This window comes from Labilibaculum sp. (genome assembly GCF_041595635.1).
Lineage (GTDB): Bacteria > Bacteroidota > Bacteroidia > Bacteroidales > Marinifilaceae > Labilibaculum.
This window is the reverse complement of sequence record NZ_JBFHJW010000034.1, coordinates 1-45,022: the sequence shown is the minus strand read 5'-3', so window position 1 is coordinate 45,022 and position 45,022 is coordinate 1. Positions and strand designations below refer to the sequence as shown.

Genomic DNA, 45,022 nt, shown 5'->3' with positions numbered 1-45,022 from the left:
CTGTTTTCATATCCCAAATATGAGGATATCAGTTTAACAGTCAATAGCTTTGACTGATAGTGAATAAAGGTGATTGCTAATGCAGATTACTGATAGCAGATTTTAATAAAAAACCAGTTTGAGAGAGTGAAAATGAGCTAAACAGATATCCCGATCAGGCATAAAAAAAAAGGAACTCTTGAAAGTTCCTTTTATCCTGTATCTGTGTTTGAAGCTGGTTTAAATATCATCTTCCTCTTTTTCTTCCTGTGCCATATAAGCCTGTAATGAGCTAAATATTTGCATCTGTTCATTATGAGGTTTTGAAAAGAGGATGTAAAGCATTTGTGCCAAGTATGTCTGTGCATCGGGTTGCATCCTTCGGATTGCATCGATAATCTGTCTTTCCTGAATGTTTAACTGATCGGCTAAATTACCCAAACCATTTGCACTACTGGGAATTAGATTGTTTGCAAAAGCACCTAAAGCCGATTGAATAGCGGGCATTTGTGTTATGGCAGTAACGGTTTCTTTGGTTGTGCTGGTGTTGGCATCGGCAATATCTTTGCTGTGTTTTTCCTTTAAATCGATAACTTGATCCTTCAATTTTTCAATAGTGAACTCCTGTTTTAAATTCGTGTTTTCCAGGGCTCTGATTTTATCCCCGTACTCGCTTCTTAGGTTCAGTATGGTGTTAAAATTCTTTTTTTCGATGCTTCGTAATTCTTCTGAGGCGTTTTGTGGCATTTGTTGGGGCTTTTTTGTGTTTATCTCGTTATCGCGATCGAAATCGTTTAATTCATTTAGATATCTTTCTGTTGCTCTCATCTGTTTTGCTGTATTAACACAACTTACAGAGCAATATTTACTGTCAGGTCTTTTACCAATTATTGGCTTTCCGCATACTTTACATTCCATATTTTAATTCATTTCGTTATCGGGTTAATGATCTTATTTGATTCGGTTTTAATCGCTTAGATATTCCGATCCAGTTAACGGTGTAAAATTAGAGTATAATGATATGGCAGGGATTTGCAGATTCCTTCAAGGTGAAGCAATTAAAGTCTTATTTTATTTGTAATAGTTTTTTGTTTATTTAATCTATTCTAGTGATATGAAATTGGTAAATAAGATAGCATTTCATGATACAATTAGAATATCATAACATACTGTGACTATATTTAGTGAAAATACAATCGTGTTTATTACATAGTTTTTTGAGATATGAAGCAATCTTAAGTATATTTGTGTCTTAAGATACTTTGGCTTTAGTGTGAGATTTTTATTCCATATTTAGCTCAAAACGAGGAATAAGAATTAAGCTAATAAATAATGAAGTAATAAGCAAAATATGTAGTTTTTTTAGTCTTATAAAGAGTGGATATAAAGGTTGATATATACTAATACTGTAGATGTGTCAATTGTGAGAGTTAAAGAGTTATACCGGAAATTAAGAAGAATAAATGGTTTTGGAAGAAATAAATATTGTTGATACAATTACAGATTATTATAATAGATTTGAAAATGAATACCCGATTGAATTAATTAATAGTAAACAGTTTGACACACCGGTAAATTTTAAACAGGCAAAAGGATGTCCAAAACATCGCTGGTTCACATACAAGGAAGGTTTTTCGCCTATTTTTGTTGCTGATTTTATACAGAGATTTAGTAGTTTGAAATCAACTGTGGTTTTTGATCCATTTGGAGGTATTGGGACAACCGTTTTAGAAAGTTCAATACTTGGTTATTCGGCTTTTTCAAATGATATTAATCCTCTAAGTAATTATATCTCTAAGATAAAAAATACTATTTATGACTCAAATGATATAACTAATTTGGAGTCAACATTAAAAGTCTTTAATAAAATTAACTTTGATCGAAAAAACAATCCTCCAGTAAATAATACTGTGAATAGTTATTTCGATGAAAGTACTCTTGATTCAATTTTGCAAATACAGTATTGGATTGATACACTAGAAATACCTAAAATAAAAAATTTATTTAACCTTGCACTACTAACAAATCTTGAGAAAGTATCAACGCATCGAAAGGATGGAAATGGAGTAAAAAGGAAAAAAAACTTTAATCAAATAAAAGATTTATCTGTTTTAAAGGATATTATTTCTGAAAAAATAAACGAGTTTTTACATGATATTAATAGCACTAAGATTAATTCGTTAGGTGTTGTTTACGAACAGAGTTCATTTGATCCATACTCTCTTCCTAAAAAAGCGGATATTGTGATTACATCACCGCCTTATGCTAATTGTTTTGATTATAGTAAAGTTTACCTAGTCGAATTGTGGTTTGGAGGATTTTTTAAAGAAAAAATTGACCAGAAGAATTTTAGAGAAAGTTCAGTTGTGAGTCATGTACATTATAAATGGCAAGCAAGAAATCGTGATTATGGGCATAATCTTGTTAATAATGAGATATTCAAGCATCTCAGTGAGTGTGAGTTGTGGGATAAGAAAATTCCACAAATGCTGGTAGGATATTTTTCTGATATGGGTAAAGTTCTAAGTGAACTAATCCCAAATTTGAAGAGTGGTGCAATTGTTGGAATTGTTGTAGGTAACAGTGTTTATGGGGGACTACCAATAGCTACAGATATTCTAATTTCTGAATTAGCAATTCAATTAGGATACGAAATAGTTGGTATTGAATCTTACAGAACATTAACACCTTCGTCTCAACAATTAAAGATAATTAGAGAAAAAGATAAAAAATTTTTACGAGAAAGCTTAATAATTCTTCAATGGAAATAAACCAAACTGACATAAGCCAAACTGATATAAATGGGATATTCAACCCTTATAAACTTAGTTGGGATAGTACTATAATATTTCCTAGCACAAGAAAGCTTGAACAATTGGGGAACAGAATCTATAATAGATATCCTGCAAGGAGTGTCTTTTTAGTTCCTAGAGCAACTATACTTCATAAATTAAAAGAAAGGCCAATTAGTGTTTTGGATCCATTTATGGGATCTGGAACTACTGCAGTTGAGGCTACAAATTTGAATTGTGTGGTATATGGTGCAGAAATGGACCCATTTGCTCGATTAATTGCAGAAGTTAGTAGTATTCGTTTCTCAAAAGTCGAGAAAGAGGAATTGAATGAAAAATTTGAACAGATAATTAGGAATTGGCAACAACAAATTCCAATCAAAAAGTATTATCCAGATTTAAAAAATATAGAATACTGGTTTGATGACAATGTTTTTAATGACCTTTTAAAGCTTAAGTCATATATTTACGAGAATGTAGCTAATGAAAAATATTTGAATTTTCTTAAAGTTGCTTTTGCTGATTGTATTAAGCCTTCTTCTAAAATGGAAAGACAATCAACGAAACCTTATATTTCTTCTAAGTATGAGAAGAAAAAAAAGCCCGTTGGTGAATCTTTTGAATACAGTTACAATGCTCATTTTAACGCTATTTCTCAATGTAATGATAACGTAGAGAGCGAAACAAGAATTAATTGGGTTGGGTTTGATGCGACTGATTTTAATTCAATTGATCAAATCATAGATTTAGCTATCACTTCACCACCTTACTTAAATGCTTTTGATTATACACAAATAATAAAGATTGAAAGCGCTTGGGTAGGGACATTAGTGAACTCTGATATTGATAAATTGAGAAAATTACAAGTCGGACATGCAAAAAGAAGAGAACAAGAAATTTTTGAAGTAGTTTCCAAAATATTTAGTCAATTCTATGATCAATTGCTTTTTTCTTGCCCTAAAACAAAAAAAACATCTAATTTAAATGTCGCAAATAATAGTTTAGCTTATTTTAATGATATTTTTAAGAATTTATTGTCAGTTTATCGTGCATTAAAAGATGATGGAGAGTATCATATGATAATTGGAGATAATGTTATCAATAGTGTTTCAATTCCAACTCATAAAATTATTGCAGAACTAGCTCAGGAAGTTGGATTTAAATGGGATGGATACTATAAATATCCAATTAAAGATCATAGAACCTCAATTCCTAGGAATAATAATGGTGGTAAAATTGATTATGAATATGTTCTAATATTAACAAAATGATTTATAGTTATCTAGATACTCTTTTGGAAAAATGGATTGATTGGACTGAAGGTTTTCTATCTGAAAAGCTCCAAGCAAATACTAATGATCTAAATGCTATTCTAGGAACAAATGGTTCAGACAATCCAACTCGTTCAAAAGAATTATATGACATAGGTGTTCTAAATTACCCTCTTACGCGCAGTCCTATTGCGTATGACAACTTAAGAAAAGATCTTCCAATCCATTCAGATTTCGGCTACTTATCTTATTTAATTAAAAGAGCAATTGATAAGGACGAGGGTAATCAAATTCTGCAAAAAGGGTATAATGCAATATGTTGCTTCTGTTTAATCCAGCAAAATGCAACTCTAAATGATAGGCCAATTTCTTTAAACTTTATCTTACAAAGACTTCTTGAACTATTTCCGATGCCTTTAGATGCTGATGAACGATCTTACTTAAGGTATTTGACAGCCGCTATGTTTTGTGAATTAAATATTAATCAAAATGTTTTCCTAACGAGAATATTAAATGATGCACCTTTTCCGATTAAAATAATCGAGTCTGATAAGATTAGCATTAGGGTTGAGTTTAGTAATGCGAAAGATATAATTAAAGCTATAGATGAGAAAATATCATTGACAGGCATAGTATATGAAAAGGGCTCCGTCTTTTTCATTGGAAACCACAAAAACAAAAATCCTAGAGGGCTTTTCTATATTTCTTATATGAATTTCCAATCTTTTCTATATGATTTTTATACTCTAGAAAAAAGCAATGTGGATAAAGATGTTTTTAATGAGATTTTCACTAAAAAAAGTCCAGTTAATATTATAAATGAGTTCTCTCAAATTTTTAAAACTAATAAAAACTACTCTGCTCTCATGATATCATTAAAAGAAGGTTGCTTAGAAGCATTTAAAGTTTTGGCCTGGGATGATAAAAAATCTTCAATTAAAAGTGAAATATCCCTTAATAGAATATACTTTGGAGCACCAGGTACTGGTAAATCTTATACTGTTGATTTCTTGACGAAAGATTTAGACGATAAATTTAAACGCAAAATAACATTTCATCCTGACTATGACCATTCTTCCTTTGTTGGGTGTTACAAGCCTCAAAGTATTGGAAATGATATTAAGTATCAATTTTCGCCACAAGTGTTTACTGACATATATGTGGATGCGTGGAATGATGAATCTTCAAATATTTATTATTTGATAATTGATGAGATTAATAGGGGCAATTGCGCTGAAATATTTGGTGATCTATTTCAATTGTTGGATCGAAATGATGAAGGGTTAAGTAAATATGAAATTACTCCCAATGAAGATTTGAAAAAATATCTTGTAGAGGAATTTAAGGGTGAGTCCAGAGGAATAGAGAATGGTAAGATGAGATTACCATCTAACCTTGTAATTTTGGCAACAATGAATACTTCTGATCAATCGTTATATCCTATGGATAGTGCTTTTAAAAGGCGATGGGATTGGATATATGTACCGATTGAATATCGAGATACTTGTTCTGATGGCACTAAAAATGAGTCTTATAGTTTTAAAGTTGAAATTGAAGAGGGAAGAACTTTTGATTGGATTCAATTCATTGAAAAAGTAAATAATAAGATAAAAGATAATCCTAGTTTAGGAGCGGATAAGCAAATAGGAAATTATTTTGTAAAACCTAAAACGAAATCGGATGGCACAATGGGGAATATAAAGCTAAAAGATTTTATTCATAAGGTTATGTTCTACCTATGGAATGATGTTTTTAAGGATGAAGAGGATTCGATCTTTGAGAATAAGACTACATATCAAGACTTATTTCCTATTGAGATTAGTGGTCTTAAGATGATTGAAGGGATTCTTGATAAATTGGGGGTTGCTTATGCGAAAGAAGCGGAAGATGTTGCAACGACTGATGCTGATTAGATATGAGAGTCTTAGTTGAAGGTGAGTGGTATAAGACAATGGTTTTAGAATCTTTTCTTGACGATGCTAGTTTTTATGATTCTAAAGGTGATGAAGGTAGAATAAATCATGTAGGGTATTATCATTCAATTGATAGTAGTGAGTTGGTGTATTTTCTTCCTAAGGTTTTCATGTTTGGAAATGGCTTGATGTTAGGTAAATATTCAACGGCTCAATTAGTAGAAGGTTTTTCTGGTAAGGGGATAAAGCATATGGACGAGTATAACTGGATAAGGCAGTTGCTTGTCATTTTTTATAATAGCTTGATTGAATATAGGAAGAGAAAGTTTGATCAGGGGATTGCGAGAGAGAATGAGATTTTTGAGTTGAATACGAATGTTGGAGATAAGGAATATACGTACCTTGATTTGTTTCTTACTTTTACAAATTTCCATAAGAAAAATAGGAGGGTTATTCTTTTTAGATATATGAATAGTGTTTCTAATCAGGCAGATAAGGTGAATTGGAATAGAACAATTCAAAAGTCACTTCCATTGATTAATAAGAAAGGTCAGCCTGTTTATCATATGATGAGTAGCAAAAAGAAGCTGATTAATTATGAAGAAGAGTTGTTGACTATTTTTTACTCCATATTACGTCATTTTGAGAAGGAACATAAACTTAATTTTGACATTGATAAGTCTTTTAAAATAGAGAAGATTGATAAGGTTAAGTCTAATGGTCTTAAGAGATTAAGAAACATCAAGCATAGATATTTTTCAGATTTATTTAGAAGAATTTATCAGTTATGTGAGTTATATCTTTCTTATAATAGCACTGCTAGTGTAAAGAGGAAGAGAAATGAGTTTATTACTGTAAGAAACTATAATCTTGTTTTTGAGGATATGGTTGATAAGCTTCTTTCAGATGATATAGATGATCGATATAAGACAGTAGATGGTGTTGATATTCCATCTTTGAAGAATAATAAGGATGGTAAGATTATTGATCATCTGTTTGAGCATGCGTCTTTAATAGATAGAGATGATACGATATTTTATATAGGCGATTCAAAGTATTATAAGACTGGTTCAGGAGCAGGTGAAATGTCAAGATATAAACAATTTACCTATGCAAAGAATATAGTTCAGTTCAATATTGATTTGTTGAATAAGAGAGAGACTTACACCACAAGAATGAGGTATAGAGATGATGTGACGGAGGGGTATAATATAACACCAAATTTCTTTATTTATGGTTATGTAGACTCTGATCTTGATTTCGAAAACCCTCATATTAAACCAAAGGATAAGGATAAGGTTGTTAAGTCTTACCACTGGGAGGATCGTTTATTCGATAGAGATACTTTATTTGTTCGTCAATATGATATGAATTTCCTGTACGTTTTAAAAGGCTATACAAGTAGTATTTCTACAGAAATATCTCAATTGAGAAGTCAGGTTAAAGATCTGTTTAGAAATGATTTTGTTGAATACTTTAGTTCTAATGAATGTGGGTATGAGTTTAAGTATAGGGATTTTTCTAGCAGAGAAGATTTGAAGACTTTTGTGAATGCCCATTTCAGATTGCTTAATGGGAAATGTTATTCAAAAGATAATCGATTATTCTTGGCAAAACATATGGGAGAGACAAAGTTGGATGGTATTTTAGAAGGCTTTAGTCGATACGATCTGATTTAGTTTTTTATAGGTGTATTTATTTCTCATAAAAAATAAGGAGAAATATTGATTAGTATAGAGTTTTTTTGAAAAATTCTGTTACCTAATTCGAACTTAAATTGTTTTTAGTAAATCAAGCACTTTCCTATTCAAATCATCCACCAGCTCATTATCGTAATCGAAATAAGTATCGGTAACTGTTGTTTTTCCATGGCCAAGAGCCTGGGCAATTACGGGTTTTCCTGCTCCAATGGGTTTCTTTGCTGCAATGCCTGCCCATGAGTGTCGGGCGTGGTACATCATTAAATCAGGAACATTAATGCTTTCGTCTTTCCCAATTTCTTTAAGGTGCTTGTTCATTTGTTTGGTAAGGTTCCTGGCATTGGCATATTTCTCCTGATAGATCAACAGTGAATTTTCCCCTTTTCTTCGTTCTATTATTTCTTGAGCTTCGGGTTCCACTTTTATGGAGTAGGTTTTTTGCGTTTTATTTCGATCGTATTCAATACGTCCTTCGCTAATGTCTGGAATATCATAAATGTCAGAATTATTCATGCCAATTAAATAAAACGATAGCATAAAGAAATCGCGAGCCAGGGCAATGTATTTGTTGTCGGTTTCGAAATCTCTTATTTTTCTGATTTTTTCAATGGGTAACCTTAAATTTCTGGGCTTGCTTTCGGCAAATTCAAATTTTCTGAAAGGATAGGTTTCCTGTCCAATTATTTCATCGAAGTCGATAGCTCGATTAAAAACAGAACGAATATTTCTAAGATCGATATTTGTTGTGGCTGCACTTGCATTTGCTAATCTGTATTCTTTGTATCTGTTTAGCCAGGCTTTTGTGATATCATCGAAGAAAAGTAAATCTTCGCCCATATATTCTTTTAATTTTGTAAGAGTGGTATTGTATTTTTCTCGGGTACTGCTATTTTTTATTGTAGGAACGTAATTTTCCATGTATTCCAGAAAATTTATCACGCATTGTTGCTGTTTTCCACCATTTTTAATGTAATCTGCAATTTGTGATGCAGTCATTATATTTATTCTTCTTCTTTCCTCCAATTCCTCTATAAAATCATCTGCATCGAGTAGGATAGAGGCTAGTTTGTTATTGGCTGTTCTTATATTTTCAATTCCAGGACAGCCTCTTTTTATACGTCCATTGTCCCAATATTTCTCAGGAATTGCAAAATTTGCACGTATGTAGGAAGTTTTAGTTTTGTGAGAAATTGCTAACTTTATCGGGAAAGTCCCGTCGTTCTTCGCTTTTCGGTTGTCTAAGATCAATTTTGCAGTAGCCATATTGGGTAATTTTTTTGCAAGTTTTTTGCAAGTTTCTATACTTTTAAAGCTACAAAAAGCATCTTAAATCGCAATATTTAAATGAAAATAAAGCAAAATAAAAGCGGTTACAGGAGGTGTAACCGCTTAGTATTCAATTGATTTGCTTTGTCGGGGCGAGAAGATTCGAACTTCCGACCCCACGCCCCCCAGACGTGTACTCTAAACCTGGCTGAGCTACGCCCCGATATTGCGAGGACAAATATAATTGAACTTACAGAATTGACAAAAATAAAGGGCCGAAAGATTCGAGTAAATTGATGATTGCATCTATTTTTTCTATCCATAAACACACTTGCAGTTATCTGGATATTTTGTAGATTTGTTTCACGAAAATATTATTTAGAAACAGAATAAGTAAACATATATGGAATTTAAGTCAATGAATTTGGGAGAGACAAATCCTTTAGTTCCCGAGGGAGATGTGGAAAAGGTTAAGTGTCTGATTGTTGGGTCTGGTCCCGCAGGATATACTGCCGCTATTTATGCGGCAAGGGCGAATTTAAGTCCAGTGGTAATTGAAGGAATGCAGCCCGGAGGACAGTTAACAACGACTACAGAGGTTGACAATTTTCCAGGCTATCCAGATGGGGTAACTGGCCCAGCAATGATGGCTGATTTAAAGAAGCAAGCAGAGCGATTTGGAACAGATTGTCGTTGGGGACTTGTTACTTCTGTTGATTTCTCAGAATATCCATACAAAGTTGTAGTTGATGAGAAGAAAATGATCGAAGCCGAGTCTGTTATTTTAGCAACAGGAGCGACTGCTAAATATCTAGGTTTTCCTACTGAAGAAAAATACATGGGATCTGGGGTGTCGGCATGTGCTACTTGCGATGGTTTCTTTTACAGAGGTATGGATGTTGCCGTTGTAGGTGGTGGTGACACTGCTGCCGAGGAAGCTACTTACCTTGCTGGTTTAGCCAAGAAAGTGTATTTAATTGTTCGTAAGCCTTATTTAAGAGCCTCAAAAGCAATGCAAGATCGTGTAGCTAAAACGGAAAATATTGAAATTCTTTTTGAACACAATACCAAAGAGTTGTATGGTGAAGGAGTTGTGCAGGGAGTGAAGCTGATTAAAAGAATGGGCGAAACAGATGAGGAAGAAGTTGATATTAAAATAGATGGTTATTTTGTAGCCATTGGGCATACTCCAAATTCAAAAGTGTTTAGCGATTACGTTAAAACCGATGAGCAAGGTTATATTTTAACTGAAGCAGATTCTACTAAAACAAATGTTCCAGGAGTGTTTGCTGCAGGCGATTTAAAAGATCCTCATTACCGTCAGGCAATTACTTCAGCAGGTTCAGGTTGTATGGCTGCGATGGATGCCGAACGTTTTTTAGCAGAAAGAGAATAAGTATTGCAATCTGATAATATAGAAAACCCGACTAGCGATAGTCGGGTATTTTTTTGTGCATAAAAAAAACGGCATCCAAATAGATGCCGTTTTATGAGTATTAAAAAATACTATTGATTGAAAATATCTGCAAATTTTTCGTTGCTGTATTTTCCATCACTTAATTTTTTGGCAACTTCTTTAAAGGCGTTAACAGTGTATTCAACATCTTCTAAGGTGTGAGTTGCTGTTGGAATCAATCTAAGCAGTAGTTGTCCTTTCGGAATTACAGGATAAACCACGATAGAACAGAAAATGTTGTAATTTTCTCTTAAATCCATAGTTACTTGGGTTCCTTCGGCAACACTACCCGAAAGATAAACCGGAGTAACTGGTGATTCTGTTACACCAATATTTAATCCTGCTTCTGTTAATCCCGCTTGTAATGCTTTGGTAACAGACCAAAGATTCTCACGCAATTCTGGTGAGTTTTTTAATAGCTCTAGGCGTTTAAGAGATCCTTCAACCATCGGCATTGGCAATGATTTTGCAAAAATTTGTGATCTCATTGTGTATCTTAGGTAAGTGCCAACTTCTTCGCTACAAGCGATAAAAGCACCAATACCAGCCATAGCTTTTGCAAAAGTACTGAAATGCAAATCTACTTTATCTTCAACGCCGAAATGCTCAATTGTTCCTGCACCAGTTTTTCCCATCACACCAAAGCCGTGTGCATCATCAACAAGTAAACGGAAATTGAAATCATCTTTAAGAGCACAAATTTCATCCAATTTACCAAGGTCACCAGCCATTCCAAATACACCTTCAGTAATTACAAGGATTCCTCCTCCTGTTTTTTCAGTCCATTTGCTTGCTCTTTCTAATTCTTTTTTAAGGTTTTCCATGTCGTTGTGAGGGTAAACGAACCGTTTCCCAACATGAAGTCTTAAACCATCCATGATACATGCATGCGATTCAGAATCGTAAACAATCACATCATGACGACCTACCATAGAATCAATAATAGACACCATTCCTTGGTAGCCAAAATTCAAAAGGAAGGCATCTGGTTTTCCCACAAAATCGGCCAATTGAGCTTCTAACTCTTCGTGACGACTTGTTTGACCGGACATCATACGAGCTCCCATTGGGTAAGCTAATCCCCATCTTTCAGTTGCTTCAGCATCTTCTTTTCTAACTTCAGGGTGATTGGCTAATCCGATGTAGTTATTCAAACTCCATGTTAAAACTTCTTTTCCACGAAATTTCATTCTTGAACCAATTTCCCCTTCCAGTTTAGGAAATGCGAAATATCCATGAGCTTGCTTAGCGTATTGCCCTAGATTTCCTTTTTTCGATGTAACTTTGTCAAATATATCCACAGTATATACTTTTTTGTAATGTTTTTATTGCAATTGTGCAAAAGTAATGTTTTTTAGAATTCTAGCAATAAATTATAAAGAATTGTATAATAAGCTTGGAAAGTATTCAATATTTCGCATGAAAACTATATCTTTGCAAAATGCAAAAAAACAGAGAGGTTATATCTATGAGGAAAATTGTTTATCTTTTTTTACTTTTCGCCTTTGTTTTAGGTGGTTGTAGCGATTATCAAAAGCTTTTAAAAAGCAATGATAATCCATTGAGATATAAGAAGGCTATTGAGTACTATAATAGTGAAGAATATGTGAAAGCGGCTACTCTATTTGAGGAGTTGTTACCAATTTATCGAGGTACAAGTAAGGCTGAAACAATTAGCTATTATATCTCTTACTGTTCTTATGGATCTGGAGATTACATTTCTGCGGGTTATTATTTCAGAAATTTCCTTAAGACTTTTCCAGATAGTCCTTACTCTGAAGAGAGTTTGTATATGAGTGCTTATTGTTATTATTTAGAATCTCCAAAGCCTAGATTAGACCAAACATCAACACAAGATGCGATAGATGCATTTCAGTTATATGTCAACCGTTACCCTAATTCTACAAGAATTCCGAGATGTAATGATTATATTGATGAAATGCAGGATAAATTGGTGTATAAATCTTACCTAAGTGCGAGAAATTATTACGATAGAGAACGTTTTCCTGCGGCCATAATATCTCTTCAAAATAGTATTAAAGATTATCCAGGTTCTTCCTATCGTGAAGATTTAATGTTTATGCTTTTAGAGTCACGTTACCAGTTGGCATATAATAGTATTGCTGATAAGCAAAGAGAGAGATACAATCTAGCAAAAGAAGAATATTATTCTTTTGTTGATGAATTCCCTGAAAGTAAGTACCAGAAACGTACTGAAAAAATGATTGAAGATATCGAATCATACTTGAGTAAGTTTAATACGAATATTTAAAATAGATCTAATTCTTTTATAGTATGGATTACAAAAAAACAAATGCAGCAAGTTCTACAATTACCCGTAACATGACTGAATTAAGTGAAGAAGTGGGTAATGTGTATGAATCTGTAGTGATTATGGGGAAGCGTTCTAATCAAATTGCTGTTGAACTGAAAAGTGAACTGAATAAGAAATTGCAGGAGTTTGCTTCTTATACAGATAACTTGGAAGAGGTTTTTGAAAATCGCGAGCAGATTGAAATCTCTAAATATTACGAGAGATTGCCAAAGCCATCATTAATCGCAGTTGAGGAATTTATTAATGGAGAAATCTATTACAGAAATCCTGCGAAAGAGACAAAAACAATCGATTAGTTATAAGATAGTCTATTAGTTCCCTTTGTTACAGAGGGAACTTTTTATTTTAAAACGAAATTATGTTAAAAGATAAAAATATCATTCTTGGTGTAACTGCAAGTATAGCGGCCTATAAAGCTGCTTCTTTAGTTCGTTTGCTAGTGAAAGAAGGGGCTAATGTAAAAGTAATTATGACTACTTATGCAAAGGAATTTATATCTCCGGTTACCATGGCTACACTGTCTAAGAATACAGTTTTGTCTGATTTTTTTAAGCATGATGATGGCAGTTGGAATAGTCATGTAGATTTGGGAATTTGGGCAGATTTGCTACTTGTAGCACCTACTACCGCCAACACAATGGCTAAAATGGCTCACGGTATTTGTGATAACTTACTACTGACAACTTATCTTTCGGCTAAATGCCCGGTGATGCACGCTCCAGCAATGGATTTGGATATGTTTAAACATCCAGCCACCTTACGAAATATGGAAATTCTACGATCTTATGGTGATTTATTTATAGAGCCTTCAAGTGGAGAGTTGGCAAGTGGTCTTTATGGAAAGGGCCGAATGGAAGAGCCCGAGATCATTGTGAAGAAAGTCGTTGATTTTTTCGAATCTAAAAAAAAAAACTAAGCGGTAAACGGATATTGCTGACAGCAGGACCAACTTATGAACAAATTGACCCTGTTCGATTTATTGGTAATTTTTCATCTGGTAAGATGGGTTTTTCCATTGCTGAGGAATTGGCCAATCAAGGGGCTCAAGTTGTTCTGATTAGTGGACCTACGAGTTTACAAATAGAAAATTCTAATATTAAACGCATCGATGTGATTTCTGCTCAGGAGATGTATGTGGCAGCACAAGAACAGTTTCCATCTTGCGATGGTGGAATTATGACAGCTGCCGTTGCCGATTTTACTCCATTACATATCGATAAAAAGAAAGTAAAAAGAGGAAAGGAAAACTATTCGGTTGAACTAACTCCAACAAAAGATATTGCTGCTTCATTAGGTAAATTAAAAAGAGAGAACCAGTTTTTGGTTGGTTTTGCTTTAGAAACTAATGATGAAGAGTTAAATGCAAAGGGAAAATTGGAAAAGAAAAATCTTGACTTTATTGTTCTTAATTCTTTAAACGATAAAGGAGCCGGTTTTCAACACAATACAAATAAAATTACAATTTTTAGCAAGTATGGTGAGTGTAAAAAGTTTGCCTTGAAAAGCAAGGCTGAGGTTGCTGTTGATATTGTGAATGAATTGATTGCTTATTATGAAGAATAAATATGCTATCTCTTCCGTTTTAATTTTTAACTTTAAGTGTTAATTTTTGAAAGTCAACCATGCGAAAACTCTTTCTACTATTTTTTGCATCTATTTTTTCAATTTCCTTATTTTCTCAGGAGTTGAAATGTAATGTGCAAATTTCGAGTCAACAAATTCAGGGTACAAATAAGCAAGTGTTCCGAACACTTCAAAGTGCAGTGTACGAGTTTATGAATTCCACTCGATGGACCGATCACGTATATGCCTACGACGAGCGGATTGAATGCTCAATAATTATCAATCTAACTTCTAAAGTTTCTTCGAATGAGTACTCTGGGTCTGCTCAAATTCAAGTGAGTCGTCCTGTATATAATTCTTCCTACAATACTGTTTTATTGAACTTTAAAGATGATGATATTCAATTTGAATATGTAGAATATCAATCCATTGACTATAATGAAGCCACTACTCCTGAAGGCTTAGCTGCTTTGTTATCCTATTATGCATACATGATTATTGGTTTAGATTATGACACTTATTCAATGGAAGGTGGAAGCCCTTATTTTTCGAAAGCAGAAGCCATTGTAAATAAGATGCAGAATTCCAGCGTAAGCGGATGGAAGTCTTATGAAAGTAAGAAAAATAGATATTGGTTGATTGAGAATTTTCAGAATAGTTCATATAGCTCGGTTCGCGAATGTTTGTATCGATATCACCGCTTAGGCTTGGATAATATGGCCGATCGATTAACAGAATCTAGATCTACAATAGCCGAAAGCCTAAAGTTGCTTCAAACTGCTTATCGTTCCAAACCAGGTTCCTATATTCTTCAGGTATTTTTTGATGCCAAAGCAGAAGAATTGGTGAATATCTTTTCGGAATCTTTTAGCGAAGAAAAAAAACGTGTTTATACTATTGTTAGTGAAATTGATCCTGCTAATATTTCAAAATACAATACTATGTTAGACTAGTGCCGAACAATACCATCTCATTATTTTATCTCATCAGGTGTATACGATTATTTTTTAGACTCTTATGATTCAATCTATTTCCATTCAGAATTATGCTTTAATTACTAAGCTGGACATTGAATTTTCGAATGGTTTTTCCGTGATAACTGGAGAAACGGGTTCTGGTAAATCTATTCTCTTAGGAGCTTTATCTTTAGTGCTTGGTCAACGGGCCGAGATGAACGTATTAAAAGATAAGGAGCAAAAATGCATCATAGAATGTTCATTTTCTATTTCAAAATACAATTTGAAGGCATTTTTTCAAGACAATGAACTCGATTATGAAGAAGAAACAATATTGAGGAGAGAAATTTTCCCCAATGGGAAAAGCCGTGCTTTTGTAAATGATTCACCAACAAGTGTTAAAATCCTAAAGGAACTTGGTCTTCGCTTGATTGACGTTCATAGTCAGAATCAAAATATAGTAGTTGGTAGTTTTGAATATCAGGTAGGTATTGTTGATACTTATGCTAAAAATGTCGACCTCCTTAAAAAATATCAAAACGATTACGATCAATTTCAAAAGTTAAAGCAAGAATTAAGAAAACAGGAAGAATTGGCTGCCAAAGAAAAGGCAGATTTGGATTATTTTGAATTTCAGTTGGAACAATTAGTCGAGGCTCAATTGGTTGAAGGCGAACAAAAAGAAATGGAAGCCGAATTGGAAACCTTAAGTCATGCCGAGGAAATCAAGTCGGGTTTATACAAGACATACATGAATTTTTCTGAAGGGGAATCGTCTATTCTTACTCTGATGAAAGAGGCTATCAACTCAATGATACAAATCCAAAATGTATACCCCAATGCGGCTAGTTTCTTCGAGAGATTAGAGAGTAGCTACATTGAGTTGCAAGATCTGGCTCAGGAATTAGATCGAAGCAATGAAACCATTGAATTTGATGCTAACAGAATTGAGTTTTTAAATCAAAAATTAGATGGTATTTATGCCTTGCAGCAGAAGCATCATGTGAATTCAGCCGAAGAATTGATTCAAATTCGAGAAGAATTGAAGCAAAAAGTGGAAAAAATCAGCTTAGGAGATGATTTTATTGACGGCTTGAAGAAGCAATTAAAAATGCAGGAAGGTATTGTAAGAAAATCGGCTGAGAAACTTACAAATAGTAGAGTTAAGGTGATTCCTGCCATTGAAAAAACCATTGTGGCGCAATTGATTCAGTTGGGAATACCTAATGCGAATTTTAAAATCGAAACTCGTATTAGAGAAGATTTTCAGTATTTAGGGCATGATTATTTGAGCTTTTTGTTTAGTGCCAATAAGAATGGAAAATTAGAAGAGGTACAGAAAGTTGCTTCTGGAGGTGAGCTGTCTCGATTAATGTTGAGTATCAAGTATTTAATTTCATCATCTACTGCGTTACCATCTATTGTTTTCGATGAAATAGATACAGGAGTATCGGGCGAAATTGCCGACAAAATGGGGAGTATGATGAATAAAATGGCAGAAAATATTCAAGTAATTAGTATTACTCATCTACCTCAGATAGCTGGAAAAGGAAAAAATCATTACAAAGTTTACAAGGCAGATGATGAGCTTGAAACCTACTCGAATATTGTACTTCTCGATAAGAAAAGTCGTATTGAGGAGTTAGCTAAAATGCTTAGTGGTGCTGACCTTACTCAGGCTGCACTTGAGAATGCTAAAGTGCTGTTAGGTAATTAGTTAATTCTGACATTTTACAAATAAAGAATTTATTCAGTCTTAATTAATACTACTGTGTAGGATTGATATTAATTTATTTGGCTATCTTTGTGGCTGAAAAAATGAAATTTACAAAGTATGTCTTATAATTTATTAAAAGGAAAACGAGGGATTATTTTTGGAGCATTAAACGAAATGTCTATTGCTTGGAAAGTAGCCGAACTTGCGGTGGAAGAAGGTGCTGAAATTGTATTAACAAATACTCCCGTTTCTATCCGAATGGGTACAATTGATGAATTGGCTAAAAAATGTAATGCTCATGTAATTCCAGCTGATGCGACCAGTCCTGAAGATTTGGAACAGTTATTCACCAAATCAATGGAAATTTTGGGTGGAAAAATTGATTTCGTACTTCATTCAATTGGGATGTCTCCAAATGTTCGAAAAGGGCTTGCTTACGACGAATTAAATTATGAGTATTTGAAGAAAACATTAGATATTTCTGCAATCTCTTTTCACAAAGTATTGCAATCGGCTAAAAAGCTTGATGCTATGGCAGAATGGGGATCGGTTGTTGCCTTGTCATACGCAGCGGCACAAAGAACCATGTACGAATACAACGATATGGCCGATGCGAAATCTATGCTCGAATCAATCGCTCGAAGTTTTGGATATATCTATGGAAGAGAAAAAAGAGTGCGTATCAATACCATTTCTCAATCTCCAACCATGACAACTGCAGGTAGTGGTGTAAAAGGTTTCGATTCTTTGATTGATTTCTCAGAGCGTATGTCTCCTCTTGGAAATGCTGATGCGGCAGAGTGTGCGAACTATTGTATTACTATGTTCTCGGACTTAACCCGTAAGGTAACCATGCAGAACTTGTTCCACGATGGTGGTTTTTCAAGTATGGGTATGAGTTATAGGGCTATGCGTCAGTATAATAAGAGTTTTAATCCTTGTGATTGTAAAGAATAATAAAAAGAGTATTATTATCTTTTGAATCCGGATTGTAAAATCCGGATTTTTTTTGCGATAAAATGTAAATTGTGAAATCAGTAGATTTTTAAAATCTACTGATAATATGTACCTTTGCCCGTACTTTTCAAAATTTGAGAAGGAGAACAAGAAACATCAAAACAAAAATAACTTGATGACCACAAAAGCAACAAATATTCATCCTGTATTTGATCGGATTTTAGGACGGGAAGATAAGGAGCAGTTCTTACATCAAAATTCAAAACTTATTTGGATGACAGGTCTTTCTGGATCAGGAAAAACTACAATTGCAATTGGACTTGAAAAGGAGCTTCAGAAGAGAGGCTATTTAACTCAAATTCTGGATGGAGACAATATCCGTACAGGAATTAATAAAAATTTAGGATTTTCTGATGAAGATCGAACTGAAAATATCAGAAGAATTGCCGAGGTTTCAAAATTGTTTTTGAATTGTGGAATTATTACCATCAATTGTTTTGTAAGTCCTACCATCGAGATTAGGGATCTTGCTAAAAATATTGTGGGGGAAGAAGATTTTTTGGAAGTATACGTGAATGCATCCTATCAGGAATGTGAGAAAAGAGACGTAAAAGGTTTGTATAAAAAAGCTCGTAATGGTGAAATAAAAAACTTTACCGGACTCGATGCTCCTTTTGAAGCTCCAGAAAATCCATTTTTAGAAATTAAGACTTCTGAAATGACTCCAGAGGAATCGGTGGAGAAGGTGGTAAATGCAATTTTAACTAAGTTAATAAAAGATAGTAAAGTTGAAAACAAGTAGACTTTACGGTGTGGCTATTCGGAGGGGTGGTCTAGTAGAACGCAAATAAAATATTTTCGAATGAAGGAATACAATATTAATCATTTAAGAGAACTGGAAGCTGAATCTATTTTCGTGATTCGTGAAGTGGCTGCTCAATTTGAAAATCCAGTTATGTTATTTTCTGGAGGAAAAGATTCTATCATCATGTTTCACTTGGCTCGTAAGGCTTTTGCTCCTGCAAAAGTTCCTTTTGCGATGATGCATATTGATACTGGACATAATTTTCCTGAAACCATCGAGTTTAGAGATATGTTGATGGAGAAAACAGGTACTCGAATTATCGTTCGTTACGTTCAGGATTCTATTGATCAGGGAAAAGTGGTTGAGGAAACAGGAATTAATGCCAGTCGAAATAAGTTGCAAACTGTAACTCTTTTAGATGGTATTGAGGATATGAAAGTAGATTGTGCAATGGGTGGTGGCCGTCGCGATGAAGAAAAAGCCAGAGCAAAAGAGCGTTTTTTCTCTCACCGAGATGAGTTCGGCCAGTGGGATCCGAAAAACCAACGTCCTGAATTATGGAACCTTTTCAATGGAAAGAAAAATATGGGAGAACATTTTAGAGTTTTTCCAATTTCGAATTGGACCGAAATGGACGTGTGGCAATACATCTATCTAGAAAATATTGAAATTCCAAACCTATACTTTTCTCACGAACGTGAAGTATTTCAACGTAATGGAACACTTTTAGCAAAAAGCGATTGTATTCCTATGCGTCCAGATGAGAAAATTGAGAAACGTATTGTGAGATTTCGTACTATTGGCGATGCTACTTGTACTGGAGCTGTTGAGTCTAGAGCTCATTCATTGGAAGAAATTATTGAAGAAGTTGCCGCTACCCGAACAACCGAACGTGGAACCAGAGCTGATGATAAAAGATCAGAGGCGGCTATGGAAGATCGTAAAAAAGAAGGTTATTTCTAGAAATACAGGCAAAAAGCAAAACAGATTTGTGGTACAGATATTTGGCCACCTTAAAATTTTGAACTTACAACTAATGGCTATTTGCTATTAGTAAAAAGCTAAATAAATATGTCAGAGAACGCAGCAGGATATTTAGATATGGAACTTTTGCGATTCACTACTGCTGGTAGTGTTGATGATGGTAAAAGTACCCTAATTGGAAGATTATTATACGATAGTAAAGCCATTTTTGAGGATCAAATGGAAGCTATTGAAATCAGTAGTAAAAAAAGAGGTGACGAGGAAGTTGATCTGGCTTTACTTACCGATGGTTTACGTGCCGAACGCGAGCAGGGAATAACCATTGATGTTGCTTACCGTTATTTCGCAACACCAAAGCGTAAATTTATTATTGCCGATACCCCAGGCCATATTCAGTATACTCGAAACATGGTAACAGGTGCGTCTACAGCAAATGCTGCATTAATTTTGGTTGACGCACGTAACGGCGTTATTGAGCAAACTTTACGTCATTCTTACATTGCCAATTTATTGCAAATACCACATATTATTGTGTGTATCAATAAAATGGATTTGGTTGACTACTCACAGGAAACCTACGATAAAATTAAGGCTGATTATCAAAAGCAGATCGTTGATAAATTAAATATTAAAGATGTTTGCTTTATTCCGATCTCGGCAAAGTTAGGCGATAATGTTGTTGATTCTTCAACTAGGATGGATTGGTATTCAGGATCTCCATTGCTGAATTTGCTTGAAAATATGCCAATTGTTGACGATCGTAATCATGGCGATTCAAGATTACCTGTTCAGTACGTTATTCGTCCTCAGTCTGATGAGTTTCACGATTATAGAGGATATGCAGGTAGAGTTGCCAGTGGCGTTTTCAAGCCTGGCGATCGGGTAAAAATATTACCTTCTGGAATCGAAACCAGCATTAAAGCTATTGATTCTTTTGATGGTGAGCAGGAAGTTGCATTTACACCACAGTCGGTTACTTTACGATTGAGTGAGGATATCGATATTTCAAGAGGAGATATGATTGTGGATGCAAACAATGTACCAAATGTAAGTCAGGAATTTGATGCCATGCTTTGCTGGATGAATGAACGCCCAATGATGCCACGCGGAAAGTATACCATTAAGCATACTACGAACGAAACTCGTTGTATGATCCGCGATGTGAAATTCAAAGTAAATGTAAATACCTTGGATGAAGTTTCTGATGAGGCTTCTGTAGGATTAAATGATATTGCACGTGTATCTTTTAAAGCAGCGAAACCTTTATTTTTCGATTCTTACAAAAAGAATCGTTTAACAGGTAGTTTTATTTTAATTGATGAAGGAACCAATGAAACGGTTGCGGCAGGTATGATTTTATAAAATACAAACCAATAATTACAGAATGGCTGAAGCAATTGTTTTGGCCATTTTTTTTTGCAAAAAAAAGAGATTGCCACAATAGCAATCTCTTTTTAGATATTATAGTAGTAGTGTTAAAATTTAAAGCCAAAAGTCATTCTAACCTGATGGTTTGTGCTATTTAGACTAGCTACATCGCTACTTCCCGAGTAAAGTACATAGTCTTCACTATACTCTTTGTATTGATAGGCCATATCAAAGAAGAAGTTGTTCTGTTTCAACCCAAAACCGCCAGAATAGGTATTGTAGCCTTCATCAGTTTCACCTTTGTATGTATCACCAATTCTGGCAAAACCACCACGCAAACTCAAATTGGGAGTCATGCGGTACTCGGCACCAATTCTTAAATTAGAAGAAGAACGGTAGCTGTTTGAAATGGCTTTGTTTAATGTCATTTCGTAATCTGAATCGCTATTATCAAATCCAAATTCTGCATTCCTGTAGTCAATCATCTCGTAATCGAGGCTGATTACTCCCTTGTGACCAAATAAATAGGCCGCACTCAAAATGGTTCTAAAAGGAGTTTCATAATCATAATTCACTCTCGATACATATTCCGATTCGTAGGAATGATATGCATTTCCATCTTCGGGGAAGGCCGCTGAAATACTGGGGTCAAATTGGGAACTCATCGCCGTATCATAGTCTTCATCGAGATTATAAAAAGTTGGAGTGTGTATGGCTGCACCAATTCTAAATTGATTGGTGACTTTATAAATAGCTCCAAGTTTAAAGTTTACGCCAACTCCTGATGTTGTAGTGTATTCTGTAAAAGTGAATTCATTCAGCGAAGTTGTGTTGCCAACAAGGGAATACTCAGAATAAGAGTTGGTTGTCTTATGATACAAATCCTGAATGCCAATAGTTGCTCCTAAATACAATCGGTGAGCATAGTTAGCACCAAAGGATAAAACATATTCTCCAATGTACCCTTTTTCTGTTATATGTCTCTGTTGATCCATGATATCGCCATCGTAAAGGGCGGAAACATAATTGTTCTCATCATCATTGTTGATAAGATAAGTATCGTAAGCCAGTTTTTCTTCGAAAGTGTAAAGACTGCCAGGAGCAGTCCCTGATGCGTATGAAGCCCAATTGTCAAGTAATGATGTTTCAGAATTCAAGTTAAATACATAGCCTTCTCTGTTGAAATTGGCTACTCGATTGTATCCTATTCCAAAGTTGAAATTCTGCCATCCTTTTGCAGGAGCCATCTTTTGAATAAAGCTGGCTACATAGCCAACATTTCCCATTGTGAAACTGTATTTATCTTCAGAATAACCGCCATTTTCTGCTTTTGTATATTCTACAGAGGGAGTGAACGTAAATTCAGAGCTTCGGTAAACACCAATACCTGCAGGATTTATACTTAAACTCGAAAAGTCTCCTCCCAAGGCTCCAAATGCTCCACCCATGGCTGTTGATCTTGCCGTTCCTGTATATTCCTGACTTGAATATTTTAGTGCATTATCAACACTTTGAGAATAGGAACCCCCTGCTATTAGGGATAGAATGAGTAAAAAAGTATACCGTTTCATAAAATGTATTTTTTAAGTGTGTCATTTAAGCTGATAGATACTGCAATCGCTCTTTGGGATGTAAAGAGTGGATAATAATGGATCAGGTAAAACACTTTTGTTAATTATTAGTTGGCTAGGTAAAGGGTATCACCGGAGATGGGAAAATCAAACTCCGGTGATTATTTATTTATTATCTTCTTCTTCTTGAGCTGCTTGATGAACTACTTGAAGAGCTTCCAGATGAAGAGGAACTTCTACTTGATCTTACTGCTGAACTTGAGCTACTTTTCGATGAGCTAACAGATCTTCTTACTCCACTATTGGTGGAAGTTGATTTTGATCTGGTAGAGCTTGATCGGTAGCTTGAGCTAGGTTTCGACGAGCTACTTCTAACTTTAGAGTAGGACGATCTTGTAGCCGATTTTGAATAGTTTGAACTTCCACTATACGAAGAACGGTTGTACGAAGGTCGAGTGCTACTTTGTGGTTTGCTATAGCTTGGAGAAGAACTTCTTCTGGTAGAAGTTCCATAAGTTGAACTTTTACTAGAATTACCACTTAAAACAGATCTTCTTGTACTGTAGCTATTTTGATTGCTTGAGCTATAACGAGCTGCAGCATTGCTTCTTCTGATATCATCAGCACTGGTAGATATGCTCCTTCTTGTTGTAGTATTGTTTGCTGTAGTTCCTGCTTTGGTACTCGAAATAGCCGATCTACGTGTTGATGTTACGGCTGGGTTTGCAGCAGTTCCTGCTTTGTAGCTATTGGATCTTCTATCGCCATAGTATGTGTCTCGTCTAAAACGATCGTTGTTATTGTAATGGTGATGATGTCCATAGTAGCCGTAATATCTATTATTGTGTCTGTAATAGAAAGGATATCCCCAACCGTAGTATAGATCCCAATACCAGCTGTTTCCGAAGCCAAAATTTATGCCCCAGTAAGAATTATAGTTGGAATAGCCGTATGCAAATAGGTTTCCGTAACGAATACTTGAGTAGTTATAGTTAGTGTAGTAAGGATAATTGCTCCAGCTAGGAGTCCACCACACATAATTTCCATCCACATAAACATTCCAGTCAGAATCTCCTGCTAAGTACATGGCAGTATTGTAACCACTATTGTCGTAATAGCCAAATCCCTGAGGATACATTTCACGTAATCGTTCCGCTTCTTCCTGATCACGATCGGATCCATTAAATCCACCTAAATAGTAACCCGAATCACCTTCGTAAATCAAGGTATCTACATTTTCAATCGATTCGTCATTAAGGATGCTTGTATACTTTTGTTGTAAAGCTTCAAAATTGCGATCATCAAGTGCTTCAGATCCAATTTCCGGCTCGGTTTTTGTTGATAGTTCGGTTGCTGCACTTGGAGCTAGGGTATTACTCTTTGTAGCAGCCGGGGAATAGGCTTCAACTTTTTGAACTAGTAAAGGAGCCTCGTTGGGGTTGTAGTACAAATCATCTTCGTAAACTGCTGATCCCATGTAAGAAGGGGAGCATCCAGCAGCAAAGAGAGCTGTAATTACTAGAATTTTAAAATAGGTTTTCATCGTGTGTCCTCCAATAATGAATTATCTAAGATTATTTTTTACTTTTGTAAAGAATTTTAACTACCATAAAAGTAGCAAATACCATACCAAAACATCATATAATGGCAAAAGTTTTAACCAGTAGAAGCGAAAACTATTCGCAATGGTATAATGATCTGGTGATCAAGGCAGATTTAGCAGAAAATTCTGCAGTAAGAGGATGTATGATTATAAAACCTTATGGCTATGCCATTTGGGAAAAAATACAGGCGCAATTGGACAAAATGTTCAAAGAAACAGGTCATCAAAATGCTTACTTTCCGCTTTTAATTCCAAAATCATTTTTGAGCAAGGAAGCAGACCACGTAGAAGGTTTTGCAAAAGAATGCGCAGTGGTAACTCATTACCGATTGAAAAACGATCCCAATGGCAAAGGAGTTATTGTCGATCCGGATGCTAAATTAGAAGAGGAATTAATTATTCGTCCTACTTCCGAAACCATTATCTGGAATACTTATAAAAATTGGATTCAATCTTACCGAGATCTTCCTATTCTTTGCAACCAATGGGCAAATGTTATGCGTTGGGAAATGCGTACTCGTTTGTTCTTGCGTACTGCAGAATTTTTATGGCAGGAAGGTCATACAGCACACGCCACCAAAGAGGAAGCATTGGTTGAGACCAAACAAATGATTGATATTTATGGTGAGTTTGCTGAAAAATGGATGGCTGTGCCAGTATTGAAAGGACATAAAACAGAATCGGAACGTTTCGCAGGAGCATTAGATACCTATTGTATCGAGGCTTTAATGCAGGATGGAAAAGCATTGCAAGCAGGAACATCTCATTTTTTAGGTCAGAATTTTGCAAAAGCTTTTGATGTGAAATTCACCAATAAAGAAGGTAAAGAGGATTACGTTTGGGCAACTTCATGGGGTGTTTCAACTCGTTTAATGGGTGCATTAATTATGGCTCACTCTGATGATCAAGGTTTGGTCTTACCTCCAAAATTAGCTCCTATTCAGGTAGTGATTGTTCCAATTTATCGCAAAGCGGAAGAGTTGGAGAAAATTACGGAAAAAGTGAATCCTATTGTTGAAAAATTAAAAGAAAAAGGCATTTCTGTTAAATTCGACGATAGCGATAATCGCAAGCCAGGATGGAAATTTGCACAATACGAATTAAAGGGTGTACCTGTTCGTTTGGCAATTGGGGCTCGCGATTTAGAAAATGGAACCATCGAATTAGCTCGTCGCGATACCTTAACCAAAGAAACTGTTTCCATTGATGGAGTTGAGGATGTGATTGAAAACTTAATGGAAGAAATTCAAACTAGTATTTTCCAGAAGGCATTGGATTTTAGAGCAGAAAAAACAACAAAGGTTGATACATACGAAGAGTTCAAAGAACTTTTGGAAAGTAAAACCGGATTTTTCCTTGCTCATTGGGATGGAACTCCAGAAACCGAAGAGAAAATTCAAACTGAAACCAAGGCTACTATTCGTTGTATTCCTTTTGAGGGAGACGGAGAAGAAGGTGTTTGTATGATTACAGGAAAACCTTCGAAGCAGAGAGTAGTTTTTGCGAAATCGTATTAATGTAAACGTTAAATACATTTAATTCAAACAGCCATGGGGATTCCCATGGCTGTTTTTTTGTATATTTACTTTATCATACAAACCTGAATTTTATGAACATATTAAACACAAAATCTGCAATTCTGGCCACTTTAAAAGATAAATCTTTACTAAAACAGGAAGTCTGTAAGAATACAAAAGAAATATTCGAGGATTTACGTTTAGTAGTGCGAAAACTAATTAAAGAGTACAATCTTGAATTGGGCGCTGCCCAAAAAGATATTTTATTGAATTTTCAAGACAGAGGTGAATTTGAATTTCAAATAAAAATAGCTGCAGATATCTTAGTTTTTAGTTTGCATACTAATGTGTTTCAATTTGATAGAGATCATAATGTATGGGCACAAACTTACGTGAAGCAAAATCCTGATAATGCATATTCGGGAGTTATTAATATTTACAACTTTTTGGCGGATTCGTTCAAATACACCCGTCTCGATGATTTAGGCTATTTGGTAGCACGTATTTTTATCAATCGTGAAAAGCATTACATTGTTGAAGGAAAAAGACAATTGGGCTTGTTGCAAACTGATTTGTCTCAGTCTACTGCTGATGAGGTTCATTTGCGTAACATTGTGGAAACGGCAATAAACTACTCCTTAAATTTTGATTTGTTGGTTCCTCCTTATGATAATGTGAAAATCATGTCGGTAGCGCAGATATTTGAGAAAATTCAGAATTCACGAATTCCAACAGGCAAACGATTAGGTTTTCAATTTAAATCAGATGATGTGTAGATAATTGAGGATTACACTAAGAAAAGCTTAATCCTATTCATTTTCAATCATCATATTTACTAATATTGTAAAGGCTTTCACAATTAGTTTTGTGAAGTTTTTATTTATGCATTAATTAAAAATTATCATCAGATATGAGTGCCGTAATAGAAAAATTTATTAAATACGTAAAATTCGATACCGAATCGGATACAGAGACTGGATTAACACCCAGTACACCAGGACAAATGATTTTAGCTCAGGAATTGACTCGAGAGTTGGAGGAAATGGGATTGGAAAATGTAAGCCTAGATGAAAATGGTTATATTATGGCTGTTCTTCCATCAAATATAGAACGTAAAGTTCCTACCGTAGGTTTTGTTTCTCATATGGATACAAGTCCGGATTTTAGCGGTAAACATGTAAAACCTCAATTTTGGGAGGATTATGATGGCGGTGATATTGTGTTGAATAAAGATCAGGACATTATTATGAAAGTGGCTGATTTTCCTGAATTAAAGAAATACAAAGGGCAAACAATTATTACTACCGATGGTACAACTCTTTTAGGAGCTGATGATAAAGCTGGTGTGGCTGAAATTATGACTGCTGTTGAATATTTAATTGAGCATCCAGAAATCAAGCATGGTCCTGTTCATATCGGATTTACCCCAGATGAAGAAATTGGCAAAGGAGCGGATTTCTTTAATGTGAAGAAGTTTGGAGCTGATTTTGCCTACACCATAGATGGTGGCGAAGTAGGAGAGTTGGAGTATGAAAATTTTAATGCTGCTTTTGCTAAGATTTCCTTCAAAGGACGCAATGTTCATCCAGGAATGGCAAAAGATAAAATGATTAACTCCATGTTTATCGCCAATGAATTTCTGACTCGTTTGCCGAAGGATGAGGTGCCAGAAAAAACGGAAGGATATCAGGGATTTTATCATTTAATAGCAATGTCAGGAAGTGTAGAAAATTCCGAACTTCAGTATATTGTTCGTGATTTTGATATGAAAAATTACGAAATGCGTAAGCAGTTCCTGCAAAATCTTTGCGATAAGTTTTGTCAAAAATATGGTGAAGGAAATGTGAGCCTGGAAATAACGGATCAGTATTTTAACATGCGCGAAAAAATAGAGCCAGTAAAATACATTGTTGATATAGCTGAGGAAGCCATGAAACAGGTTGGTGTTGAGCCAATGATTATTCCTATTCGTGGAGGAACTGATGGAAGTCGTCTATCGTATATGGGCCTTCCTTGTCCGAATATTTTTGCAGGAGGTCACAATTTTCACGGAAGATTTGAATATGTTCCCGTAGAATCCATGGAAAAATCAGTAGAGGTGATTCTGAAAATTGTAGAGTTAATAGCAAAACGATAGTTCAAGTACAATACAGAACAAAAAGGCAACTATGAGGTTGCCTTTTTTATTTCAACAAACTTTCAAACCTCTTGCCACCTAAAAACATGGCTTTTAAAATTGGGTGAATCTCTTTGCCTAAATCAGTTAGGCTATATTCTACTTTTGGTGGAACTTCAGGGTAAACTTTGCGGTTGATTAGAGCATCTTCTTCCAATTCTTTTAAGTTTTTACTGAGCATTCGGTCGCTGATATCAGGTAAAAGTTTTACTAGTTCGTTATAGCGCTTGGTTCCTTGCATCAAATGCAAAATAATGGTTGCTTTTCGCTTTCCTTTCACATGGTTGATGAATGTATCAATTGGGCAATCTCCTTTTTTCAAAATTACAAAAGTTTTTAGTCGTTGATAATCAGCAAATCAGAACAAAATGTTAGTTGCTGTGTAAAGTGTAAGTTATTGATTTATAATTAAAATGCTTGTAGCTTTGTGGCAAGATAAGAATTAAATTAAAATAAGATATGGATCGCAAAGCAGAATTTAAAGCACTTCGTATTTACGAAGAAGAGGGAAAATTCATTCGAAGGATTGAAAGACTAAAACTAGAGGATCTTCCTGCTGGAGATGTGCTCATTAAGGTGAAGTATTCGTCCTTAAATTTTAAGGATGCGCTTTCGGTTACAGGAAATAAAGGAGTAACTCGAAATTATCCACACACACCAGGTATCGATGCCGCAGGAATAGTAGAATATTCAACAAGTGAAAGATACAAGGTGGGCGATGAAGTTATTGTGACTAGTTATGATTTGGGCATGAACACCGATGGTGGTTTTGCAGAATACATTCGTGTGCCCGAAGCGTGGGTAGTTGCTATGCCTAAAGAATTAGATTTTAAACAAGCAATGATTTATGGTACCGCTGGATTTACAGCAGCTTTATCTGTGTATCGTTTGTTGGCTGCAGGGCAAACACCAAAAATGGGACCGGTAGTTGTAACAGGTGCTTTAGGAGGTGTAGGTAGTATTGCCATTAGCATTCTATCGAGTTTGGGTTTTGAGCTAATTGCAGCGACTTATGAGAGTACTGGTGGAGAAGAAGAATTGCACGAGATGGGTGCTTCAAGTCGTATTTCTGCTGATATTACAGATGATCAATCGGGAAGACCCTTGCTGCGTCCATTGTGGGCAGGAGCCATTGATGTGATTGGTGGAAATACTTTGCATACGCTTTTAAAAGCTTGCAAACCAATGGGAAATGTAACTTGTTGTGGAAATGTTGGATCGGGAGATTTACCTATGAGTGTTTATCCTTTTATTTTAAATGGAATTAGTTTGATCGGTATCGATTCTCAAAACTGTCCTATGGAATTGCGTCAGAAAGTTTGGGATAAATTGGCAGCAGAATGGAACGTTTACAAGAATAAGGAACAGGTAATAGAATCTTCATTGGAAGACTTGGATCAATATATCGATTTGATGTTGGCCAAGAAAAGTCGAGGTAGAGTGATTGTGAAAATATAGAACGATTGCTTAAAATAGAACGAGAAAGGTTGCAGTTGTGCTGCTTTTTGTTGTATCAACTAATTACTTGTTCTTTTATGAACAGATCCTGGATGATGAATTTTTGCTGATCTGTTTTATAAATGTACATATCTTCCTTAGGAGAAGGAATTGCTTGTATCTTTTCCCTAAATTTGTTGCATGCGCAAAAGGATCACATTACATATATCTGATACATCTAAATTCAAAGAGCAATTCCTCTTTTGGTCTCAAAAATTCCAATGTGTGAGTATTTTAGATAGTCATGATGTGAATCAAAAAGCCAACTCGAAAATGGAGTACAATACCTACGAGTTGCTTGCTGGAATTGATGCCCTCCAGATTATTGAACCCCAAGAGGATTGTTTTGGTTATTTGCGAAAATATGTTGATGTGGCTAAGGATTGGTGGTTTGGTTATTTCGGCTATGATCTGAAAAATGAACTTGAGGATTTAAAATCGGAAAATTTGGATGGTGTGAATATGCCTAAAATGAATTTTTTCCGTCCGAGATGGGTGTTTGTATTGGATAATGATACTTTATTGGTGCACTATTTTGAGGAGGAATTTAACGAGGAAGAAATCTATTCTCTGGTGATAGATATTCAGAAGATAGTTGTTCCTGAGGAAAAAAAAGTGAATGGATTGGACATCAAATCCAGAATAACGAAGCAGGAATATTTGCAATCAATAGGGCAATTGAAGGAACATATTCGTAAAGGTGATATTTACGAACTGAATTTTTGTCAGGAATTTTATGCTGAAAATACTCCTATTCAGCCACTGCAAACTTATAGGAAATTGATGCAGCTATCGCCAACACCATATTCCTGTTTTTATCAGATGGGCGAGAAGTATTTGTTATCGGCTAGTCCGGAACGATACCTTAAAAAGCAGGGGCTAAAATTAATTTCACAGCCTATAAAAGGGACTGCGAAAAGAGGAAAGAATGAGGAGGAGGATCAGTTGATGAAGGAGAATTTGTTTGCAGATCCGAAAGAGAGAGCCGAGAACATTATGATTGTAGATTTGGTTCGTAATGATTTGTCTCGAACAGCAGTTAAAAATTCTGTTATTGTCGAAGAGTTGTGTGGCATCTATTCTTTCCCTCAGGTACATCAAATGATTTCTACCATTGTTTCTGAATTGAGAGAGAATGTTCATTTTGTAGAGGCGATTCGTCAGTCTTTTCCCATGGGATCGATGACAGGAGCACCCAAAGTGAGGGCCATGAAGTTGATTGAAAAGTACGAATCAACTAAGAGAGGTTTATATTCTGGTGCAGTGGGTTACATCACCCCTGATGGTGATTTTGATTTTAATGTGGTTATTCGAAGCATTCAATACAATGCGGAAAAACAATATTTATCTTTTATGGTTGGTGGTGCTATTACCATGCAATCCGATCCTGAAAAAGAATATGATGAATGCTTGTTGAAAACAAAAGCCATGATGAAAGTGCTAAAAGACCAAGGAATTTCATAATTTCATCCTTTCATGAGAAAGTTTATTGTTAACAACTAATTTTTATTTGATGCTGCGTAAGTTGATCCATTTTGTAGAGGAGGAAAAATTGTTTTATCGCGATGAAAAGCTACTAGTTGCAGTAAGTGGAGGAGTCGACTCTGTTGTTTTACTCGATTTATTGTGTACTATGGAAGTAGAATGTGCAGTGGCTCATTGTAATTTTCATTTGCGAGGCGATGAATCCGATGGTGATTATGAATTTGTGAAACGCATAGCAATGGAACGAAATTTGGCTTTTTATTCCAAGGATTTTGAGACCAAAGAGTATGCCAATGCGAATAAAATTTCTATTGAGATGGCAGCTCGTGAATTGCGTTATCATTGGTTTGAACAGTTACGAGAGCTTTCTGGCTGCAGCTACATTGCAGTTGGCCATCATGCTGATGATGTTGCCGAAACGCTTCTGATTAATTTGGCTCGTGGAACCGGAATTCATGGTTTATCTGGTATTAAATCAAAGTTGGGGAAAATCGTACGGCCTTTGTTGCTGTTTACCCGAAAAGAATTGCTGGAGTATGCGAAGGAGAATTCTCTTGATTTTCGGGAAGATTCAACCAATTCAGAGACCGATTATGTGCGCAATAAAATTCGTCATCAAGTGATGCCCGTTTTGGAGGAAATCAATCCAGCCATTCGTAGTACTATGACTGAAAATGTTCAACGTTTTCGGGAAGTAGAGCAAATCTACAATAGCGTAATTGACGAAAAGCGTTTGAATTTGGTGCTTAATCGAGAGGATGAGCTTATGATTTCAATTCCTAAGGTGAAGGAGTTGTTTGCTCCAGTTTCCCATTTATTCGAGCTCTTATCGCCTTATGGGTTTCATCATAGAGATGTTCGTAAGATTGCAGAATCCATCCATGGCATTTCTGGAAAGCTTTTTTATTCGTCAAGCCATCAGTTGCTTCGTGATAGGGAATATCTGATTTTATCTGAAAGAAGGAAAAGTAATAAACATGAGTATTTAATTTCGGAGGAAGAGACTAAAATGGGGCAACCTATTGAGTTGAAGATTTCCTTTTTGGATAGAACTCCAGCTTTTAGATTTCCTACTCGTTCGAATATTGCATGTTTGGATGCCAATCAATTAAAGTTTCCATTGAAATTGAGAAAATGGAAGAAAGGTGATTCGTTTCATCCTATTGGAATGAAGGGACGAAAGAAAATTTCTGATTTTTTTATCGATCAAAAGTTTTCTATTCAGGACAAACAGGATACATGGTTGCTTGTTTCGGGAAATAGAATTGTTTGGATCGTGGGCTATCGCATGGACGATCGATTTAAAATTACCGATAAAACCACAAAAATTTATCGTGTGGAGTTGGTGTAAATGTAGGTGCGCGATATAAAAAAATGCGGTAACAAGGGACTTATTTAAAGGCCTATAAAAAAGAAAGAGCTTGTTTTCATAAGGAACAAGCTCTTTGTGTGGCATGGTAAAATGATAACTATGCTTCTACTTCCTGTAGTAAGCTTTCTTTTAAGTTTTTTAAGAGTGTTTTTTTAACTTTCCGAGGTTTTTCGGCACTAATTTCTTCTAGAGCACTAAGGGCTAAAGCTCCTATTTCGTATAAACCAACGGGATTTTTATCGTAGTTATAGCTGCCAATTACGTATGCTAATTTTGCTTTAATTTCATCGTAGGCGGCGTTTCCTGGTTTATTCAAACAAGTCAATGCTTCTTGACAAATGTCTCTAAGTTTCTCATCTTTTTGTTGCATGTCTACTGGGTTAATTGGTTAATCTTCAACTAAATTACGAAATTATAACTTAATTGAACTTCACATTGTCTTTCCTTTTTAAGATTAATTTATGTAGTTCATGAATTGAGGTGTTTAAAATGTTTTCGGTGGTGACCAATAACGTTTGCGCTATTGGTAGGAGTGTGTGAAAGTTTGATTTCAGTTATTTTTAGTAGAAAGAAAAAGCACAATAAATATTATTGTGCTTTTGCTGGAGAAACGAATTTTTTACAAGGGAATATTACCATGTTTTTTTGGTGGATTTTGCTCGCTTTTATTGGTGCACATATCCAAAGCCTGGATGAGTTTGTAACGTGTTTGCTTTGGAAGAATAACTTCATCGATATAGCCCAATTCTGCAGCTTTGTAAGGATTTGCAAATTTATCACGATAATCGTCAATAGCAGCTGTTCGTTCCGATTCACTGAGTCCTTTGTGCATGATATTAACAGCTCCTTCGGCGCCCATCACAGCAATTTCACCTGTAGGATAGGAGTAGTTGATATCGGCACCGATGTGTTTTGAGGACATAACGTCGTAGGCTCCACCATAGGCTTTTCGTGTAATTAAGGTAATTTTTGCTACTGTCGCTTCCGCAAAAGCGTATAGTAATTTTGCTCCGTGTTTAATAATTCCACCAAATTCTTGTGCAGTCCCTGGCAGAAAACCGGGTACATCTACGAAAGTGATTAAAGGAATGTTGAAAGCATCGCAAAAACGCACAAAACGAGCAGCTTTCATTGAGCTGTTAATGTCTAAAACTCCGGCCATAAAAGCAGGATTATTAGCCACAATGCCAACCGTTTTCCCTGCCATTCGAGCAAAGCCAATGCAGATATTTTGAGCATATAGCGGCATAACCTCGAAAAAATTGTGATCGTCAACTACAGTTTCAATTATATCCTTACAATTATAAGGTTTGTTTGGATCAACAGGCACCATTGTTTGTAGTTTCTCATCCTCGCGATGGATGTTGTCGGTACAAGGTTTTTGAGGTGCGTCTTCCATGTTGTTGGAGGGTAAAAAGCCAATTAACTCGCGCAACATCATCATCGCCTGCTCGTCGTTATCAGCGGTAAAGTGTGCAACACCACTTTTCGAATTGTGAGTAAGTGCTCCGCCTAATTCTTCTTTGCTCACTTCTTCGTGAGTAACGGTTTTAATTACGTCGGGACCTGTTACAAACATATAACTGCTGTCTTTTACCATCATGATAAAGTCGGTAAGAGCAGGCGAGTATACAGCACCGCCAGCGCAAGGGCCCATAATGGCTGATATTTGAGGAATCACTCCGGAACCTTTTACATTTTGATAGAAAATATCAGCATAACCAGCTAAGCTTTGTACCCCTTCCTGAATTCGAGCTCCACCCGAATCGTTCAGTCCGATAATGGGAGCGCCCATTTTCATGGCTAATTTGGTGACTTTTACAATTTTATCGGCATTGGCTCGGCTTAAGGATCCTCCAAAAACGGTAAAGTCTTGGGCAAACACATACATCAAGCGACCATCAATTTTGCCGTAACCACAAACTACGCCGTCGCCTAGTATTTTGTTTTTTTCCATGCCAAAATCGGTCGACCTATGCGATACCATCTTGTCTACCTCTACGAACGTTTCGGGATCTAGGAGGTCCAGAATTCTTTCGCGAGCTGTTTTTTTACCTCCAGCATGGTGCTTTGCAATTCGATCTTTACCACCACCAATTTCAGCAGCTTTGTTTAATTCTTCAAACTTTTTGATTTTATCTTCAAGTGTCAACATGTTTTTCTACTTATAACGTTGAATGATGAATTATGGATAAGTGATTTTTGCTTAACTCATAATCGTTAATTGATAACTCTGGAGGTATTTAGTCGATAAATACCAAAGGCTGATTTCCATCGATGGTATCATCTTCATGAACAAATATTTCTTTGATTACTCCATCTTTCATGGCTTTGTATTCACTTTCCATTTTCATGGCTGATACAATAATAACGGTGTCTCCTTTTTTGACCTTGCTGCCTAATTTTACAGGAATCTTTACAATTTTTCCTGGCATAGGCGATGTAATTGTACTCTCAGTAGTTTCCATATCTCCAGAATTTCTTGCTTGCTTGTATTTGCTTTCAGCATCAATAATTTCGGCATCGTAAGAATGATAGAAAGTATTAACTGAATATTTCTTTGGAGAGCTGGTTTCAATTAATTCTACATTGTAGGAACGGCCTTTGTACATTACAGAGTAAATGCCATTTTCTACCTGTATCATGTCCAGATCGTACTCTTTGGCATCTACCATTATCTTAATCTGGTTTTTATCTTTGGCAAGCAGCTCAACTTTCGCTAAACGATCACCTAATTTTATTTCAATTGCCATTTTGTTTCTCTTTTAATTTTTACTGGTTCTATACATTCCTCTTCGACGTCCAAATTCTTTCCACTTACTTTGTAAAGAAGAATTACCGTAGTCCTGGCAATCTTTTATCTTTTGATGATAATCTAGAAAAGCTGCGACTATGGCTAGGTCTTCAAAGGACTCTTTTGTTTCATCAGGAGCTAGTAAAAATTTCTCGTTGTTTTGAATAAAGTGAGTATCATACTTTCCCTTTCTAAAATCTGGACAATCCATAATTCTCTCGAGGTATTTTATGGATGTTTTTACCCCAGTAATTTTGTATTCAAAAAGTGCTCGCCTCATTCTTTCAATAGCTTCATCTCGTGTTCGTGCCCAAATGATTAGTTTCGAGATCATAGGGTCGTAATGAATGGGGATTTTGTAACCTTCGTATACATAGCCATCGGTTCTCACGCCCAATCCCATGGGTTCTGTAATGTGCGTAATAACTCCAGGGCTAGGCATAAAGTTGTTGTCGGTGTCTTCGGCATATATTCTGCACTCGATTGCGTGACCAAACTGAAAAACATCTTCCTGCTTAATTTCAAGTTTTTTTCCTTCGGCGATTAAAATTTGTTGTTTCACAAGATCGTATCCTGTAACTCTTTCGGTTATAGGGTGTTCAACTTGTAAGCGGGTGTTCATTTCCAGAAAATAGTAGTTGTGATCATTATCAACTAGAAATTCAATGGTTCCCGCTCCATAATAGTTCACAGCTTTGGCTGCAGCGACAGCATGTTCACCCATTTTTGTTCGTAACTCAGGAGTCATTAGAGGGGAAGGTGTTTCTTCCACAACTTTTTGATGACGACGTTGAACCGAGCATTCTCTTTCGCAAAGATGAATTACATTTCCATGTTGATCGCCTAAAATTTGAAATTCGATATGATGAGGTGAGGAGATGTATTTTTCCAGATAAACAGCATCGTCACCAAAGGAAGCCATAGCTTCAGATTTGGCAGCTCTGAGTCCTTCTAAAATATTCTCTTCTTTGTCAACCATTCGCATTCCTTTTCCACCACCACCTGCTGAGGCTTTAATCATTACGGGCAGACCAATTTCCCGAACGAGTTTAAGAATCTTTTTTTCATCCTTCAGATTCTCTTTGGTTCCTGGCACTACCGGAACACCACTTTTGATCATGGTTTGTCTGGCTGTAATTTTGTCGCCCATACAGGCAATTACTTCGGGAGTAGGTCCTATGAAAATAATTCCTTCTTTCTGACAGCGTTTTGAGAATTCAGCATTTTCGCTTAAAAAGCCATAACCTGGATGAATAGCATCTGCTTTTACGCGCTTTGCTGCTGCAATAATTTTATCAATATTCAAATAACTTTCGGCTGATGTTGCTGGCCCGATATGAATTGCCTGGTCGGCGTATCGAACATGCATTGATGTTCGATCAACATCGGAGTACACAGCAACAGAAAGAATTCCTAATTCCCGGCATGATCGCATAACACGCAGAGCAATTTCTCCCCGGTTTGCGACAAGGACTTTTGAAATTTTCTTACTCATATTTTGATCTTGATTTAAAAGTCTGTAAAGACTTTGTATTTAATTGACTAATTCATTTTATAGATAGTAAAATATCTTTCAAATAAGGATAATACACAGCACAAATATGTTGTACAGCATTTAAATGTAATCAAAATTCTGAAGTTTTCAAGTACTTAAATATAAAGATGTTTGTATGTGTTAATCATAAGATGTGAAATGGATTTGTCATGTAATGCATCACATTACTAGTATCTTAGTCTCCTGAGCGCAGAGTGATGTTTGAGTGAAGATCAAAGAAGTTAAGGAATGGGTGAAAAACGCCAATTCTGTTGAAGAACAAGTGGCGAAAATGGGCTGCTTTTGAGATTAAGTAAACAATTTTGAGTAGAAAACTGCATTTTTCGATCTATTTTAGGAAAGTACTCCTTTGAAAACGGCATTTTTGGCAGAGAAATTTTATTTTTTTGCTTCACCACCAAATTCAAAGCCAAGACTTTCTATCTCTTTTTGAATCAAATTAAGGTCGATCTCATGACCAATTAGTCGTAGGCGTTTTTGTTCTAGATTCACTTCAGCCAAGCTAATATTTGCAAGGGCACCAATGTGTTTTTCTACACTGTTTTTGCAATGATTACAGCTCATACCATTAACCACAAGCACTTTTTCGTTACTAACTTCTTCATCTGTGCTAGAGTTCTTTTTGGCTGAAATGTATTTTTGAAAGTAACCATTTAAAATAAGTAAAACCAATGAAATACTGCTCGCCCATTGCAGCCACTTGGGAAGCATCCAATGTCCTTCGTGGGCGCCCATATGATTGTGCAAAGCTCCCATAGCAAACCATTCTCTTGGAAAAACATTATCGATAAGTAGACCGAAAAGTAAAGCTCCTGCAATAATAGACAATAAGTACGACCACATGGTTTTTTTGCCCATCACCTTATTCAAAACAGTAATGGTTGCAGCATTGGTTGCAGGCCCTGCCATTAGAAACACCAATGCAGCTCCCGGAGATATTCCTTTCATCATTAAAATAGCAGCTACAGGTACCGATGAGGTGGCGCAAATGTACAAAGGAATAGATGCGACTAATATAACCAACATGCCAAGAAAATCATTGCCAATATAACTAGAGAAAAAGTCATCTGGAATTAGAACGGAAATGAAAGCTGCCAGCAGAAGGCCAATAATTAACCATTTGGATATGTCCTGAAGAAAATCGACAAAAGCATATTTGAACATAGTATATATAGCCGATTTTTTCTTCGGATTTTTCGACTCACAGTCCCCTCCGCAACCGCAATTGGATTCATTCGTTGTGGAACAACACGAATCTGTTACAATTTCAGGATTTGAGCTTTCATTGGTATCGAATTTATTGGCGAGTAAACCTCCAAAATATCCTGTTATTAGAGCAATAAATGGTCGAATAATAGCAAAAGGTAAACCCAATAAGGAATAGGTGACCAAAATGGAATCTACACCTGTTTGCGGAGTAGAAATCAGAAATGAAACAGAGGATCCTTTCGATGCACCACTCTTATAAAAGGAAATTCCTGTTGGAATTACACCACATGAACAAAGTGGAAGAGGAATGCCAAGTAGTGAAGCATAGAGTACAGATTTGCCATTTTTTTGACCCAAATACTTATCGATGAAACGTTGAGGGAAAGCTACTTTTAGAATACCTGCAAATAAAAAGCCAAGCATCAAATAGGGAGACATTTCGTTTAGAATTTCAATAAAATCGATAAAAAATTGGTTGATATATTCCATGGTAGATTTGTTTCTCTTGATTAAAAGCTCTGCTAATAGAGTCATAATGGATTCAAAATTATTAAAATATTCGGATAAGTAGATAGGAGTACTTGTAATAAAAGAGCTGAGGGTCTAAAAATACCTAGATGTTGGTATTTCTCTTTATTCAGTCTTAGTCTAATTTAGCAGTCGAAATATTGCTTGATTTGTGAGCTGTACTAATGACAATCTAATTATTAAACTGATGAAAAAAGGATTACTATTTGTGGCCATGATTACTGCTTTTTATAGCATTAATGCCCAGGAGACTCAGGAGCATAAAAGTATTGGGACAACGATTTTAGAACGAGTAAAAGATGAGAAGTTAAGTATTGGTGGATACGGAGAGATTCATTACAATCAACAAGTTAGCGGGAATACTCGTTACAATGGAAAGATGGATGTTCATCGAATGGTTTTATTTTTTGGTTATCAATTTAATGATAAAACTTCATTTGTAACTGAAATTGAATATGAACATGTAAAAGAATTATACGTTGAGCAGGCATTTTTAAACTATAATGTTCGTGCGAATGCAAGTTTGAGAGCAGGTTTAATGTTGGTGCCAATGGGTATTGTAAACGAATACCACGAGCCAACAACCTTTAATGGTGTTGAGCGTCCGAGTGTTGATAATAGCATTGTTCCTACTACATGGCGCGAAATTGGAGTTGGAGTTAGCGGACGAGTATCGTCTCTTCCTTTAAAATATCAGGTGTATGTAATGAATGGCTTCAACGGATATGATGATGGTGGATTACTTGGCGGTTCAAGTGGCCTTCGAAAGGGGCGTCAGAAAGGGGCCGAATCTTCTTTTACATCTCCTTCTTTATCTGCTAAAGTTGATTACTATGGAGTGAAAGGATTAAATATTGGAATGGCTGGATATTTTGGAAAAACTCAATCATCAGAGTTCGATGGATTGGATAAAAATGATGATTTTGCTGTGGCGGTTGCAGATTCAACTCGTGTTGGGATAAGCATGCTTGGAATGGATCTTCGTTACCAGTTGAATGCTTTGCAAGTGAAAGCTCAGTACATCCATTCGTTTATCAATGATGTGGCTGAATACAATGATAAAACGGGGCAGGATCTTGGCAAACAAATGCAAGGTTATTATCTGGAAACAGGATATGATTTATTGCATGGTAAAGAGCAGGCTTTGGTTCCCTTTGTTCGCTACGAAAATTACAATACTCAGCACAAAGTGGATGGAAATACGACTGTAAACAAAGCCTATGATCGGGAAGAAGTATTCTTTGGTGTAAGCTACCATTTGGCAAAAGGAGCCGTTGTAAAAGCTGATTATCAAACCTCAAAAGATGCTAATGATGAGAAAAAGAATTATGTGAATTTTGGAGTAGGTGTTTGGTTCTAAATTAAATGCTATTTAAATAATTGAACTTCAAGGCAAGTTGGGATTTCCCTTTGCTTTGAAGTTTCTAAAGCAAGGAGAATTGTTGATGAAAAGAGATCGTATAGTTTTTCAACTACTGGTAATACTAATATTTTCAGCTGGAAGTTTACGGGCCAATGCAGAGGGTTTTTCTAAGTCGGTACAGAAAAAAATAGATAAAGCCGTTGAAGCAAGTTTTCCACATCAGAATTTGTTGTTGGATGATTTGAAGGTAGTTAAGCTTGATTTTTTCAGGTATCAGGGAATTAGTAATGTTCGATTAAGTCTTTTAAAGAAACAAGAGGATGTGGAAGGTTATGCCTGCTTTGCTTCGTCAAAAGGGAAAAATGACTTTTTTGATTATATGGTTCTATTCAATAAGAAGCTTGAGATTCAAAAAGTAGTGGTATTGATTTATCGATCGTCCTACGGAGGTGAGATTATGTCTAAAAACTGGTTGAAGCAGTTTATCGGAAAAGGTAGAGGTGAGGAAATGGAATTTGGAACAGATATTGATGGAATTTCAGGAGCCACAATTTCTGCTCCAGCAATAACAAAAGGAGTAAAAGCAATGAGTCTTCTTTTAAGTGAATTAAAAGCGAACGGGAGCCTTTAATCCAGAAAAAATAAATGTTCAATGAGAATTCGTAAACCAATAGCAATAAGTACAATTCCACCAAAAATTTCAAATTTCTTACTGGTTTTACTGCCAATTTTTTTGCCAAGTAACATGCCGAGCATTGATACGATAAAGGTGACTACCCCAATAATTAGAGCGGGAAACCAAATTACGATATGAAGTAAAGCTAAGCTTAATCCAATTACCAATGCATCGATACTGGTTGCGATGGAAATTCCTATTAAAACACTTAATTTTAGTGGGTTAAAAGCAGAGTCTTTTTCTTTGCAGTGTATGCTTTCATAAATCATTTTACTACCTAAACCTGCCAGTAAAATAAAAGCAATCCAATGATCGTAATCCTTAATTAAATCTTTTAATTCCCAGCCAGTAAACCAGCCAATAATTGGCATGCCTCCTTGGAAAAGAGCGAGAAAGAAGGCGATTTTTACAGCTTGAAAAAATCGGATTTTTTTAATTGCCAATCCACTACAAAGCGAAGCAGCAAAGGAATCTACAGACAAACCAAGAGCGAGAAAAATAATGCTAAACAATTCCATATAAATGTGTTTAAGGCTGCAAATATAAGCTTCTTATTATTGAACGTGAAAAAATTATTAAGGTTAGAAATTAATTTTTAGATTTCTTTTGTCCTGGGTAGGGTAAAAACAAATTTACTTCCCTTATTCTTTTCACTTTCAACCCAAATTTGGCCTCCATTTTTGTCAATAAATTCTTTGCACAAAAGAAGTCCCAAACCGCTACCGTTTTCATCGTTGGTGCCCGTGGTAGTAAAGTTACTATCCAATTGGAATAATTTTTTTTGATTCTCCTTACTAATGCCTATTCCACTATCTTTCACTGAAAGGTAAACCTGATTGTTTTCAAGTTTGGAAGAAATGAGAATATTTCCTCCTTTAAGAGTGTACTTAAGTGCATTGCTAATTAAGTTTCTAACAAGCGAATCAATCATATTTCGATCCCCGTAAACAAAAGTGTTCTGTGCTACTTGAGAGTTTAATTGAACTGATTTGTCTATTGTTTTCGATTTGAAAATTTTCAGGTTGGTTTCTATGATCTCATATAAATCGAATTGTGAGGGGTGGAATTCCAATTTTCCTTGCTGACTTTTTGCCCATTGAAGAAGATTCTCGAGTAAGGAAAATAAACCTTGAGCCGATTCATTAGCCATATTATTATAGTTTTGAATCAAGTCCAAATCTCGAGAATTTTCTAGTTCATCTTTTATTAAATTATTAAGACCCAAAATAGCATTAAATGGAGAACGAAGATCATGCGCAATAATGGAGAAGAATTTGTCTTTGGTAGCATTTGTAATTTGTAGCTTTCGGTTTGATTCTTCTAGTTTTTCATTGATTTCTTTAATGTGAGTATTAACCTTTACTTTGGAGCGAAATAGAATGATAATTAGGACAATTACCAACAAGGCAAGAAAGGAGAATATAAAAAGAGAAGTAGTTCTTAATTGTTCCTCTTCTAGTTGCTTTTGAGTGAATTGATTTTTTACTCTTAGTATCTCATTCTCTTTTTCTTTTTTATCTGATTCGAATTTAGTTTGTAGCTGTGCAATTTTTTCAGAACGAGATTGGGCATGAAGAGTTTCGATGAGATCATTGTGTTCGATGAGGGTGGAGTAAGCCTTGGTATTATTGCCGATTTGGTGATAATATTTTCCCAGCAACAAAAGTAAATCACACTTTTTTCCTGATATTTTTAGCTTATCTGATAATTGAATACCTTCCTTTAAATTGGAGTAAGCTTTGGCGTATTTTTTTGTACGAAGATAAATTTTAGCTAAGGTTTCGGTATTGTAAATAATTTCTGTTTCTAAATTTAATTTTCGGTTGATAGCTATGGCTTCCTGAAGGTGCTCAATGGCTTTTGTAGCATTGCCCATAAGGAGTTGAGTATCGCCAATATTGTTCAAATTTAACGCAATGCCTTGCTCGTTGTTTATTTTTCTGTTAATATTCAAACTCTTTTCATAGTATTCCAATGCTTTTTGATAATCCTCATTATCCTGATAAACAACCGCAATATTATTATATATTGAAGCTAGCCGACTGATTCGGTTTGAATTTTTAGCCAGTTCCATGGCTTGCTTATAGTACAATATTGATTTTTCATTCTGGTCTTCGTCTGCATAAATATTTCCAATATTGATTAAAAGAGTAATTTGTGAACTGAAATCTTTACTGTTTTCAGATATTCTGTATGCATTCAAATAATTCTGTAAGGCTAAATCTAATTCGCCACGCTCCCAATTAATTACACCAATTCCAATGAGTGAAGATATTTGTTGGCTTTCTTCCTGTAGAGATTGGCTTATTTCCAGTGCTTTCTGATAATGGTAGAGAGAACTGTCTAAATAGTTGGTAATATAGTAGTAGAATCCAAAGTGGATGTGAATTTTACAGAGCGATAGGGGATCATTAATTTTGTTGGCTATACGTTTTGCTTTACCTAAAATTTCTCTTGCTTTTTTTATTTGGTTTTGATCCTGATAACTATCTGAAACTTCTAGAAGAGATTCAATAATTTGTATGTTATTTTTCTTTTGGGTGGAGATTCGAAGGGCTTCTTTGGCAAAGTAGAGGGAACTGTCTGAATTTATTTTTTGATATTCTTTCGATAAATCTATGCAAAGTTGAAATTTGGAAGGATCAGAACAGGTATGTAATTCAGCTCTTAAATTCTTAATGGATTGATTTGCAAATAGATTATTTGATAATAATATAAGAAGAAGAGTTATGACTTTGAAGGGGAAGTGCATATGGGTTAAAATTCTTTTTTTGTTGGTTGATATGATGGATGTTTCTAATTGATAATATTTATGTTATGTAATGTGTGTATTGTTGTTTTGAATTAAGTTGCCAAATGTACTACTTTTTATTGGATTGAAAAAGGAAATGCATTCTTAATAACCTTGTGGTAACCTGTGTTTTGTTTGATTTTTTTCTTGTTTAGGTATTTGTATGAAAAAGCTTCCAATAAATTGGAAGCTTCAAATAATTCATTGATTATGTTGTGTAATTTTGTATTCTGCGTGAGATTCGACTCTACAGGATTACGAAAGAATGTTTTGACTGATATCAAGAGCAACAACTGAATGGGTTAGAGCTCCTATGGAAATGAAATCAACTCCTGTTTTAGCAACACCAGAAATTCGTTCTAGATTCATATTTCCCGATGCTTCAATCAAGCATTTTCCCTGAATGAGTTCAACAGCTTTAGTCATCATTTCATTGCTCATATTATCAAGCATAATGATATCAGCTCCGGCAGTAACGGCCTCTTTTACCTCCTTTAAATTTGTAGTTTCAACCTCTACTTTTATATGAGAAGGAATGGTTTTGCGAATTTGTTCTACTGCAGTACCAATGCTTCCTGCAATTTTAATGTGATTGTCTTTAATCATTACCATATCATACAAGCCAATACGATGATTGGTTCCTCCGCCCATTTTAACGGCGTATTTATCGAATGTTCTTAAGCCTGGAACGGTTTTTCGTGTATCCAGAATTTTCACTTTGCTGCCTTTTACTTCGTGCACATATTTTGCAGTTTCGCTGGCAATTCCCGACATTCTTTGCAATAAATTCAAGGCGAGTCTTTCTCCTGTTAGCAGAGCTCTATAACTTCCTTTTATTTCTACAATCACATCTCCTTTGGCAACACGATCACCATCTGTTACTCTTGGGTTCCATTGTACTTGTTCATCTAACTTTCTAAATACGATTTCTGCAATGGGTAAACCAGCTATAATGCCATCGTCTTTGGCGGTCATACGAGCTGTGGCGATTGTATTTTCAGGAACAAGTTGATTGGTGGTGATATCGCCAGCACCAATGTCTTCCTGAAAAGCATGATTGATGATGAGTTCAACTTCTTGCATGTTAAATGTGGCTTCTGTCATAGCTGTTATTTTTATTGTCTATAAATCAGTTGTTTATCGGAATAAAACAAATTTCTTTATTGATTTGTTGAATGGAGTGGGTAAGGAATTTGGACTCTTGTTTGGGGAAATCTTCTCGAAAATGCCCTCCTCGGCTTTCTTGTCTTGATAGTGCTGCTTTTGTAAGTAGATAGCAAACTTTCATTAAGTTTTGCAAACGAAGGCTGTAATATTCGCATTCTTCGAATGGAAAAGTATGTTCGATTGATTCCAAATGGGTGATGATCTCTGTGAGTTCCTTCTTATTTCGAATGATCCCCACTTTCGCATTCATTTCATCAGCAAGAGTGTTTTTGTATTGAATAAACAAAGATTCCAGATTTGTATTGGTATACATACTGGTTTTATTTAGTTTATTTTTGTTGTCATTTGGCTTAGATTGTCTAGCGTGATCGATTGCTCTTTTGCCAAAAACCAGACATTCAATTAGAGAGTTGGAAGCAAGTCGATTGGCTCCCATGACTCCTGTTGAAGCAATTTCGCCACAAGCATATAAATTTTTGATATTGGTTTCTCCATCCAACCCGGTTTTTATTCCGCCTACCATATAATGAGCAGCAGGAGCAACAGGAACTTCAATGCTCATATCAACACCCGATTTGGCACAATTTTCATAAATAAATGGAAAGCGTTTTTTGATTTTGTCGCTATTCAGATGTTTTAGGCTAAGAGTGACAAAT

General features: G+C 35.5%; 38 protein-coding genes and 1 tRNA gene. 23 read left to right on the top strand and 16 right to left on the bottom strand.

The window, feature by feature from the left end; genetic code table 11:
• Nucleotides 1-219 precede the first annotated feature (219 nt).
• Nucleotides 220-807: a hypothetical protein gene (locus ABYT26_RS10950; RefSeq protein ID WP_372753784.1), complete on the bottom strand. Its 588-nt coding sequence runs from the start codon at nucleotides 805-807 to the stop codon at nucleotides 220-222.
• 635 nt (nucleotides 808-1,442) lie between these two features.
• On the opposite strand from ABYT26_RS10950, the gene ABYT26_RS10945 reads away from it, so the two are divergent.
• Genes ABYT26_RS10945 through ABYT26_RS10930 form a run of 4 tightly spaced genes read left to right on the top strand, consistent with a single transcriptional unit; the run spans nucleotide 1,443 to nucleotide 7,634 of the window.
• The gene (locus tag ABYT26_RS10945; RefSeq protein WP_372753782.1) at nucleotides 1,443-2,750 is read left to right on the top strand and encodes a hypothetical protein; all 1,308 of its coding nucleotides are present in this window, start codon (nucleotides 1,443-1,445) and stop codon (nucleotides 2,748-2,750) included.
• The gene (locus ABYT26_RS10940) at nucleotides 2,741-4,042 is read left to right on the top strand and encodes a DNA methyltransferase (protein ID WP_372753780.1); all 1,302 of its coding nucleotides are present in this window, start codon (nucleotides 2,741-2,743) and stop codon (nucleotides 4,040-4,042) included. Before ABYT26_RS10945 ends, ABYT26_RS10940 begins: the two co-directional genes overlap by 10 nt.
• Nucleotides 4,039-5,955, top strand: coding sequence for an AAA family ATPase (locus tag ABYT26_RS10935; RefSeq protein WP_372753778.1), 1,917 nt, complete (start codon nucleotides 4,039-4,041; stop codon nucleotides 5,953-5,955). Before ABYT26_RS10940 ends, ABYT26_RS10935 begins: the two co-directional genes overlap by 4 nt.
• Before the next feature lie 2 nt (nucleotides 5,956-5,957).
• Entirely contained in the window at nucleotides 5,958-7,634 is a 1,677-nt protein-coding gene (locus tag ABYT26_RS10930) for a hypothetical protein (protein WP_372753776.1), read from the top strand.
• A gap of 93 nt (nucleotides 7,635-7,727) precedes the next feature.
• On the opposite strand, the gene ABYT26_RS10925 is transcribed toward ABYT26_RS10930, so the two are convergent.
• Complete coding sequence (locus tag ABYT26_RS10925; RefSeq protein WP_372753774.1) at nucleotides 7,728-8,918, bottom strand: phage integrase SAM-like domain-containing protein; 1,191 nt, start codon at nucleotides 8,916-8,918, stop codon at nucleotides 7,728-7,730.
• 150 nt (nucleotides 8,919-9,068) lie between these two features.
• Nucleotides 9,069-9,144, bottom strand: a tRNA-Pro gene (locus ABYT26_RS10920).
• 180 nt (nucleotides 9,145-9,324) lie between these two features.
• Here ABYT26_RS10920 and trxB point away from each other — a divergent pair.
• Complete coding sequence (gene trxB, locus ABYT26_RS10915; RefSeq protein WP_372753772.1) at nucleotides 9,325-10,317, top strand: thioredoxin-disulfide reductase; 993 nt, start codon at nucleotides 9,325-9,327, stop codon at nucleotides 10,315-10,317.
• A gap of 110 nt (nucleotides 10,318-10,427) precedes the next feature.
• On the opposite strand, the gene ABYT26_RS10910 is transcribed toward trxB, so the two are convergent.
• Nucleotides 10,428-11,678, bottom strand: coding sequence for an aminotransferase class I/II-fold pyridoxal phosphate-dependent enzyme (locus ABYT26_RS10910; RefSeq protein ID WP_372753770.1), 1,251 nt, complete (start codon nucleotides 11,676-11,678; stop codon nucleotides 10,428-10,430).
• A 167-nt stretch (nucleotides 11,679-11,845) separates the two neighbouring features.
• Here ABYT26_RS10910 and ABYT26_RS10905 point away from each other — a divergent pair, with 167 nt between their 5' ends.
• The 10 genes from ABYT26_RS10905 to ABYT26_RS10860 all read left to right on the top strand — a co-directional run bounded on the left by ABYT26_RS10905 (nucleotide 11,846) and on the right by ABYT26_RS10860 (nucleotide 21,056).
• Entirely contained in the window at nucleotides 11,846-12,649 is an 804-nt protein-coding gene (locus tag ABYT26_RS10905; protein WP_372753768.1) for an outer membrane protein assembly factor BamD, read from the top strand.
• Nucleotides 12,650-12,672: 23 nt separating this feature from the next.
• Nucleotides 12,673-13,008 (top strand): DNA-directed RNA polymerase subunit omega, encoded by a 336-nt coding sequence (locus tag ABYT26_RS10900; protein ID WP_372753766.1) that lies wholly within the window; start codon nucleotides 12,673-12,675, stop codon nucleotides 13,006-13,008.
• 62 nt (nucleotides 13,009-13,070) lie between these two features.
• On the top strand, nucleotides 13,071-13,628 hold the full coding sequence (locus ABYT26_RS10895; protein WP_372753764.1) for a flavoprotein: 558 nt from the start codon (nucleotides 13,071-13,073) through the stop codon (nucleotides 13,626-13,628).
• A 14-nt stretch (nucleotides 13,629-13,642) separates the two neighbouring features.
• On the top strand, nucleotides 13,643-14,275 hold the full coding sequence (locus ABYT26_RS10890) for a phosphopantothenoylcysteine decarboxylase (RefSeq protein ID WP_372753762.1): 633 nt from the start codon (nucleotides 13,643-13,645) through the stop codon (nucleotides 14,273-14,275).
• A gap of 59 nt (nucleotides 14,276-14,334) precedes the next feature.
• On the top strand, nucleotides 14,335-15,228 hold the full coding sequence (locus ABYT26_RS10885) for a DUF4835 family protein (RefSeq protein ID WP_372753760.1): 894 nt from the start codon (nucleotides 14,335-14,337) through the stop codon (nucleotides 15,226-15,228).
• A gap of 64 nt (nucleotides 15,229-15,292) precedes the next feature.
• On the top strand, nucleotides 15,293-16,948 hold the full coding sequence (recN, locus tag ABYT26_RS10880) for a DNA repair protein RecN (RefSeq protein WP_372753758.1): 1,656 nt from the start codon (nucleotides 15,293-15,295) through the stop codon (nucleotides 16,946-16,948).
• Between the two features lie 117 nt (nucleotides 16,949-17,065).
• Nucleotides 17,066-17,905, top strand: a complete 840-nt coding sequence (locus ABYT26_RS10875) for an enoyl-ACP reductase (protein ID WP_372753756.1) — start codon at nucleotides 17,066-17,068, stop codon at nucleotides 17,903-17,905.
• 175 nt (nucleotides 17,906-18,080) lie between these two features.
• Nucleotides 18,081-18,707, top strand: a complete 627-nt coding sequence (cysC, locus tag ABYT26_RS10870; protein WP_372753754.1) for an adenylyl-sulfate kinase — start codon at nucleotides 18,081-18,083, stop codon at nucleotides 18,705-18,707.
• A gap of 60 nt (nucleotides 18,708-18,767) precedes the next feature.
• On the top strand, nucleotides 18,768-19,673 hold the full coding sequence (gene cysD / locus ABYT26_RS10865) for a sulfate adenylyltransferase subunit CysD (RefSeq protein ID WP_372753752.1): 906 nt from the start codon (nucleotides 18,768-18,770) through the stop codon (nucleotides 19,671-19,673).
• 108 nt (nucleotides 19,674-19,781) lie between these two features.
• Nucleotides 19,782-21,056: a sulfate adenylyltransferase subunit 1 gene (locus ABYT26_RS10860; protein ID WP_372753750.1), complete on the top strand. Its 1,275-nt coding sequence runs from the start codon at nucleotides 19,782-19,784 to the stop codon at nucleotides 21,054-21,056.
• Between the two features lie 113 nt (nucleotides 21,057-21,169).
• Here ABYT26_RS10860 and ABYT26_RS10855 read toward each other — a convergent pair whose 3' ends face one another.
• Complete coding sequence (locus ABYT26_RS10855) at nucleotides 21,170-22,633, bottom strand: OmpP1/FadL family transporter (RefSeq protein WP_372753748.1); 1,464 nt, start codon at nucleotides 22,631-22,633, stop codon at nucleotides 21,170-21,172.
• A gap of 172 nt (nucleotides 22,634-22,805) precedes the next feature.
• A complete protein-coding gene (locus tag ABYT26_RS10850) occupies nucleotides 22,806-24,176 on the bottom strand; it encodes a hypothetical protein (protein WP_372753746.1) in 1,371 nt (456 codons plus the stop codon).
• Nucleotides 24,177-24,277: 101 nt separating this feature from the next.
• On the opposite strand from ABYT26_RS10850, the gene proS reads away from it, so the two are divergent.
• The 3 genes from proS (at nucleotide 24,278) to pepT (ending at nucleotide 27,890) form a co-directional block, all read left to right on the top strand.
• Complete coding sequence (gene proS, locus ABYT26_RS10845) at nucleotides 24,278-25,753, top strand: proline--tRNA ligase (RefSeq protein ID WP_372753744.1); 1,476 nt, start codon at nucleotides 24,278-24,280, stop codon at nucleotides 25,751-25,753.
• 92 nt (nucleotides 25,754-25,845) lie between these two features.
• Nucleotides 25,846-26,529 carry a hypothetical protein gene (locus tag ABYT26_RS10840; RefSeq protein WP_372753742.1) on the top strand — a complete coding sequence of 228 codons (684 nt, stop codon included), beginning with the start codon at nucleotides 25,846-25,848 and terminating at the stop codon, nucleotides 26,527-26,529.
• 134 nt (nucleotides 26,530-26,663) lie between these two features.
• Nucleotides 26,664-27,890 (top strand): peptidase T, encoded by a 1,227-nt coding sequence (gene pepT, locus ABYT26_RS10835; protein WP_372753740.1) that lies wholly within the window; start codon nucleotides 26,664-26,666, stop codon nucleotides 27,888-27,890.
• A gap of 46 nt (nucleotides 27,891-27,936) precedes the next feature.
• On the opposite strand, the gene ABYT26_RS10830 is transcribed toward pepT, so the two are convergent.
• Nucleotides 27,937-28,251, bottom strand: a complete 315-nt coding sequence (locus tag ABYT26_RS10830; protein WP_372753738.1) for a winged helix-turn-helix transcriptional regulator — start codon at nucleotides 28,249-28,251, stop codon at nucleotides 27,937-27,939.
• A 137-nt stretch (nucleotides 28,252-28,388) separates the two neighbouring features.
• On the opposite strand from ABYT26_RS10830, the gene ABYT26_RS10825 reads away from it, so the two are divergent.
• From ABYT26_RS10825 to tilS, 3 genes are all read left to right on the top strand, one after another.
• Entirely contained in the window at nucleotides 28,389-29,387 is a 999-nt protein-coding gene (locus ABYT26_RS10825; RefSeq protein WP_372753736.1) for a YhdH/YhfP family quinone oxidoreductase, read from the top strand.
• A 264-nt stretch (nucleotides 29,388-29,651) separates the two neighbouring features.
• Entirely contained in the window at nucleotides 29,652-30,890 is a 1,239-nt protein-coding gene (gene pabB, locus ABYT26_RS10820) for an aminodeoxychorismate synthase component I (RefSeq protein WP_372753734.1), read from the top strand.
• Nucleotides 30,891-30,939: 49 nt separating this feature from the next.
• Entirely contained in the window at nucleotides 30,940-32,262 is a 1,323-nt protein-coding gene (gene tilS, locus ABYT26_RS10815; protein WP_372753732.1) for a tRNA lysidine(34) synthetase TilS, read from the top strand.
• A 118-nt stretch (nucleotides 32,263-32,380) separates the two neighbouring features.
• Here tilS and ABYT26_RS10810 read toward each other — a convergent pair whose 3' ends face one another.
• The 5 genes from ABYT26_RS10810 to ABYT26_RS10790 form a co-directional block, all read right to left on the bottom strand.
• A complete protein-coding gene (locus tag ABYT26_RS10810) occupies nucleotides 32,381-32,653 on the bottom strand; it encodes a hypothetical protein (RefSeq protein ID WP_372753730.1) in 273 nt (90 codons plus the stop codon).
• A 249-nt stretch (nucleotides 32,654-32,902) separates the two neighbouring features.
• On the bottom strand, nucleotides 32,903-34,438 hold the full coding sequence (locus ABYT26_RS10805; RefSeq protein WP_372753728.1) for an acyl-CoA carboxylase subunit beta: 1,536 nt from the start codon (nucleotides 34,436-34,438) through the stop codon (nucleotides 32,903-32,905).
• 88 nt (nucleotides 34,439-34,526) lie between these two features.
• On the bottom strand, nucleotides 34,527-35,036 hold the full coding sequence (locus ABYT26_RS10800) for a biotin/lipoyl-containing protein (protein WP_372753726.1): 510 nt from the start codon (nucleotides 35,034-35,036) through the stop codon (nucleotides 34,527-34,529).
• A gap of 12 nt (nucleotides 35,037-35,048) precedes the next feature.
• Complete coding sequence (accC, locus tag ABYT26_RS10795) at nucleotides 35,049-36,572, bottom strand: acetyl-CoA carboxylase biotin carboxylase subunit (RefSeq protein WP_372753724.1); 1,524 nt, start codon at nucleotides 36,570-36,572, stop codon at nucleotides 35,049-35,051.
• 438 nt (nucleotides 36,573-37,010) lie between these two features.
• Nucleotides 37,011-38,375 carry an SO_0444 family Cu/Zn efflux transporter gene (locus ABYT26_RS10790; RefSeq protein WP_372753722.1) on the bottom strand — a complete coding sequence of 455 codons (1,365 nt, stop codon included), beginning with the start codon at nucleotides 38,373-38,375 and terminating at the stop codon, nucleotides 37,011-37,013.
• A gap of 181 nt (nucleotides 38,376-38,556) precedes the next feature.
• Here ABYT26_RS10790 and ABYT26_RS10785 point away from each other — a divergent pair, with 181 nt between their 5' ends.
• Entirely contained in the window at nucleotides 38,557-39,729 is a 1,173-nt protein-coding gene (locus ABYT26_RS10785; protein ID WP_372753720.1) for a hypothetical protein, read from the top strand.
• Nucleotides 39,730-39,814: 85 nt separating this feature from the next.
• Nucleotides 39,815-40,363 carry an FMN-binding protein gene (locus ABYT26_RS10780; protein WP_372753718.1) on the top strand — a complete coding sequence of 183 codons (549 nt, stop codon included), beginning with the start codon at nucleotides 39,815-39,817 and terminating at the stop codon, nucleotides 40,361-40,363.
• Here ABYT26_RS10780 and ABYT26_RS10775 read toward each other — a convergent pair.
• The 4 genes from ABYT26_RS10775 to ABYT26_RS10760 all read right to left on the bottom strand — a co-directional run.
• Entirely contained in the window at nucleotides 40,360-40,926 is a 567-nt protein-coding gene (locus tag ABYT26_RS10775; RefSeq protein ID WP_372753716.1) for a manganese efflux pump MntP family protein, read from the bottom strand. The two genes, ABYT26_RS10780 and ABYT26_RS10775, sit on opposite strands and share 4 nt — an antisense overlap.
• Nucleotides 40,927-41,003: 77 nt before the next feature.
• Complete coding sequence (locus tag ABYT26_RS10770) at nucleotides 41,004-43,160, bottom strand: tetratricopeptide repeat protein (RefSeq protein ID WP_372753714.1); 2,157 nt, start codon at nucleotides 43,158-43,160, stop codon at nucleotides 41,004-41,006.
• Between the two features lie 294 nt (nucleotides 43,161-43,454).
• Nucleotides 43,455-44,303, bottom strand: coding sequence for a carboxylating nicotinate-nucleotide diphosphorylase (nadC, locus tag ABYT26_RS10765; RefSeq protein ID WP_372753712.1), 849 nt, complete (start codon nucleotides 44,301-44,303; stop codon nucleotides 43,455-43,457).
• Between the two features lie 25 nt (nucleotides 44,304-44,328).
• Nucleotides 44,329-45,022, bottom strand: a 694-nt coding sequence (locus ABYT26_RS10760; protein ID WP_372753710.1) for an FAD-binding protein, incomplete at its 5' end; no start/stop codon positions are given.

Excerpts from the sequence above, each read along its gene's own strand:
- ABYT26_RS10950 (WP_372753784.1), bottom strand. The coding sequence starts at position 807 with ATGAGAGCAACAGAAAGATATCTAAATGAATTAAACGATTTCGATCGC.
- ABYT26_RS10945 (WP_372753782.1), top strand. The coding sequence starts at position 1,443 with ATGGTTTTGGAAGAAATAAATATTGTTGATACAATTACAGATTATTAT.
- ABYT26_RS10940 (WP_372753780.1), top strand. The coding sequence starts at position 2,741 with ATGGAAATAAACCAAACTGACATAAGCCAAACTGATATAAATGGGATA.
- ABYT26_RS10935 (WP_372753778.1), top strand. The coding sequence starts at position 4,039 with ATGATTTATAGTTATCTAGATACTCTTTTGGAAAAATGGATTGATTGG.
- ABYT26_RS10930 (WP_372753776.1), top strand. The coding sequence starts at position 5,958 with ATGAGAGTCTTAGTTGAAGGTGAGTGGTATAAGACAATGGTTTTAGAA.
- ABYT26_RS10925 (WP_372753774.1), bottom strand. The coding sequence starts at position 8,918 with ATGGCTACTGCAAAATTGATCTTAGACAACCGAAAAGCGAAGAACGAC.
- trxB (WP_372753772.1), top strand. The coding sequence starts at position 9,325 with ATGGAATTTAAGTCAATGAATTTGGGAGAGACAAATCCTTTAGTTCCC.
- ABYT26_RS10905 (WP_372753768.1), top strand. The coding sequence starts at position 11,846 with ATGAGGAAAATTGTTTATCTTTTTTTACTTTTCGCCTTTGTTTTAGGT.
- ABYT26_RS10900 (WP_372753766.1), top strand. The coding sequence starts at position 12,673 with ATGGATTACAAAAAAACAAATGCAGCAAGTTCTACAATTACCCGTAAC.
- ABYT26_RS10895 (WP_372753764.1), top strand. The coding sequence starts at position 13,071 with ATGTTAAAAGATAAAAATATCATTCTTGGTGTAACTGCAAGTATAGCG.
- ABYT26_RS10885 (WP_372753760.1), top strand. The coding sequence starts at position 14,335 with ATGCGAAAACTCTTTCTACTATTTTTTGCATCTATTTTTTCAATTTCC.
- recN (WP_372753758.1), top strand. The coding sequence starts at position 15,293 with ATGATTCAATCTATTTCCATTCAGAATTATGCTTTAATTACTAAGCTG.
- ABYT26_RS10875 (WP_372753756.1), top strand. The coding sequence starts at position 17,066 with ATGTCTTATAATTTATTAAAAGGAAAACGAGGGATTATTTTTGGAGCA.
- cysC (WP_372753754.1), top strand. The coding sequence starts at position 18,081 with ATGACCACAAAAGCAACAAATATTCATCCTGTATTTGATCGGATTTTA.
- cysD (WP_372753752.1), top strand. The coding sequence starts at position 18,768 with ATGAAGGAATACAATATTAATCATTTAAGAGAACTGGAAGCTGAATCT.
- ABYT26_RS10860 (WP_372753750.1), top strand. The coding sequence starts at position 19,782 with ATGTCAGAGAACGCAGCAGGATATTTAGATATGGAACTTTTGCGATTC.
- ABYT26_RS10855 (WP_372753748.1), bottom strand. The coding sequence starts at position 22,633 with ATGAAACGGTATACTTTTTTACTCATTCTATCCCTAATAGCAGGGGGT.
- ABYT26_RS10850 (WP_372753746.1), bottom strand. The coding sequence starts at position 24,176 with ATGAAAACCTATTTTAAAATTCTAGTAATTACAGCTCTCTTTGCTGCT.
- proS (WP_372753744.1), top strand. The coding sequence starts at position 24,278 with ATGGCAAAAGTTTTAACCAGTAGAAGCGAAAACTATTCGCAATGGTAT.
- ABYT26_RS10840 (WP_372753742.1), top strand. The coding sequence starts at position 25,846 with ATGAACATATTAAACACAAAATCTGCAATTCTGGCCACTTTAAAAGAT.
- pepT (WP_372753740.1), top strand. The coding sequence starts at position 26,664 with ATGAGTGCCGTAATAGAAAAATTTATTAAATACGTAAAATTCGATACC.
- ABYT26_RS10825 (WP_372753736.1), top strand. The coding sequence starts at position 28,389 with ATGGATCGCAAAGCAGAATTTAAAGCACTTCGTATTTACGAAGAAGAG.
- tilS (WP_372753732.1), top strand. The coding sequence starts at position 30,940 with ATGCTGCGTAAGTTGATCCATTTTGTAGAGGAGGAAAAATTGTTTTAT.
- ABYT26_RS10810 (WP_372753730.1), bottom strand. The coding sequence starts at position 32,653 with ATGCAACAAAAAGATGAGAAACTTAGAGACATTTGTCAAGAAGCATTG.
- ABYT26_RS10805 (WP_372753728.1), bottom strand. The coding sequence starts at position 34,438 with ATGTTGACACTTGAAGATAAAATCAAAAAGTTTGAAGAATTAAACAAA.
- ABYT26_RS10800 (WP_372753726.1), bottom strand. The coding sequence starts at position 35,036 with ATGGCAATTGAAATAAAATTAGGTGATCGTTTAGCGAAAGTTGAGCTG.
- accC (WP_372753724.1), bottom strand. The coding sequence starts at position 36,572 with ATGAGTAAGAAAATTTCAAAAGTCCTTGTCGCAAACCGGGGAGAAATT.
- ABYT26_RS10790 (WP_372753722.1), bottom strand. The coding sequence starts at position 38,375 with ATGACTCTATTAGCAGAGCTTTTAATCAAGAGAAACAAATCTACCATG.
- ABYT26_RS10785 (WP_372753720.1), top strand. The coding sequence starts at position 38,557 with ATGAAAAAAGGATTACTATTTGTGGCCATGATTACTGCTTTTTATAGC.
- ABYT26_RS10780 (WP_372753718.1), top strand. The coding sequence starts at position 39,815 with ATGAAAAGAGATCGTATAGTTTTTCAACTACTGGTAATACTAATATTT.
- ABYT26_RS10775 (WP_372753716.1), bottom strand. The coding sequence starts at position 40,926 with ATGGAATTGTTTAGCATTATTTTTCTCGCTCTTGGTTTGTCTGTAGAT.
- ABYT26_RS10770 (WP_372753714.1), bottom strand. The coding sequence starts at position 43,160 with ATGCACTTCCCCTTCAAAGTCATAACTCTTCTTCTTATATTATTATCA.
- nadC (WP_372753712.1), bottom strand. The coding sequence starts at position 44,303 with ATGACAGAAGCCACATTTAACATGCAAGAAGTTGAACTCATCATCAAT.